The organism is Streptomyces sp. NPDC045026 (genome assembly GCF_056432625.1).
Genome location: NZ_JBWKIS010000022.1, coordinates 56,414 through 112,902, shown reverse-complemented (window position 1 = coordinate 112,902; position 56,489 = coordinate 56,414). Strand labels below are relative to the sequence as shown.

Here is a 56,489-nt window from a genome sequence, read left to right as displayed (position 1 = left end):
GACCACCCCTTGCCACACCTCGACGAGCCGATGCCGCCGTCACTCGGCCAGTACCAGCACGAGCACACCAAGCAATGGGCGGCCAAGATCGCGTCGTTCGACGGGTTCGTCATCGTGACACCGGAGTACAACCACGCCATCCCCGGCGCACTGAAGAACGCAATGGACTTCCTCTACGCCGAATGGAACAACAAGGCGCTCGGATTCGTGTCGTACGGCGGAGTCGGCGGCGTCCGGGCCGTCGAGCAGCTGCGGCTCGTCGCCGGGGAGCTCCAAATGGCCGACGTGCGCCAGCAGGTCGCGCTGTCGATGATCACCGAATTCGAGAACTACAGAGTCTTCAAGCCCGGCGACTACCATCTGCCGGCCCTGAACACGATGCTCGACCAGGTCATCGCCTGGAGCACCGCGCTCGCACCGCTGCGCATGGCCTCGGCCGTCGCCGCCTGAGCTGACCCCCTGTCCTGGAACGCCCAGCAGGTTCACCTGCGCGAGATCCCGGAGGGGCGGCGGTGCCACGTCAGTCGAGTGGCCACGTCAGCCGAGTGCGCGGTCGAGGTTGAAGGCAGCGCTGATCAGGGAGAGGTGGGTGAAGGCCTGGGGGAAGTTGCCGAGTTGCTCGCCGGTCGGGCCGATCTCCTCGGCGAACAGGCCGAGGTGGTTGCCGTAGGTGAGCATCTTCTCGAAAGCGAGCCGGGCCTCCTCCAGCCGGCCTGCACGGGCCAGTGCCTCGACGTACCAGAAGGAGCAGATGGAGAAGGTTCCCTCGGGGCCGTGCAGGCCGTCGGGGCTGGTGGCCGGGTCGTAGCGGTGGACCAGGGAGTCGGAGACCAGGTCCGCGGTGAGGGCGTCCAGGGTGGAGAGCCACTTGGGGTCGGTGGGCGCGATGAACTTGGCCATCGGCATCATCAGCAGCGAGGCGTCCAGCTCACCGTCGTCCAGGGCCTGGACGAACGCGCCCCGCTGGGCCGACCAGCCGCGCTGCATGATCTGCCGGTAGATCGCGTCCCGGGACTTCCGCCAGCGGGGCAGGTCCGCCGGGAGGCCCCGGCGGTTCGCCATGCGCATCGCCCGCTCCAGTGCCACCCAGCACATCAGCCGCGAGTACACGAAGTTCCGCCGGCCCGAGCGGGTCTCCCAGATTCCTTCGTCGGGCTGGTCCCAGTGCTCGCAGACCCAGTCCGCCATCGTGCCGACCTCGTCCCAGCGGGCGCTGCTGATCGGCTGTCCCCACTTGTCGTACAGGTAGATCGAGTCGATCAGGGCTCCGTAGATGTCGAGCTGGAGCTGGCCGGTGGCGGCGTTGCCGATCCGGACCGGTGCGGAGCCGAGGTAGCCCTCCAGGTGCGGCAGCTCGTACTCGGGCAGTTCGCTGCGCCCGTCGATGCCGTACATGATCTGCAACGGGCCGTTCGCACTGGCGCCGCGCTCGGAGAGGAACCCCATGAACGCCTCGGCCTCTGAGGTGAACCCGAGGCGCAGCATGGCGTAGACGCAGAAGGCGGCGTCGCGGACCCAGACGTAGCGGTAGTCCCAGTTGCGCTCGCCGCCGATCTGCTCGGGCAGGCTCGTGGTCGGTGCGGCGACGATGGCGCCGGTGGGTGCGTAGGTGAGCAGCTTGAGCACCAGAGCGGAGCGGTTCACCATTTCCCGCCACCGCCCGTGGTAGCGCGAACCGGCCAGCCAGTGACGCCAGAACCTGACCGTCGCATCGGCCTGCTCCTGCGCCTCGCGGCGTGGACAGGCCCGAGGGGCCACGTCGTCGCCGACCTGGTCGAGGGCGAACACGTTGGACTCGCCCTCGAGGAGCTTGAAGTGCGACCACACGTCCCGGCCGTCGGTCTCCAGGGGTGCGGTGGCGGTCAGCGCGAGCGTCAGTGACGGGGACTGGAACACCGCCTCGTTGCCTTCGAGGTGCGTGGTGTGTGCTTCGGCGCCGTAGCCGAAGCGGGGGGCGATCCGCGCTTTGAAGGGGAGGGTGCCGCGGACGCAGATCACCCGCCGGATCAGCCGGTGCCGGGACGCCTCCCGCGACTCGTCGACCACGGGCATGAAGTCCTGGATCTCGGCCACGCCGTCTGCGGCGAAGAACCGTGTGATCAGGACGTTCGTGTCGGGGAAGTAGAACTGCCTGGTGCGTGTCGGCACGTCGGCGGCCAGCTCGAACGAGCCACCCCGGTCGGCGTCGAGGATCGACCCGAACACGCTGGGCGCGTCGAAGCGCGGGCAGCAGTACCAGTCGATGGTGCCGTTCGTGGCGACCAGGGCGGTGGTTCGAAGATCGCCGATCAGGCCGTGTTCTGAGATCGGTATGTAGCGGCTGTCGGCCTGCTCGAAACCGGTCGTGTCGAACGCCATGACGGCCTCCCTGCCGCTGCGGCGCGGACCTGGAGATGGAGCCTTACGTTTCATGCTAGGCGGCTTTGTTGAACTTCGCTGCTGATCCTTTGACGCGTGGGCGGTGACGGTTCAGGGAAGATCGGCCGTACTCGGGCTGCTCACCGCGATCGTCACCATCCGGGTCCACCGCCAGGACTGACCGGTGCGGAGCCCGAAACTCAGCCGGCCTGAGGGTCGACGAGGGCAGGGCAGCGACTTCGCCCCCGAGTGGTTACCGTCGGTGAATGTGGGCCAGCTCGAGGAACTCGTGCAGGTCATGAGCGGCTTCCAGCACGCACACGCTGCTGACCGCCACGAGCGCACCCACGGCGACAAGCAGGTGGTTCGGGCTGCGCGGGGCGGGCTCGAGCAGGGCGGCGACGCGGCGAGGGATGACGCCCGGGGCAGGGCGACGGCCGAGGACGCCCAGAGCGGCGGCCGGCAGGGTACGGGTGCGTTTGGCGGCCACGGCGGCTCTGGCCACGGTTTCGGCGACCGCGCGCCGGTCACCTGTGTGCTGGGCGGCATACTCGTCGGCCCACCGCTCGACGGTGAACGCGACGGACGTGGCCAGCGGGCGCAGCAGCGGATTGGCGGCGGCCGCGATCTGCGCGAGCGTGACGAACGCGTAGTGATGGTTCTCCAGGTGCGCCCTCTCGTGGGCGAGGATGATGTCGTGGCCGGCGGGATCGAGGGCGTCGAGCATGCCGTGGGAGATCACGATGCGGCCCGGCAGGCCGGGCATCGTGTAGGCATCGGCGTGCCGGTCCTCGGTGACGACGACGGATTCCCGTCCGGGCAGGCAGGCCGCCTCCAGAGCGGCTGACCACAGCGCCCCGGCCCGGCGTACGGTCAAGCGGACGGTGGCCGAGGCCGCGAGGGCCAGCAGCACGGCCCCCGCGACGGCTGCCTGCCAGGTCGCCGGATCATCGCGGGCGATCACCCCGGGCGAGTAGCCCTTGAGCGCGTCGATCAGCGGGACGCGTACCAGCCCGGCCAGGGCCAGCAGGCCGAGGACCACGGTGCTGGACACGGCGAGGATCAGCCCGGCTACGGTCAGCAGCCAGGTCGCCGAGCGAGGCTCCAGGCGGCGGGCGAGCGGGCCAGCGCCCACGCCGGCCAGGGCAGGAAGAAACAACGGCAGGTAGACGGCCAGGTGCATAGGTGTGTGTCTCCGCTACCCGTCGTTGCCCAGGAGGCGGCGCAGCAGGTCTTCGTCGTCATCGGACAACTCGTCCACGAAATGGGTCAGTACCGAGGCGCGGTCGTTGCCCCCTTCCATCACCTGATGCATGTGCCGGGCGGTCAGCCCTGACTCATCGGCGACCGGTGCGTACACGTAACTGCGCCCCTGCGGCGTGCGGTCCAGTACGCCACGGCCGTGCAGCCGGGCGAGCGTGGTGGCCACCGTGGTGTGCGCGAGGGGCGCGGTCAGACGCTCCGCCACCTCGCCAGGCGTCAGGGCGCGTTGGGCGGCGTGCAGCAAGGTGAGGACCTCCGCCTCCAGGGCGCCGTTCGCCCGCCGCCTGCCGCCCGAACCCGGTGCCTGATCGTGGCCGGCCAACATCGTTCTCCTGCCTTCGTGGTCTACAGTCACCAGTATCTTCTATTCGCGAATAGAAGATACTCCTCGATGACACCCCCAACTACCCCCTCGATGGAAAGGCAGCGCCCGTGAGCGCCATCAGCATCGGACAAGCAGTGGTCCTCGGCCTGGTGGAGGGAGTGACGGAGTTCCTGCCCGTCTCCTCCACCGGCCACCTGAAGATCACCGAGGGGCTGATGAACATCCCGGTGGACGACAAGTCCGTCGTCGCTTTCACCGCGGTGATCCAGGTCGGCGCCATCGCCGCAGTGCTCCTCTACTTCTTCAAGGACATCGTCCGCATCATGGGTGCCTGGGGGCGTGGGCTCCGCCACCGGGACCAGCGCTACCACCACGACTACAAATTCGCCTGGTGGGTCATCTACGCCACCATTCCCGTCGTGGTCGTCGGACTGGCCGCCAAGCCGCTGATCGACGGCCCGCTGGCCTCGCTCTGGGTCGTGGCCGGATCGTTGATCGTCGGCAGCGGACTGATGTGGGCCGCCGACCAGATGGGCCGGCACAAGCGTGGCGAGGACGACACCTCCCTCAAGGACGCCATGCTCGTCGGCTCCTCCCAGATCCTGGCCCTTCTCTTCCCCGGCTTCTCGCGTTCCGGCGCCACCATGTCCACCGGGCTCATCCTCGACCTGGACCGCCTCGCCGCCACGCGGCTCTCGTTCTTCCTCGGCATCCCCGCACTCACCGGCGCAGGCCTGTACGAACTCAAGGACGCGGTCGGAGCCGGAGCGGACACGGCGCCCCTGATCGTGGGAACCGCCGTCTCCTTCGTCGTCGCCTACGCCTCCATCGCCTGGCTGCTGAAGTACATCGCCCGACACAGCTTCAACGCCTTCGTCATCTACCGGATCGTCGTCGGCGTACTCCTCTTTGCCCTCCTGGCCACCGGAGCCGTCAACGCCTGAACCGTCCGTCCGCCGAGCGGGGCTGCGGTCATCCGGCAGGCAGGCTGATCACGAACCGTGCCCCGGGTCTGTGCCCGGGGTCGTACGTCACTTCGCCGCCGGCGGAGCGGGCCAGGCGTCGCGCCAGCGGCAGCCCCAGGCCCGCTCCGCTGTGTCCGTCGCCGGGATCCGCGCGTCGACCGGGCTCGAAGAGCTGTCCCGCGAACGGGGACGGTACGCCCGGGCCGTCGTCGATGACGTCGATGCCTACGCCGTCCGGCGCGCGGTACGTGCGCACGGAGACGCTGGAGCGGGCGTAGCGGCAGGCGTTGGTGAGGAGCGGGCTGACGATGCGTTCGAGGAGGGCGGGTGGGACGCCTGTGACCAGACGTGGGCCGTCGGCAGTGACCGTCAAGTGGCCCGGCGCGTCCAGGACTTCGGCCAGGCGTTGCAGTGTGGGCTGGACCTCGGCGGTGCCCGGAGCGGTGAGTGTGCCGCCCCGGGCGTCGTCCAGGAGGGTGTCGCAGATGGTGCGCATGGACTCGGCGGCGTCCACGATGACCTGGTGGGTGGCCCGGGTCTGGCCGGCGGTGCGAGGGCGGGTCTGCCACCAGTCGAGTTCGGCGATGATCCGGCTCAGGGGTGTACGCAGCTCGTGCGAGAGTTCACCGGTGAGCTGGCGCTCATGGCGCAGAAGTGTGCGGATGCGGTCCAGTATGGCGTCCAACGACGTGCCGAGGCGGGCGAGTTCGGCCGGGTGCCGCATGCTTCCGAAGCGTTCGTCGGAGGCGACGGCGCTCCACTGGGTGGCCTGGTCGGTCATCGTGCGGACGGGGCGCAGCGCGCGGCCGACCGCCATCCGCGTCAGGGCGTAGGTGCAGGCGAGCATCACGGCGTCCAGGGCGAGCGACCCCATGAGCAGCGTGTCGGCCGAACTCCGGTAGGGGGAGAGGCCGAGCGCGGTGACCACCGTGGCCTCGCTCTTCTCTCCGGGTACCGGCTGGGAACACAGTCGCAGGGGGCCATTGACGTCGGCGGTGACGCATCTCCGCCCGCCGCGCCCGGCGAGTGCGTCCGCGACGCGTGTCACGGGGCCGGCGGCCGACGGCTCCTCCAGCAGGCGTCGGCCGGCATAGATCCACACGTTCGTGTCGAGGAGTTCGTCGTGGGAGGTCTCCAGGACGCGAACCGTCGTGCCGCTGGTGTCGACGGTCGTCGCGACGGCGGCCGCACGGGTGCGCAGTTCGTCGTCCGCCTGGTGCTGCAGGCGTTGCTGGGCCACGGCGTTGAAGGCGACGGTGAGGACCAGCATCAGCAGCGCGGCCGTGGTGAAGGCGACGAGTGAGAGCCGGCCGCGCAGGGTGCGGGGCGCCAGCTGGTGGAGGAAGGCAGTCACGGCCGGCCGCAACCGGCGGCGGATCCCGCTCATGACAGACGGTGGCCGACCCCGCGGGCCGTGCCGATCGTCCGGTCGCTGCCCGCCTCGCGCAATTTTCGGCGAAGTCGGGTCAGGTATTGGTCGAGGGTGTTGTCGTGGACCTGGGCGCCCTCCGGCCAGCCCGCCCGGACCAGCTCGCGGCGGCGCACGATGCCGCCGGAAGCCGACATGAGAGCGGCCAGGAGCCGAAACTCGGTCGGTGTCAGATCCACCGGCGTGCCCCGGACGCCGACCACGTGCCGGACGGCGTCCAGCACCAGGTCCCCTGACGTGGAAGCGGGCGGCGGCGCGGCCCGCTTGAGGGCTGCCCGCAGACGGGCCGCGAGTTCGGCGAGATGGAACGGCTTGGGCAGGTAGTCGTCGCCTCCGGCCGAGAACCCGGACAGCCGGTCGGTCAGGCGGTGATGGGCGGTCAGGAAGATGACCGGGGAGAGGAATCCGTTCGCGCGCATCGCCTGGCACACGTCCCGTCCGTCGGCGTCGGGCAGCCCGATGTCGAGCACGGCGGCGGAGACGCCGGCGGTGGCCAGGCGCAGGGCGGTGGCGCCGTCCGGCGCGGCCACGGTGTCGAAGTCCTCGTCGCGCAGCCCGCGCATCAGCACGTCACGCAGGGCGTGATCGTCCTCGACGACCAGGATCATCTGGTGCATGGAGCTCCTTCTCACCTCGTGCCACGTCCGTCAGTTCTCGTGGCCCGACCGTCTGTTCTCGTGCTGTGCCCGTTCGGTTTCCTGCCGCGCCCCTCTGCTCTGTCCTCCCGTGCGCTGTGCCGGTGTCCGTCATGCCGAGGGTGAACCGCTCGGGCAGCCACCAGCCCGCGGCGCACAGGCACACTCCCAGCCATCCCACGGCGAACAGCCAGCCGCCGACGACGTCGGTGGACCAGTGCACCCCGAGAAAGACGCGGGTCAGCCCGACCAGTGCGCCCCAGCCGCCGATGATCAGGACCAGTGGGGCCCGGCGACGCGGCCCTCGCAGACAGACGGCGATGACGAGCAGTCCCGCGGCGAGGCCTGCCGTGGTGGCGTGACCGGACGGGAACGACCATCCCGAGGCATGCGTCTCCCAGCCCGCCACGGGTGGCCGAGGCCGGGCGACGACCGCCATCACCCCGTACCGCAGCGCCTGTCCCGCTCCGAGGCAGCCCAGACAGAGCGCGGCGGCGAGCGCGCGCTGCCGGAGGGTGCGCCCCGCGATGATTCCGGCCAGTGCGGCCAGCGCGAACGGGACGACACCCGTCCCGGTGGCGGTCAGTCCGCGGGCGAGCGCCACCGCCACGACCGGCCGGTGGCCGACGGACCACGAGAGAAGGCCGGCGTCCGCGAACAGCGGTCTGCCGTCGCGGCCCACCACGACCATGGTCAGTACGCCGAACGCCGTCCATGCGCCGAGGCCGCAGGCGCCTGCCAGGCCGGCGGCGTCGCTGCGCTTCATCCCTCACCCCTCACCCTCACTGTCACCTTCACCTTCACCGTCACCCTTCGTCCGGACAGTCGGATGCGGGAACGGCGACACCCGATACCGACTACAAACTTGTAGACGGTCTACTGGACTGTAGACGATGGCGGAGTTGAGGAAGTTCCCCATGGACATGGACATGGACGTCACCGCAGGTAGTCGCGTAGTACCGCGGTACCACTCGCCCGGTGTGGTTCAGCCTTCCGGTACCACTGGACCGGCGGAATCGGCTCTTAGCGTTGCCGGTGTGGCGTCGGAACCGACGGACGCCGTAGGCCGACAGGGAGAACGCGCATGATCGACGCACGACAGTTGACCAAGAGGTACGGCGAGAAGACGGCCGTCGACGGGCTGGACTTCGTCGTGAAGCCGGGCACCGTGACCGGCTTCCTGGGCCCCAACGGCGCGGGCAAGTCCACGACCATGCGCATGATCGTCGGACTCGACGCCCCGACGAGCGGCACCGTCACCGTGAACGGCCACCACTACGCCCGCCACCAGGCCCCGCTGCAGGAGGTCGGTGCCCTCCTCGAGGCGAAGTCGATCCACCCGGGCCGCTCGGCGTACAACCACCTCAGGGCCCTAGCGCTGACCCACGGCATTCCGGGCCGCCGGGTCGACGAGGTCATCGACCTCGCCGGACTGGGCAGCGTGGCGAAGCAGCGGGCCGGTGCCTTCTCCCTCGGAATGGGCCAGCGGCTGGGCATCGCGGCGGCGCTGCTGGGCGATCCGCGGACGGTGATGCTGGACGAGCCGGTCAACGGGCTGGACCCGGAGGGTGTGCTCTGGATCCGCAATTTGCTGAAGGGGCTCGCCGACGAGGGCCGGACGGTGTTCGTGTCCTCGCACCTGATGAGCGAGATGGCTCTCGTGGCGGACCACCTGATCATCGTGGGGCGCGGCCGGCTGCTGGCCGACACGACCGTGGCGGACCTGATCAGCGAGGCGGGCGGCGACACGGTGAGGGTGGCAACGCAGGACCCGGTGCGGCTGCGGGACGTGCTGGCGGGGCCCGGCGTCGACGTCACCGGCCGGATCGGCTCCGAGGAGCTGCAGGTGACCGGGCTGACCGCCCGCGAGATCGGACTGAAGGCCGCCGAGCACGGGATCCCGCTGTTCGAGCTGAGCGCGCGGACCGTGTCACTGGAGGAGGCGTTCATGGACCTGACCAGGGATGCCGTGGAGTACCACGGCACCACGACCGGGATCGAGACGCTCGGGAGGCCCGCATGAGCACCCTCACCGCAACCGCCGAGGAACCCAGGACAACGCCCGACCGCCCCGCATACCGGGTGACCGGACGGCGCGTGCTCTCCTCCGAATGGGCCAAACTGTGGTCCCTGCGCTCGACCTGGATCACGCTGGGCCTCGGCCTGCTGTTCCTGGTGGCCTTCGGCCTGATCGCCGCGAGCCGCTACAAGTCGGGGATCGGCTCCGGCCACATCGACCGGGACTTCGCCGATTCCACGGCCGTGAGCCTGTCCCTCTTCGGTACGAACTTCGCCCAGCTGGCGTTGGGCGTGCTGGGCGTGCTGGTCACAGCGGGCGAGTATTCGACCGGCATGATCCGTTCCACGCTCGCGGCGGTGCCTCGCAGGCTGCCGGTCCTGTGGTCCAAGGCGGCTGCGTTCGGGCTGGTGGCGCTGGCGGTGGGGACCGTCGGTGCGTTCGTCACCTTCTTGATCGGGAAGGGCATCGTCTCGGGTACGCCCGCGGCCATGAACCTTTCGCACGCGGGTGTCATGCAGAGTCTGCTGGGCGCCGGGCTCTACCTCGGCCTGGTCGGGGTGATCGGCACCGCCCTGGGCGCGCTGCTGCGGTCGGTGGCCGGCGGGATCTCGGTGCTGGTGGCCACCCTGATGCTGATCCCGGGACTGATCTCACTGCTGCCGACCTCCTGGCAGAACGACATCAGCCCCTACCTGCCGTCCAACGCGGGCGAGTCGATGTTCGCGCTGACCCACGACTCGACCACCCTGTCGCCGGGCGCGGGACTGCTGGTCTTCCTCTGCTGGACGGCGCTGGCGTTGGGCGGTGCGGCGTACCGGCTCGCGCGCACCGACGTCTGAGGCCTGCACCATGAACAGGTGACGTCCGTGACCACCGATGACATCAGCGCAATGGGACTGCTGGTCGCCCGACTGTCCCGGGGCGGCCAGCGGTTGCAGCAGGCCGACCGGACGCATCCGTGGGTGCTGGACACCGCGGTCGTGGTTCTGGTCTTCCTGATCTTCTGCCTGCCCGACCTGCTCCACGGCGGTGTGGACGACGGCGACGGCCCGCGCCGGTTCCGGCTCGCCTTCACCCAGCTGCCCGTCGCGGGAATGCTGGCACTCCAAGTGGGTCTGGTACTGCCCCTGCTGTGGCGGCGGCGTAAGCCCGTGATGGCCTTTGGTGTCATCGCCGCGGTGTTCGTCGTCCAGTGGTCCCTGGGCGCGGCGCTGCGCGCGGACATCGCTCTGTTCGTCGCCCTGTACAGCCTGGCCCTGCACGGGCGGCTGCGGCAGTTGCCGTGGGCCTGTGCGGCCATGGCGGGCGCCATGGTGCTGGTGGCGGTACGCGCGTCCTCGGCCGTATCCGTCTGGGACGCGCTGTTCTTCCTGCTGAGCACGGCGACCGCCGCCCTCGCGCTCGGCCTCGTGGTGCGGGTCCGCCGCGCCCAGCTCGCCGGACTGCGGGACCGGGCCGCCCGGCTGGAGATCGAACGCGACCAGCGCAGCAGACTGGCCACCGCCACCGAACGCACCCGTGTCGCCCGCGAGATGCACGATATCGTCGGCCACAACCTCTCCGTCATCATCACGCTCGCCGATGCCGGCGCCTACGCCACCGACATCGCACCCGAACGTGGCAAGGAGGCCCTCGAGCTCATCGGCGACACCGGCCGCCAGGCCCTCGGTGAACTGCGACGCGTGCTCGGTGTGCTGCGGGAAGCGACGGACGGTCCCCCGGGCGGCCCCGAACTCAGCCCGCAGCCCGGCATCGCGGACATCGGCGCACTGTGCGCCAACGTGCGCGCAGCCGGACTCGAGGTCGTCTACCGGACGTCCGGCGACGTGGACGCCCTCGACAGCGGAGTGCAACTGACGGTGTACCGCATCGTCCAGGAAGCCCTCACCAACACGTTGAAGCACGCCGACGCCGACACCCGGGTGCACTTGGCGATCCTCGTCGAGGACGCCCGGCTGACCGTCCGGGTCCAGGACAGCGGCCCGGCCACACCGTTCGGACCGCCGAACGAGGAAGGACACGGCCTGGTGGGTATGCGGGAGAGAGCGGCCCTCTACGGCGGGGCCGTCAGCGCGGGGCCGGCGGGCGGCGGAGGATGGAGCGTCGAGGCCGTCCTCGACCTCACGCCCCAAGGCGGTGCCGGGTGACGACCGTACTCATCGTGGACGACCAGCCGCTGCAACGCTACGGCTTCCACATGCTCCTGGACTCCGTTCCCGAGACCGACGTCGTCGGTGAGGCCGCCCACGGGGCCGAGGCGGTCCGCAAGACCGCCGAACTGCGCCCGGACGTCGTCCTGATGGACGTGCGCATGCCCGGCATGGACGGCATCGAGGCCACCCGCCGCATCGTCGCCGCCGGCGCCCGCTCACGCATCCTCGTGCTCACCACCTTCGATCTCGACGAGTACGTCCATGCCGCCCTGCGGGCCGGCGCCAGCGGCTTCCTCCTCAAGGACGCACGCCCCGATGAACTCCTCGCCGGCATCCGCGCCGTCGCCGCCGGCGACGCCGTCATCGCGCCGGCCCTCACCCGCCGCCTCCTGGACGAGTTCACCCGCTACGTGCCCGTCCACCGCACAGACTCCGCCGAGAACCCGGGACTCGGCTCCCTCACCGACCGCGAACGCGAGATCCTCGTCGCCGTCGGCCAGGGCTGGACCAACGGCGAGATCGCCACGCGCTTCGTCCTGTCCGAGTCCACCGTCAAGACCCACGTCGGCCGCGTCCTGGCCAAGATCGGCGCCCGCGACCGCATCCAGGCCGTGATCTTCGCCTACGACCACGGCCTCGCCCGGCCCCACGCGGACTCAACCGACGAGCGCCGGCCCCGGTCATGACGGGGACGGTGCCGGCAGCGCCTGCCGCACCACGAGTCCGGCGAGGCTCTTCTGGACGAGTCCGTAAGCCAGGACGGGCAGCAGCAGATGCGGTTTGTCCGGCATCGCCGTCGTGATCATTACGGCGCCCGCGCTGCTGTTGCTCATCCCGCAGGCCAGCGCGAGGGACGAACGGGTGCCCCGGTCCAGGCGCAGGGTCGCGCCGGCCGCATGCCCCAGCAGAAAGGACGCACCACACGTGCCCGCGGCCGCAGCCACCGCGGCCCCGACCAGCAGGGGCCGCGGATGTGCCAGGCAGGGCGCGAGTGCGCCGCTCGCGTTGACGTAGGTCGTGGCCAGCGAGGCGAGCAGCGCACACGTAGTGACGCCGCTCTCCAGGAAACCCAACCATGCTGCCGGTGTGACGATCCGGCACAGCAGCCCTGCCACACAGGGCAGCACGATGCCGGACAGAGCGAAGGTGCCGCGCGTCAACTGCGCCGCGGCCGAGAGCGTATGGGCGTAGGGGCCGTGCAGCAGGGTCGCCAGGGAGCTGATCACGAGTGGCGTGGTCAGCGGACTGACGAGCGTGGACCCCAACACGGCGGCGACGATGGTCGGTTGGTCGCCGGCAGCCTTCGCCGTCCACACCGTGGCATTGGCGGCCACCGGCATCGTCACGATCAGCACCATTGCCGTGACGATGCCGCTGCCGTGATCGGAATCCGGCGTCTGCTGCAGCAGCACGATGAGGACGGGGACGAGTACCAGCGGAACCGTCAGGTGCAACGCCAGCGCGGCCAGCAGGGCCAGCGGCCGTCGCAGCAGCCCGGTCAGCGCGTGCAGCCGGATCTGGAAGCCGGCCGCGAACAGCAGGACGCCCAGCAGAACAGGCGGCAGGTGCAGCCCGATGCCGCCTGACCCGAGCGAGTGGGGGCGACGCAGCCACAGGCCGGGCCAGGGCATCAGCAGCGCCGCGGCGTACGAGGCGAGTACGGCACGGCCCAGACGGCCGCGCAGCCACACAGCGAAGCGGGTGGCGCAGGAGGCGGTTGCAGGCGACACGACTTCCTCGGTGATGCTCTTCCGGCGGACGGGCAGCAAAGACCGGCCGGTCGACTATGCCTGCGCGGCAGGAGAACGAGTCCATCGCCTCATCCTGGACAAGCAGGCTGGCGGCCACGCGCTGACAGGCCCGGCAGTCAGGATGCGTTCAGGTTGTCGCTGGCACGGTCACGCCATGACACATGATTCCTCGCAAACGGCCTCCTCCGCCGTACCTCGGCACGCCTCCGGCGACGGCCACAGGGCCCGTTGGAACAAGGTCCCCGAGATCACCGCCTACTTCTGGGCCATCAAGATCCTCTGCACGACTGTGGGGGAGACCGCGGCCGACCTGCTCGCGGAAAAGGCCGGGCTGGGGCTGACCGGCGTCTCCGTGTTGATGAGCGGCCTGCTGGCGCTGGTGCTCGTCGTTCAGTTCCGGACCCGCGCCTACCGCCCGGCCGTCTACTGGCTCGCCGTCGCGCTCATCAGCATCGTCGGCACCCTGATCAGCGACAACCTGACCGACAACATGGGCGTGCCCCTGGAACTGAGCACGGCCGTCTTCGCTGTGATCCTCGTGGCCGTGTTCCTCATCTGGTACGGGCGCGAGAAGACGCTCTCCATTCACAGCATCGACACCACCGGCCGCGAAGCCTTCTACTGGCTCGCGGTCCTGTTCACCTTCGCCCTGGGCACCGCGGCCGGCGACCTCGTCGCCGAGGGCATGGCCCTGGGCTACCTGACCTCGATCCTGGTCTTCGCCGCGGTGATCGCCGCCGTGGCCGTGGCCCACTTCGCGCTCGGCCTGAACGCGGTGTGGAGCTTTTGGATCGCCTATGTCCTCACCCGCCCGTTGGGTGCCTCGGTGGGCGACTATCTGTCCCAGCCCACCGGGGACGGGGGAATGGGCCTGGGCACGGTGGTCACCAGCGCGCTCTTCCTCGCCGTCATCGTGGGCCTCGTCGTCCACCTCTCGCTGACCCGCAAAGACACCACCGCACCCGGCACACCTGCCTGAACAACCTCGCACACCTGCCTGAACAAGCGCGCAGAGCTGCCCGGCCGACCCTCAGGGGTCAGCCGGGCACCTCGACGACCAAGCACGCCCCGACGCCGCGGAGACCGCTCATCGGGAGCCGGGCTTGCAGGCCACACCACCGTAGAACCCGATCTCCTCGGATCCGGCGGGCGGCGGGATGTCCGGGCGCCAGAACGGGGCCTGGGTCAGGCCGGGTTCGACCAGTTCGAAGCCGGTGAAGAAACGCTCGACCGCGGCCCGGGACCGCAGGTTCAAGGTGGCTGTGGCCTTGGTGTAGACGGCTTGGGCGGCGCTGCGGTCGGCGAAGTCGCCTGTGGCGTGCGAGAGGACGAGGAAGCTGCCGGGCGCCAGGGCGTCGCGCAGGGTGGCGACGATCCGCTCGGGCTCGTCGGCGTCGGTGAGGAAGTGCAGGACGGCGACGAGGAGCAGGGCGACCGGCTTGTCGAAGTCGATGACCTGGCGGACGCCCGGGTGGTCGACGACGGAGCGCGGGTCACGCAGGTCGGCCAGGACGACGCCGGTGGCATGGGAGCCACTGAGGAGGGCACCCGCGTGCGCGCTCACGATCGGATCGTTGTCGACGTACGCGACCCGGACGTCCGGCGTGACTGCGTGGGCGGTCTCGTGCACGTTCGGCGACGTGGGCAGGCCCGTGCCGATGTCGAGGATCTGGCGGACGCCGCTGTCCACGACGTACCGGACGGCGCGCCCCAGGAAGGCGCGGTTGGCCCGCAGGCCGATGCGCACCTCGGGCGCGGCGGCAGCGAGTTCGTCACCGGCCCGCTGGTCCACCTCGTAGTTGTCCTTGCCGCCGAGCAAATAGTCGTAGATCCGCGCGGGATGCGGCCTGCTGGTGTCGATGTTCCCGGCCTGGCAGCCGTCCTGTCTCACGCTGAGCCCCTCCCGGCCTCGATGATCCTTCAGCTTGCCACATCAACCGCCGTGCACTTAACAGTAGTTGACGATCCGTCACCGAATGGCGAACGCTCCGTCACGGAGAGTGCGGTGCAGGCTGACCTCGCCTTCCACCGCGCGCTCCTGGCGGCCTCCCACAATGAGCTGCTCGAACGCATGGAGATGGTGATTTCAAGCGTCCTGGCCGTCCGCGATCGCCTCGTCCATGGCTCCGACCATCCCGAGGACCCGGTCCCCAGCCATCGTGCCGTGCTCGCAGCCGTCCGGGCGCAGGATCCCGGCGCGGACTGGGCGGACGGCCCCCACGGCCTGCCGAACGTTTGTGCCCATCCCGCGCCCGGAGGGCGGAGCGCGCAAAGGGCTGGGCGGAGGAAGGCGGCACGGGGATGTTGCGCTCGGCCCCCTGGTGATCGCATTTGGCGACCATCAGCACACCGTGCCGACCGGCCACCAGGTAAGTGCCATGGCCAAGGAGCTCGCGCGCCGGTCAGGCGGCGACCAGGGGCGTGTTTGGCGGCTCTTGTCGGGGGGACGCGGTAAGCGGGTAGTGAGCGACATGTCGGAGGCGAACCGTGGCTCCACCCGGGATCGGGACAGTCGGTGCCGACGTCGCCGGGTCTCAGACGGCCCCCGACGCGTCCCGGGTGGCCGGGCGCACGGGCGCCACCGCAAACCACAACAAACTGTTACCCATGCACGGCGTAGCGAGTGAGTACGTGCAGGTGGACACGGCGCATGGGCAACTGCTCATCGACGACCTGTTGCGCACGCGCAGCGGGAGCCCCGGCCGGTGCGCCAACCCCTCGCAAGGAGTGACATGAACACCCATCCACTCACAGAACTCGCCCAGCAGCTGCGTGTCGACAGTGTCCGCGCCGCCGCTGCGGCGGGATCCGGGCATCCCACCTCCTCGATGTCCGCGGCCGACCTGATGGCCGTCCTTCTGGCCAACCACCTGCGCTACGACTTCGACCGCCCCGCGCACTCCGGTAACGACCGTTTCGTGCTCTCGAAGGGGCACGCCTCACCCCTGCTGTACGCCGCGTACAAGGCGGCAGGCGCGATCAACGACACCGAGCTGCTGACCTTCCGCAGGCTCGGCAGTCGGCTCGAAGGGCACCCGACACCACGGCAACTGCCATGGGTCGAGACGGCCACCGGCTCGCTCGGACAGGGGCTGCCCGTCGGCGTCGGCATCGCGCTGGCCGGCAAGCGGCTCGACCGTACGGGATACCGCGTCTGGGTGCTGTGCGGCGACAGTGAGCTCGCCGAGGGCTCGGTGTGGGAGGCGGCCGAGCACGCCGGATATGAGCACCTGGACAATCTCACCGCGATCGTCGACGTCAACCGCCTCGGCCAGCGCGGCCCGACCCGGCACGGACACGACCTGGACGCCTACGCACGCCGATTCCAGGCTTTCGGCTGGCACACCGTCGAGGTCGACGGGCACGACATCGACGCCGTCGACCGCGCGTACGACGAGGCACTGTCCACCGCCGGGCAGCCGACCGCAATCCTCGCCCGCACCCTCAAGGGCAAGGGCGTGACCTCGGTCCAGGACCGTGAGGGCCTGCACGGCAAGCCGCTGCCGGCCACCGAGGAAGCGATCGCCGAACTCGGCGGTGTGCGCGACCTGCGGGTCGAGGTGCACCATCCGCCCGCCGCACGGACGCTGCATCCCGTGGGGTCGGGCCACGCGGAGCTGCCCCGTTACGCGAGCGGCGACGAGGTTGCCACCCGTGACGCTTTCGGGCAGGCGCTCGCCGCTGTCGGAACGGCGCGTGGCGATGTCGTCGCGCTGGACGGGGAGGTGAGCGACTCCACGCGCTCCGAGTTCTTCGCCAAGGAGCACCCCGACCGATTCTTCGAGTGCTACATCGCCGAACAGCAACTGGTCGCCACCTCGGTCGGGATGGCGTCGCGCGGCTGGGTGCCGTACGCCTCCACGTTCGCCGCGTTCCTCACCCGCGCCTACGACTTCGTGCGCATGGCCTCGATCAGCGGCGCCGGGATCAACATCGTCGGCTCGCATGCGGGGGTCGCCATCGGCCAGGACGGGCCCTCGCAGATGGGGCTCGAGGACCTGGCGATGTTCCGGGCGATGTACGGCTCGACCGTGCTGTACCCGTGCGACGCCAACCAGACGGCGAAACTCGTCGCGGAGATGGCAGGCCTCGACGGCATCCGCTATCTGCGTACGTCCCGCGGCGGCACGCCCGTCATCTACAGCGCCACGGAGGAGTTCCCCATCGGCGGAAGCAAGGTGCTGCGCGCCTCCGGCGAGGACCGGCTGACCGTGATCGCGGCGGGCGTCACCCTCCACGAGGCACTGGCCGCCGCCGAGTCGCTCGGCAGTGAGGGCATCCCGGTCCGCGTGATTGACCTGTACTCGGTCAAGCCGGTCGACTGCCGCACCCTGCACGAGGCTGCCGAGAGTACCGGTTGCTTCCTGACCGTGGAGGACCACCGCGAGGAGGGCGGCATCGGGGACGCGGTGCTCGACGCTTTCGCCGACGGCCGGCCCGTACCGCGCCTCGTGCGCCTGGCCGTCCGGACGATGCCCGGCTCGGCGAGCCCCGCGGAGCAACTGCACGCGGCCGGTATCGACTCCGAGTCGATCGCGGCGGCGGCACGGCTGCTCGTCGAGACGGCCGTGGCGCGCTGACCGAAAGGCACCGGCCCGACCAGCAGCCGGCTGCCGGGGCTGCTACGTCGCGCGGTGTGTCAGCCGGACGGTTCGTCGGGCACGGGATGCTCGGGATTCGGGCTGCCGGCGTGCGGGGCGCCACGCCGACCCGTACCGGCCTCGTCAGTGTCGGGGATCTCCGTGTCGGGCTCGGGACGCTCCTCGTCTGCGGTTTGCGTCTCGTCGCTCTCCCAAGGATCCGACGCGGCGCCTGCCTGCTGGTCCGGCATGTCCCTCGGCGTCGGCTCCGGTACGGGTGCTTCGGGTCCGCTGTCACTCACAGCGCTCTCCCTTCCTCTGCGGGCTGTTGCGTCCCTCGCGTACCCCAGCCGGTGGAAACGATGTCCTGGCGTAGTCCGGATCGGTCCCTGCGGCCGGTGCATACCTGTGCAGTCTCACGCCGGGGGTGCGGCTCGCGCATGAGGACGGGTCCGACCGTGGTGGCTTTGGGGCTCCGCGCGGCGCGCCCGTGTTGCGAGGACGGTCTTCGACGGCCCGCCTCATGAGTCTGGAGCGGGCCGGATGTGTCATGTCTCGGGGAGGCGGCAGTCAGGCGACGCGGTTCAGGCAGTCCGCCACGACATGCTTGTCCAAGGCAGCGCGCACCAGCGCCGAGGCCAGCTCCGCGTTCGGTGTCTCATCCGCGAGCCGGACGAGGTCGGAGGTTCGCTGAGGCAGTCCCAGACGCTCGGCGCCCTGGAGCGCCTTGGAGTCCACGAAAGGGCCGAACTCCGGCCACACGTCCTGGACCTCACGCAGGAAGATGTCCGTTCCGAGCGGACCGATCCCTGGCAGTTCCCGCAACAGACGCCGCAACTCGTCCGCGTCGCCGTCTGCCTGCTGCCGCATCCGGCGCAGGTCGCCGCCCCAGCGGTCGATCAAGATCTGGCCGCCCTCACCCAACTGGGTTGCCGTGCGTTCGTCGTAGCGGCGATAGCCACCCCGCCCGAGGGCGTCCACGCGCTGCTGCCAGGTGGCTTCGGTCATGCGTTTCGGGTTCCTCAGCCCGGCCTCGTTCAGGGCGCGCGACGTCGAGACCGCGACCGAAGCACGGATCCGCGCGCTGAGCAGGTGTGCCAGCACGAGGGTGCGGTAGAGAGGCTGAGGTGTGTCTTTGAGAGTGATGTGGGCCTCGGCGGCGTAGGTCTGCCCGTGACGGCGGAGCAGTTCCCCCATCACTACTTTGTTCCTCTTGGTGTGACTTCTCTTGTTGTCGGTCATGGCTACCGTTACTCCTCGGCTACCGTTACTCCTCACCGTTACTCCTCAGCGTGATTGCTCAGCTCGTAGCAAAGGCAGCTCGCGGCACGAGGGCTGGTGCGTGGGCCACGTACGCACCCTCAAGTCGCGGACGCAGCTGCGTAAACGTGCGAACTCTCCGGTGACTCGGGGCTCATTTTGTCAGCCATGGCCCGGGCCCGGTGGGGTGCGGGGCGCCGCCTGCGCGACCCGCACCCCACCGGCCGTACGCCACCGCTCAGCCAGCCGGGTCCGGGGCCGGGCGGTGCAGGGCGACCACGTCGATCTCCACGAGGATGTTCATGAGATCCGAGCCGACCGTCGTGCGCACGGGCCGGGGATCGGAGAAGTGCTCGCGGTACACCCGGTCGAAGCCGGCGAAGTCACGGTGCAGATGCTGGAGATGGACCGTGGCCTTCACCACGTCGTCCAGACCGAGCCCGGCCTCCTCCAGCACGGACCGCACGTTCCGCAGCACCTGGCGGGTCTGCTCCTCCACGGTGTCGGCGACGGCGCCGGTCTCCGGATCCTGCGGACCGAACCCCGAAGTGAACACGTAGGGGCCGGCGGCGATGCCCTGGCTGTATCCGCCGGCGGGCGCGGGTGCCCGCTCCGTGGAGAGCGCACGGCGCGTGGTGGGGTGCGCGTGGGTGGTCATCGCTGCAGGTCTCCCTCGCGCTCGTTGACGGCGGCGTAGTGAAGGAGCTTGTCCTCGTCGACGGTGACACCGAGACCCGGGCCCGTGGGGACCGTCAGGCGACCTTCGCGCAAGGTGAGCGGCTCGATGATGTCGTCCGCGTGCAAGTAGTACATGGAGTCGATGGCGCGCGACAGCACCGGAGTGCTGGCGACCACGGCGAGGTGTGCGGCAGTGGCGATGCCGAGCTCGCCGCCGCTGTGCAAGTTCATGCCGAGACCGAAGGTCTCGCAGTGCGCGGCCAGTGCCTTGGTCGGGGCGATGCCGCCCCACTTGTAGACGTCACCGTGGATCACATCGACCGCGCCGAGCCGGACCGCCGGCGCGAAGTCCTCGAACCGGACGACGCACATGTTGGTGCACAGCGGGATACGGACCTTGGCGCGGACCTGGCTCATGCCCTCGATGCCGGTGCACGGGTCCTCCAGGTACTCGAGGTCCAGCTCCTCCAGGGCGATGCCGGCGCGTACCGAGTCCGGCACGGACCACGCGGCGTTCGGGTCGACACGCAGGTTCACCTCCGGCAGGGTGTCACGCAGCGCCCGCAGGATCGCCACGTCGCCCTGGACGTCCGTGGTGCCCTTGAGCTTGACGGCCTGGAACCCGCCCTCGCGCACCACGCGTTCCGTGTGCTCAGCGAGGGCGCCGGGCAGGTCGCCGGGCCGGGCCCCGGGGGCGTCGGCGCGTGTGATCAGTGCGGTCAGCGGGACCTCGTCGCGTACCGGACCGCCGAGCAGATCGGTGACCGACTGGCCTGTCGCCTTGCCCATGGCGTCCCAGCAGGCCACGTCCAGGGCGGCGAGGGCCGCGTAGCCGAGGTAGCCGTAGAAGAACGGCACCATGTGGTGCCTGCGGTGGAAGGCCTCCAGGGCGAACGGGCTGGTGCCGATCAGGTCCTCGGCGAGATTGCGGACGATCGCGGCGACCGGTTGCCCCCACATCGTCTCGCCCCAGCCCTCGATGCCGGAGTCGGTGCGGATGCGCACCACGGTGCGGGTCTCGCCGGTCTTGGTCTCGAAGGAGCTCGTGAACGGGTTGACCAGGGGCAGGTTGACGACGTGGACATCGACGTCGGTGATCTTCATGTGGTTCTTGTTCCTCAGGGTCACGGTCGCCCGGGGCGACGCGGGATGGGTCACGCGGTGGGGCGGGTGGCGGCGTCGAAGGCGAGGACGGCGCGAGCCAGCCCGCGGGCGCAGCGGTCCAGCAGGCGGGCGCCGTCGCGGGCGTCGGCCCCGGCGGCGTCGTCGGTGGCGCCGCCGACCCGCTCCCATTCGCCGTGCCGCTCAACTGTCAGGCCCGGGTACGGGGGCTTGTCGAACAGGGGCGGCGGCTCGACCGGCGGCTGTGCGGGACGCTCGGCGCGCACCAGCTCCGGATGCGCGGCGAGCATCAGCGACGTCTCGAACCAGCCGGCGTGCCCGGGCACCAGCCCGGCCCGGTCGCCGGCACCGCACGGGGCCACTGCGGTGCCGCTCTTGTCGCGGTCGGCGCCCGCGTCCTGGACGGTGGAGTGCGCCGTCGCGACCGTGGCTTCCTCCGTCTCGACCGTGGCTTCCTCCGTCTCGACCGTGTCGAGGAGTGTCCAGTACGAGCACGCCGCCGCCGTCACCTCGGCGCGCAGCGCGAAGCGTTTGACGGCGAGGCGGACGATCTCGTCGTTGCCACCGTGCCCGTTGACGACGAGAACGCGGCCGTACCCGCACTCCGCGAGGGAGTCGAGCAGCTCGTCGAGCACAGTGCCGAGTACCGGGGCCGACAGCGTGAGCGCCGCGGCGAACAAATGGTGTGGGCTGTGCCCGTACGGCAACGTCGGGAGCCGGACGAGGTCGGGCACGAAGGTGTCCGGGCCGGCCTCCTCGGCCAGCAGGTCCAGGGCTCGGCCGACGACCGCGTCCGCGAGCATCGTGTCCGTCCCCATCGGCAGATGCCCGGCGTGCTGCTCCTGCGAGCCGATCGGTAGGACGGCAATGGCATCGCGGGCGGCGGCGCGCGTTTCGCGCCAGGTCGCCTCCGTCAGGTTCTGGTGAGTCATGCCACTGCCCGCCCGCTTCGGCGGCGTGACAGAGTCGGCGCATGGCGCATGAACGTTTTCCTTTGCGGTTGGTCCCCGATCCGGTGCCGGATGCCAGGGTGAGTGGGGACGTCGATGTGCTGGGCGCCGTCGAGGTGCTGCCGGGTGTGGTGCGAGCCGCGCGGCTCTCCCGCACCGGCCTCGTACTGGGCCGGACCGAGGAGTTCTACGACACGGGCGACGCGTCGCCGGGCGGGGTGGACGCCGCCCTCGAGCGGGCGGTGGCCGTGTTCGCCGGGCACGGCCCGGTGGGCGTGGGTGTGGCCGCGGCCGGCGTGGTGGATCCGGCCGCCGGACGCATCCTGGAGGTCAACGACGCCCCGGCGCTGAGTGGATACCCGGTCGCCGACCGGTTGGCGGCCCTGGTGGGCGCGCCGGTACGGGTCGAGCACCGGGCGCGCGTACAGGTGCTGGGGGACCGCTGGTTCGGCCCCGGACGGGGCCGTCGGTCCTTCGCTTCTGTGTCCACGGGCGAGGTGCTCGGCGTCGGCATCCTCTACGACGGCGACGTGCTGGCCCCGGCCGGCGGGCGAAGCGGCGCGCACATGACCGTCACGGCCAGTGGCAAGCCCTGCACCTGCGGACGCCGCGGTTGCTGGAAGACCGTGGCCACCACCCGCTGGCTGCGGGAACGGGCAGCCGAGGACGGACTGGCGCCGCACCTCTCCTCGCTGGGGGCGCTCACGGCGTCGCAGGATCCGGTCGCCCGGAACCTCGTCGAGCGCTACGCCGAGAACCTGGTGCTGGGCCTCGCCACGGTCCAACAGTTGTTTGCTTGTGGCCTCTTCGTGCTCCACGGCGAGGCACTCGACGGCGGTGAGCCGTTCCGGGCCCTGGTGGAGGCGCGGCTGCGGGCCGACGCCCTGACCGGCTCCGAGACCCCGAGCGTCGTGCTGGGCGAGGCCTCGGACACCGGAGCCCTGCTCGGGGCCGCCGGCCTGGTCCTTTCGGGGCGTTAGGCAGGGCCTCATACGACGGTGCTCTCCGCCGACTCGGATGTCACTGCGGCGGTGCGCCGCGCCCGCGTCGGGTCCGGGACCGGAACCGCGTCGAGGAGCCGCCGCGTGTAGGGGTGTTCGGGGGTGGTGAACACCTGCCGGGCGGTGCCCGTCTCAACGATGCGGCCCTGCCGCATCACGGCCACCCGGTCGGCGATCCGGCTGACGACCGCCAGGTTGTGCGAGATGAAGAAGTACGTCAGTCCCAGGCGCTGCTGAAGGTCGGCCAGCAGGTCGAGGACGCGTGCCTGGACGGAGACGTCGAGCGCGCTGGTCGGCTCGTCGAGCACCACCAGGCGCGGTTCGAGAGCCAGGGCGCGGGCTATCGATATGCGCTGGCGCTGTCCTCCGGAGAACTCGTGCGGGTAGCGCTCGACGATGCCCGCGTCGAGACCGACGGCGTCGAGCAGTTCGCACACGCGCTCGCGGGTCCGGGCCCGACCGCGCCGGCCGCGCGCCCACTCCTCGTGGGTGACGAGCGGCTCGGCGACGATGTCGGCGATCCGCAGCCGTGGATTCATGCTGGAGTACGGGTCCTGGAGCACGACCTGCATCTGTCGCCGGAACGGGCGCAGAGCCGCGTGGTCCAGGGACAGCAGATCCGTCCCGTCGAACCGTACGCTGCCCGACGTCGGCGGCAGCAGCCGCAGGAGCAGCCGTGTCAGGGTCGTCTTGCCGCAGCCGGACTCCCCGACGAGGGCAAAGGTCTCGCCCTCGGTGACGGTCAGGCTGACGTCGTCGACGGCGACGCTCGGCGGCTGCCCGGGGAACTCCTTGCGCAGGTTGCGGATCTCCAGGAGCGGCTCGGCGGTGTGCGAACTGGTCATGCGACGGGCTCCAGTCGGGGGGTGGCGTCGAGCAGACTGCGGGTGTAGGGCGCGGCAGCGCGGGCGAAGACCTGCTCCACATCTCCGCTCTCGACGACCTCGCCGTGGCGCATGACGGCGACCCGGTCCGCGGTCTCGGCGACGACGCCGAGGTCATGGGTGATCAGCAGCACCGCCATCCCGTGGCGGTGCTGCAGCCGGACGAGCAGATCGAGGATCTGTCGCTGCACGGTCACGTCGAGGGCTGTCGTGGGCTCGTCGGCGATGAGGACGCGCGGCCGGGCCACGAGCGCGGAGGCGATCATGACGCGCTGGCGCAGTCCGCCGGACAGCTCGTGCGGGTACTGGCGAAAGCGCCGTTCCGGGTCGGGAATACCGACCTCGTCGAGCGCGGTCAGGGCGGCGCTGCGCGCCTCGGTCCGGGTGTGGTCGCCGTGCAGGCGCAGCACTTCCGTGATCTGGTGGCCCACTCGCTGAAGCGGGTCGAGGCTGGTCATGGGGTCCTGGAACACCATGGAGATCTCGGCCCCGCGGACCCGGCGCAGCTCCCGCTCGCTCCGGCCGAGCACGTCGCGCCCGTCGAGCAGGATCTCGCCGCCCGCATACACGCAGGGAGGTTCGGGGTTGAGGCGGAGCGCGGACAGGGCCGTGGCCGATTTGCCGCTGCCGGACTCGCCGACGACTGCGAGCGTCTCACCGGCCGCGACGGACAGGTTCACACCGCGCACGGCGTGGACGGTGGAGCCGGAGAGCCGGAAGTCGACGCGCAGGTCCTGGAACTCGAGCACCGGCGCGGCAGTTGGGGCGGTCGGGGATTCGGGCGTGGAGGTCATCGGCGGTACGCCTTCGGGTCCGCGACGTCGCGCAGGGCGTCGCCGGTGATGTTGATGGCCAAGGACGTGAGCATGAGGGCGACGCCGGGGAAGACGGCGATCCACCACGAGGTGCCCAGGTAGAGCTGTCCGTCGGCGAGCATGCCGCCCCAGGTCACCGTCTCCTTGGGGACGCCGAGGCCGAGGTAGCTCAGGGAGGCCTCGGCGACGACGGCGGCGGCGATGTGCAGCGTTCCGATGGTGGCGAGTGGGGCCAGCACGTTCGGCAGCAGATGGCGCCGCATGATCGTCACGTGTCCGACGCCGATGGCGTGGGCCTCGGTGACGAAGTCCCGCGAGCGCAGCGACAGCACCTCCGAGCGCACCACGCGGGCGTACGAGACCCAGCCGGTGATGCCGAGGACGAGGATCACGTACCACAGGCCGGAGCCGACGAAGCCGACCACGGCGAGTGCCAACAGGACGGCGGGGAAGGCGAGTTGGACGTCGGCGACGCGCATGACGATCCGGTCCGTCCAGCCGCCGAAGTATCCGGAGGCGAGACCGGCGAAGGTGCCTATGGTGCCCGCGAGGAGGGCCGCGCCGGCGCCCACGAGTAGTGAGACGCGGGTGCCGTAGACGATGCGGGACAGCAGGTCGCGGCCGAGCTGGTCGGTGCCGAGCAGGTGCGCGGTGCTGCCGCCGGACTGCCAGGCGGGGGGTCGCAGTCGGCCGAGCAGGTTCTGCGCGTTGGGGTCAACGGGCGCGATCAGTGGAGCGCACACGGCGCACACGATGATCACGGCCAGGAAGGCGAGGGCGGCCAGCGCGAGGCGGTTGTGCAGCAGGGCGCGTGCGACGCCGGGCCTCGGCGCGGAGGGCGTCGCGTCGACGGTGGGCGCGGGGGCGGTGGTGGTCATCGGGAGTTCCTCACCCTCGGGTCGAGGAGGCCGTAGGAGAGGTCCACGAGCAGGTTCACCACGACGAACGTGGCGGCGAACACCAGCACCGTGGCCTGCACCAGGGGGAAGTCGCGGTTGGAGATGGCCTGCACGGTCAGCTGTCCGATGCCGGGCCAGGAGAAGACCTGCTCGGTGAGGATGGCGCCGCCCAGGAGGCTGCCGACCTCGAGGCCGACCACGGTGACGACCGGCAGGGATGCGTTGCGCAGCCCGTGCCTCAGGACTGTGCGGACCGGGCCGAGACCACGGGCACGCGCCGTGCGGATGTGGTCGGAGCCGAGCACGTCGATGAGGGAGGAGCGCAACAGCCGTGCCACAACGGCGACCGAGTAGACGGACAGCGTGATGGACGGCAGGACGAGGTGGGCGAACGTGCCGTATCCGGAGGCGGGCAGGGCGTGCAGCCCGACGGCGAAGACGAGGATGAGCAGGATGCCCACCCAGAACGGCGGCGTGGACTGGCCCAGCAGCACGACCGAGATGACGCTCCGGTCGGCGGCCCGGCCCCGGCGCATCGCCGCGAGGATGCCGGCGGGCAGCGCGATCAGCAGCGTGACGACGAGCGCACCCGCGGCGAGCAGCAGGGTGGCCGGGACCCGGTCGGCGAGGACCTCGCGCACCGGCTGGTTGTAGAAGAGGGAGGTACCGAAGTCGAGGCGTGGCAGGCCCCACAAATAGTCCAAGTACTGCGTGATCAGCGGCCGGTCGAGCCCCAGGCTGTGGCGCAGCACGCTCTCCTGCTGGGCCGTCGCGTCGGGCGGCAGCATGACCTTGACGGGGTCGCCGGACAGCCGGACGAGGAAGAAGACGACGGTCGCCGTGCACAGCAGCACCAGCAGGGCGGTGCCGAGCCGGGCGGCAATCGGGCGCAGGACCGTCAGGGCCCTTCGGCCGCGACCAGCGCCGGTCGGCGCGGGAGCGTCCTTGGTGTCGGGCGTGGGAAGGGTCAGGGAGTCGCTCATGAGCCGGATACCTCCGCACTCGCCATGTCCAGGACGCCGGCGGCGCCGGGTGTCCAGCGCGGCCGGCTGTTGTGCACGTAGATGTTGTCGATCTGGTACAGCGGCACGAACGGCGCCTCGGTCTTGATGCGTTCCTGCAGCCGGGAGAAGGCGCGGCGGCGCACGGCCGGCTCGACGGACAGTTCCTCGGCGTCGATGAGGCGGTCGGCCGTCTTGTCGTGCCAGCGGCTCTGCCTGCGGTCGCTGCGCACGTTGGACTGGAGCATGCTCTCGCCGTCCAGGGTCCACACGGTCGACGCCGCGAGGTACATCGGGCCGAGGGCGGCGTGGTTGCTCGAGGTGAGGCGCTGGGAGTACGTGCCCGGGTCGAGGAGGTCAACCTTGGCGTGCACGCCCGCGCGGGCGAGCAGCCCGGAGATGGCCTCGGCCACGTTGGCGTCGACGTTGGACGCGGTGAGCGTGGTGCTGATGCCGTGCGGGTGGCCGGCCTCGGTGAGCAGGGCGCGGGCCTTGGCGACGGAGCGCTCGAACGGTTCGACGGAGGCGTCGAAGCCGAAGGCGCCGCGCGGGATCATCGCCGGGACCTCGCTGGCCTTGCCGCCGAGTACCGCCTTGATGAGCAGGGGGACGTCGACAGCGTGGTTGAGCGCCTGACGCACCCGCCGGTCGCGCAGCGGTCCGTCGGTGAGCGTGTCAAGCGAAAGGTACGAGGTGCGGATCCCGGTGTGGTGGTCGATCCGGACGCCGGGGTAGCCGTCGAGCTGCTGCGCGGCGTCGGGGGTCATGCCCGCCACGATGTCCACGCCGCCGCTCTGCAGGGCGGCCAGTGCGGAGGACGAGTTGGGGGCGGGCACGAAGACGAGTTCGTCGACCTTCGCGCGGCCCTGCCAGTGGTGCTCGTAGGCCCGCAGGCGCAGTTCGTGGTCGCGCTGCCAGTGGCGGAAGGCGAACGGGCCAGTGCCCACGGGGTGGGCGGCGAAGCCCTCGTCGCCCACCTTGGCGAGGTAGCGCGGAGGTACCACGACGCCGCCGAACAGGGACAGTTTGTCGGGCAGGATCGGGTCGTGGAGCGAGGTGTGGATGTCCACGGTGTGGGCGTCGACGACAGTGACGTCTTCCACGTACCGCAGTTCGACGATGGGGGACTTGGTGGCCGGGTCCAGAAGGCGTCGCACGCTGAAGCGGACTGCCTCGGCGTCGCAGGGCTCCCCGTTGTGGAAGGTCACGCCGGGGCGCAGACGAAAGCGCCACACCCGGGGCGAGATCGCCTTCCACGAGAGGGCGAGCCGGGGACGCAACGAGTTGTCGCGGGCCCGGGTGGTCAGCGTGTCGAAGATGTTGATCAGGGCGTTCATGGACGTCATGTCGCCCTGCTTGTGCGGGTCCATGGTCTTCGGGTCGCCGGTCTGCGAGACCCGCAGGACGTTGCCGGCCGAGGCCGCGGGCTGTGTGCCACACCCGGTGAGCAGGGCAGGAGCGGCGAGCGCGGGTACCGCCAGACCGGCGTACCGCAGAGCTGTGCGTCGGGAGAGAGCGGCGGGGCGGGTCCCGCCCCCTCCACGTATTCGTTCCATTAAGCAACACGCCCGTTCCGGTGAATGGAATGCAGTTCGGGTAAGGTAAGGCGACATGGGGAAACAGGTCAACAGTCGATCGCAGATGCAGGACTCCACTGCCCCGGGTGCGGCACCGCCCGCACCCGGTCCGGTGGACAAGGCCATGGAAGTGCTGTCGGCCCTTTCGGAGACGGGCGCGCCGCACCGGCTCGCCGACCTCGCCCGGCACACCGGCCTCGCCAAACCGACCGTGCACCGGCTGCTTCGCTCCCTCGCGGCGCAGGGCTTCGCCGAACCCGCCGAGCAGGGCAGCTACCGAGCCGGGCCCCGGCTGCTCGGCCTTGCCGCGCGCGTGCTCGCCGACGACGCCGCCCTCGACCTGGCCCGCCCGGTCCTCGCCGAACTGCGCACCCGCACCGGCCTGTTCGCTTCCTATGCGGTGCGAGACGACACAGCCCTCGTGCACCTCGAGGTCCTCGCGCCCGCCCAGGGCCTCGGTCTCGACCTGCGCCCCGGCTCCCGCGAACCCCTCACCGCGGGCGGCGCGGGACTCGCGCTCCTGGCCGCCTTGCCGACGGACGGGGCGGAGCGGCTTCTGGCGGCCATGGACAGCCCACACGCCGATGAAGCCACCCACGCCGGGGCCCACGAGGCCATCCGCGCCGCACTGGCCGAAACGGCGCGGCGCGGCTACGGCTTCGACGGCGCGGACGCCTGGAGGGGCCGCCGCACCCTGGCCGCCGCGGTCTGCGACAGCGCCGGACACCCGGTCGGCACGCTCGCCCTCACCGGCCTCGCCTTCACCCTGGACGAAACGGCCGCAGAGCTCTACGGCCCCATGGTGCGGGCCGCCGCGGGCGCCGTCTCGTCCGGCCTCGCCGCCCGGACCGGCGCGCGGCTCGGCGTCGTCAGCGACAAGGGGGAGGCCCGATGACGGCCGGGGCGCGCGGCCCGGGGCGGCCGGCGACCGGCGCCGATGCCGCGGTGCGTCGCCGTCGACTTGTCGACCAGGGCAGGGAGCGCGGCCAGTTCTCCGGGGCCGCATGGTCCCTGGGTACCGCCGAAGGGCCCGACGACCGGGGGTGGTCGGGCACCCGCGCCCTGGACGGCGCACCCCTGGACGGCACCGACCTGTGGGACCTCGCCTCGGTGACCAAGCCTCTCGTGGGCCTCGTCGTGATGGCGCTCGTCGAACGCGGATTCCTGAGCCTCGAGGACACTGTCGGCCACCACGTGGACCGCTACCGGGACGGCCCGCACGCGTCGTTGACCGTCGAGCAGCTGCTGGCCCACACCTCCGGCCTGCCGGGCGGAGTCCCGCTGTACCGGGACCATCCCACGCGCGAGGCGCTCCTCGGCGCCCTCGGCACGCTGCCGACAACCGCCGCGCCCGGCACCCGCGTCGAGTACTCGTCCCAGGGCTTCATGCTGCTCGGCCTGATTGTCGAACAGGCCACGGGCCACGGCCTGGACCGGCTGGTGAACGACTTCGTGTCCGCACCACTCGGCCTCACCGACACCCGCTTCACGCCGGGCCCGGGGGATCGGTTCCGGGCGGTCGCCACGGAGAACTGCCCGTGGCGCGGCCGGACCGTCGTCGGCGAGGTGCACGACGAGAACGCCGTGGTGCTCGGCGGCGTCGCCGGGCATGCGGGCCTGTTCTCCACCCTCGCCGACACGGAGCGGATCGCCCGCTCCCTGCTCGGCGAGGGGCCGCGCCTGCTGGCACCGGACACCCTCGCGGTGATGACCGCGCCCCGCACGGACGGACTGAACCTCCGCCGGGCCCTCGCCTGGCAGGGCAAGGACCCGGTCGACGCCCCGGTCGGTACCGCATTCGGCCCGGCCTCCTACGGCCATACCGGATTCACCGGTACGAGTTTGTGGATCGACCCTGAAGCGGGCCGGTACGCCGTCCTCCTGACCAACCGCGTGCACCCCACCCGCGAGGACCGCGGCTTCGCGGCACTACGGCGGGCGTTCCACGAAGTGGGCGGGTGAGTGCGTCGCCGGTTGACCGTCAAAGAGTCCCGAGCCAGGTGGGTCTCTCCGGGTAGGCCTCTGACAATCAGCGCAAACAGCCCGGGACTTGTGAGCCCGCGATTGCGACCTGAGCCGTGAGCTGTCGCGTTGGACCAGGCTGTCAAGGACATGGAGCAGCGACTGGGCGGGGACGGGCCCGAAGGCGTGAAACCCCGCGCCAGGCCCACTCTCGTCGGCTCAGTTGCGGACCGCCGCAGTTCTGCGGGGAGTTGGTGTCGACGGTGGAGGCTGTAGAGGCCTCCGGCATTCCCCGTCTGCGGTTTCAATCCGGGACCTTGCTCATCACCCGTTCACTATGCGATCTTAGTTCTATTCGATCCATGGAAACGTTTCCACGAGGAGGTGGGGCGGGTGGCCACGATCAAGGACGTCGCGGCCCGGGCCGGTGTCGCACTCGGTACCGCATCCCGGGTGCTCAGCGGCAGCAGCCAGACCTCTGCCGACTCCCGGTCCCGCGTGCTCGCGGCTGCGGCGGAGCTCGGATACATCGCCAACGGACCCGCCCGGTCCTTGCGGCGGGCCCGAACCGACGTACTGGGGCTGCTTGTCTCGGACATCCGCAACCCGTTCTTCTCCGAGCTGGCTCACGCCGCCGAACAGGAGGCACGCCACCACGGGTACACCGTGCTCCTGGCCAACGCGAACGAGGACGCCGAGCAGGCCGACGCCTACCTTCGGACCTTCGCCGCTCAACGCATCGACGGCCTGCTGTTCTCGCCGCAGGGCACCGTCTCGCCACAGGTCGCGGCCACGCTCGCCTCCGGGCTGCCGCTCGTGCTGCTCAACCGTACGATCGAGGGCGTCGACGCCCCGCTGTACGGCACGGACAACACTCAGGGCGTACAGCAGGTGCTCGCCTGGCTGCAGAGTCGGGGACACCGCGACGTCGCCTTCGTCGGCGGTCCGGACGCTATTTCCACCGGCGCCGAGCGCCGTGCCGCCTACCTCGCCGGGCGCCAGGCGCACGGCATCAGCACCGACGACAGGTTGCTCGACGCCGGTGACTTCCTGGCAGGCGGTGCGGCCGAGGCCATGTGTCGCATCCTCGACCGCGGTGTCACGTTCACAGCAGTGTTCGGTGCAAACGGTCAGACGACCCTGGGGGCCGTACGCGCGTTGCGCGAGCGGCTCGGCGCAGAGCAGGCAGCCCGCATCGAGGTCGTCTCCTTCGACGACCTCGACTGGTTCGAGTTCGTCTCGCCGCCCATCAGCGCGGTCCGCAACGACGCCTCGTCGATCGGCCGGCTCGGTGTACGCGCCCTCGTCGACCTCATCGCCGGTCGCGCCGCACCCGGGCAACGCATCGCAACCACCTTCGCCGACCGGTGCTTGCAGGACATCCGATGAGTGCCCGGATCGTCGTACGCAACACCGTCACCGAAACCGCCGGCTCCCTCATCCGTCCGCCTGATCAGGGAGAAGCTGTCGCGGCCCGCTCGGCCAGGCGCGCGCGTCGGACCACCGACCGCATCGGCGCCGCTGCGCACTCGGGCGCCGATGATGACGACGCCCTGCTCGCTCGTCTCGCTCGTCTCGATACAGGCATGTTCACCGGCGGAGCCGCGCGCCGGGAGAGCACCTTGCCGGGCCGGGTGACGGCGCATCGGCACAGGGACCGGCGCCGAAAACACGACCCCCGTCCAGGCCGCAGACTGCGATTACGCCATCGCGCAGCATGTGACCCACGGCTGCATTCCGCGACAACCGCCGTTCGCGCACACGACCGAGCACTGCACCGTCCGTCCCCACCGGCGGGACCGCGGTGCGCCCTTCACGAAAGGAACAGCCGTTGAAGGTCGCCCTCGGCGCAGACCACGCCGGATACGCGCTCAAGGACACCGTCCGCCAGGCCATCGAGGCCCTGGGACATGAAGTGATCGACTGCGGCACCTACACCAGTGACCCTGTCGACTTCCCGGACATCACCCGCACCACCTGCGCGGTAGTGCTGTCGGGATCCGCCGACCGGGCCGTGCTCGTATGCGGCACCGGCCAGGGCGCCGTCATGGCCGCCAACAAACTGCCGGGCATCCGCTGCGGCCTCACCCACGAGCCGTACTCCGCCCACCAGGCCGTCGAGCACGACGATGCCAACGCCATCGCCATAGGGGCCTGGCTGGTCCCGCACGCGCTTGTGTCCGACATCATCGGTGAGTTCCTCGGTGCCGTCTTCGACGACGACGAAGAAACCCGCCGCCGGGTCGCCAAACTCAATGCGCTCGATGCCCTGACCTCGGCCCCCTGACAAGCCGCCCACACCCCCTTCGGCGGGTGAACCCCCTCCTGCGCTGACACCGAACGCCCCGCCCACGGACGAACTACGCCGGGCGCATCCTCGGCATGCCCGAGAACACCCGGTCAAAGGATCCGGCCACCCCTTCGTGCGCCCCCTCCTGCTCCTCACTGCGTAGACGCCGGCCACGATCCGGCGACCTGTCAAGGAGAACTCCCATGTCCACCAGTACCCAGCGAAGCGTGCTCGGCTCCAAGGATCGCTTCAAGACGGCAGTCGCCGCGGCCTTCGGCACCAGCGTCGAGAACTACGACTTCATCGCGTACGGCACCGCCTCCGCGCTCTACTTCGGAGCGGTCTTCTTCCCCGACAGCGACCGGTACGTCGGCACCCTGCTCGCGTTCGCGACCCTCGCAGTCGGCTTCGTCATGCGCCCGCTCGGAGGCGCCATCGGCGGCTACTTCGCCGACAAGTTCGGCCGCAAACCCGTCCTCGTCACGGCGATGAGCGTCATGGGCGCCGCCACCTTCCTCATCGGCGCGCTACCGACCTACGGACAGGTCGGGGTGCTCGCACCGATCCTGCTCGTGGCCATCCGCATGATCCAGGGCCTCGCGTTCGGAGCCGAATGGGGTGGTGCGATCACCATGGCCTACGAGCATGCGCCGTGGCACCGCCGCGGCATGTTCGCCGCGATCCCTCAGTCCGGCAACCCTCTGGGCATCGCCCTGGCCAGCGGCGTGTTCGCGTGGAGTGACACCCTGGACGGCAGCTGGCAGTGGAGGACGCCCTTCCTGCTCAGCGCCGTTCTCGTGATCGTCGCGCTGATCGTGCGCTCCCGGCTCTCCGAATCCCCCGAGTTCCAGGAAGCCCAGGCCAGCGGGAAGACCGAGAAGAATCCACTCCTCGCGACCCTGGCCGACGACTGGCCCGGAATCCTGCGCGTCATCGCCCTGCGCGTCGTCGAATCCTTCGCCTACTACTCCACCGCGACCTACCTGCTCAACTACATCACCGAACGCCACCCCGATCTCAGGCCCGTCGCACTCAGCGCGATTACCGCCGCCAGCATCCTCGCCATTGCGGTCACCTTCCTCGCCGGTGCACTCACCGACCGCATCGGACGCCGCCCCATCTACATGGCGTCCTGCACGGCGGCGATCCTCTTCGCGTTCCCGATGTACCTGCTCACCAACTCCGCCCAACCCGCCCTCGTGGTGACCGTGTTCATCATCGGTATCGGCCTCATCCACGCATCACTCACAGGAACCCAGGGCTCTCTGCTCACCGAGCAGTTCCGCACCGCGACCCGGACCTCGGGAGCCTCGCTCGGCTACCAAATCGCCGCGGCCATCGGCGGGTTCGCTCCGCTGCTCGCCGCCGCCCTGGTGGGAGCCTTCGGCTGGCCAGGCGCCGCGCTGCTCTACCTCGCCGCGGCGTTGACCGGCCTCATCGGCATCCTCGCAACCAAGGAGACCTGGGGCCGCCGTGAGCGGGAGCGCGTGCTCCGCCTCGTCGCGGAGGAAAACCGCGCCCGGACCGTGCCAGGGACACCGGCGGGCTCCGTCCTGCCGAGCTCGTCCGAGCCTCGGTGAACCCTGGTCTCCTGTTCACCCGACGGAACATCGGCGGGCCGTTGGAGACCTAGGGCCTGTTGCGAGAGTCGATCTTGGGCGTGAATGATCACGGGCTGTGGCGCGTGGAGATCTGACGGATGAGCAATGGGCCAGGCTGGAGCCGCTGTTGCCGAGGGGCAGGAAGTCCGGTCGACCGCCGATATGGACGAGGCGGCAGCTGATCGACGGCATACGGTGGCGGACCCGGGCCGGGACGCCCTGGCGGGATGTACCCGATCGGTGCGGGCCGTGGGATCGGGTCTACGACCTGTTCCGGCGCCGGCAGCGCGACGGCACGTGGAAGCGCGTCTTCACCGAACTGCAGGCCCAGGCCGATGACAAGGGCTTCGACTTAGTCGCGTGACGCCCAGTTCGTGATGATCTGTCGGCTCGGTGGTGCCCCTGGAGAGTGACAGGCACAGTTTCCAAGATCATGGAGTTCTCTACACCTCGTGATCCGAGTGGAAGACCTGTGGCCGCTTTCGAATTTCGCGAACGTCGACATCGACAGTCCTTCGCCGACATGGTGTTGGATCCCGCCCGGGGGTGTTGCCCAGCAGGCTGGTTGTACCAACAACGTGCTCTTGCTCGGGTATTCGCCATGTCGGTTGAGTGGAACCCATTCCCTCGTCCGCCGGTACCCAATGCGCTCCAGACCGACCGGCGGGCTCGATCGAGGAAGGGTCATCGCCGCGCCGTAAGGTTCCCCGCGTACGGCGCCGTTGCCTTTCACGGCGGGTGGGCTGGGTTCGAGAGAGCCGGGCGGGGCGGGTGGCTCTTGAGGGGGTGAGGTTCCGGAACCTGTTTCCCGAGGTCCGGTGTGCTGAGTGCTCGCGTGCGGAACCATGGTCGTGTTACTCAAGTCCTGTGTTGTGCACGGGATATGGATCCTCACACGGGCGAGACAGCGGGAGTGGTGTGGTGGCGGCGTTGGCACCGTTGGCTTCGGGGGACCCGGAACAGGTCGGCCGCTACCGGCTGGCGGGGCGGCTGGGTCAGGGAGGCATGGGCCGGGTGTACCTGGCCCGGTCGCCGAGCGGACGCATGGTCGCGGTGAAGGTGGTGCGTGCCGTCTTGGCGGACGACCCGGGGTTCCGGCGGCGGTTCGTTCGGGAGGTGGAAGCGGCGCGCCTGGTGACGGGCTTCTTCACCGCCGCAGTGGTCGACGCCGCCCCGGAGGGCCGCCCGGCATGGCTGGCCACCGAGTACGTCCCCGGGCTGTCCCTGGCAGACGCGCTGGCCGAGCACGGGGCCTGGCCGGAGCCCTCAGTTCGACAGTTGGGGGCTGCCCTGGCCGAGGCGCTGGAAGCCATCCATCGCGCAGGCGTGGTGCACCGGGACCTCAAACCGTCGAACGTGCTCCTTGCGGCGGACGGACCCCGGGTGATCGACTTCGGGATCTCGGTGGCGGCCGAGGACACCCTGTTCACGGAGACGGGCGTGGTGATCGGCACCCCCGGGTTCATCCCGCCCGAGCAACTGCGCGGCGAGAAGACCGGCCCGCCCGCTGACGTATTCGCTCTTGGTGCGGTGCTGGCGTACGCGGCGGCAGGCATCGGCCCCTTCGGTAGCGGCGCGGGACATGCGGTGAACTACCGGGTCATGCACGAGGAGCCCGACCTGGGCGGGCTGCCGACCGGGCTCGCCGCGGTGACGGCCCGGTGCCTGGCAAAGAACCCGGACCATCGGCCCGCGATACCAGAGCTGCTGAAAGAACTGGCGCAGGTCCCGGGCAACCGGCCCGACGGCCACTTCACGGAGGCCGACTGGCTGCCCGGACCCGTGGCCGATGCCATCGCCCACATCCATGCCGCCCCGCTGCCGGACGCAGCGGCACCCGCCGCCCAGGAGGAGAGGGCCACCCTCGACCTTGCTCCCTCGACCGCCCTGCCTACGACCGCCCCGCCCGCAGCGGAGCCCTCTGACGAATCCCCCGCTGCACCACCTCTCCCCAGCGGCCCAAGACGCCTGGCCCGGCGCCGCGTTCTGGCGGGCCTCGCCGTCACCGCGACCCTCGCCATCGTCACGACGACAGCGCTCCTGAACGGCTTCGGGCGTGGCGACGACGACAAGCCTGGCAGCACGCCGAACGTGAAGCCGAAAGTGAAACAGCTCTGGTCCCGCCCGCTGGACGGCGGGCTGACGCTCGGTGCTGTGGCGGACGGCGCGGTCTACCTCAGCAGCGGGACCCGAGGCACCCTGCGGGCCCTGGACGCCAGGGACGGCAGTCGGCTGTGGCAACGGCAAGCGGAAGGGGACTCCACGAATGTCGCCTCCGCCTCCGGTGGGACGCTCTATTACCTCAGCGGCCGCTCCCTGTACGCCGCGGACGCGGACAGCGGCGAGACACGCTGGAAGGCCAAGAGCATCCTGACCGTCCCAGCCACCCTCGACGGCGCGGCGTACTCCGTCATCGTCGGCTTCCTGATGGCCCAGGACCTCGGCACCGGCAAGATCCTGTGGACGTACTACCTCGGTGAGGGGTCAGCAGAGGGGGAATTCGCCGTTGCCGGCAGCACGGCCTACGCCCATGCCGACCAGGAGCTGTACGCCGTGAACACCGCAACCGGCAAGAAGCGGTGGACGTTCGAGGCCGACAGCGCCTTGATCACGGCTCCGGCCGTGGCGGGCGGCACGGTCTACTGCGGTGGGCGGAACGGCACCCTGTACGCCGTCGACGCCCGGACCGGCAAGGAGGTGTGGCGGCGCGGCTTCGACGGAAAGCTGTGGAACCCCCGGATCGCGAGCGGGGCGGACACCCCGGTCGTGGCCGATGGGGTCGTCTACTTCGAGAACGACGCCTACGTGTCGGCCTTCGACGCCGACACCGGCAAGCCGCTGTGGCGCCACCGCCAGGACACGGATGAGATCGACACCTTGTCGGTGGCCGTCGGCACCGTCTATTTCACCAACGAGACCGGGACGCTGTACGCCCTGGACGCCCGCAGCGGTCGACCGAAGTGGCAGGAGAACCTCACCACGTCCAGCACTCAGTGGCGTCCCTACATCGTCAACGGCACCGTCTACTTCGAGGACGGCGACCGACTGCGCGCCGTCTCGCTGGTGAACTAGCCCGCGAGGAGCGAGGGTGCCGCGGAGTGAAGTCCTCAGTGATCCGGCACCGGTCGGAGCGCGCACCTGCGAGGCCGACGCCAAGTCGTCGGCGTACCAGCGAAATCGATCCGTGCCGTGCACGGGACAGCGAGGGAGGACAGGTGGCGGCGTTCGCACCGCTGGAGGCAGGAGACCCCCGTCAGGCCGGCCCGTACGGGATCGTCGGCCGGCTCGGCTCGGGTGGTATGGGCCGGGTGTATCTGGCCCGGTCGCCGGGCGGCCGGACGGTCGCGGTGAAAGTCATCCGCGAGGAGCTCGCGGACGACCCCACGTTCCGGCGGCGGTTCGCTCGCGAGGTCCAAGCCGCACGGCAGGTCACGGGCTTCTTCACCGCCGCCGTGCTCGACGCCGCCCCGGAGGCCGACCCGCCGTGGCTTGCCACCGCCTACCTGCCCGGCCTGTCCCTGAGCGAAGCGGTTGCCGCGCATGGCGCCTGGCCGGAGCAACCCGTGTGGGCGCTGGGCACCGCGCTGGCCGAGGCACTGGAGGCCATCCACAGCGCCGAGGTGGTGCACCGCGACCTGAAACCCTCGAACGTGCTGCTCGCCGCCGACGGCCCACGGGTGATCGACTTCGGGATCTCGGTGGCCGCCGACGACACCAAACTCACCCTGACCGGCGCCGCCGTCGGCACCCCCGGCTACATGCCGCCCGAGCAACTCGTCGGTAAAGAAGGCGGGCCCGCCGGCGACGTGTTCGCCCTCGGCGCGGTCCTGGCGTACGCGGTGACCGGGACCGGGCCCTTCGGGGGCGGCTCCGCGCACGGCGTGAACTTCCGGGTCGTCCACGAGGAACCCGACCTCAGCCGCGTGCCGGCCCGACTCGCGGACGTCGTCGCCCGGTGCCTCGCCAAGGATCCACAGCAACGCCCGTCGGTGCCGGCACTGGTCGAGGAACTGGGCCAGTTGTCGGCGGCCTGCCCGACGGCAGGTGTGTTCAGCGGTTCGGGCTGGCTTCCCGCACCGGTGGCCACCGAGATCACCCGCATTCAGGCGACGCCGCTGCCGGCGATGGCCATCGGCACCGTACCCCTCAAAGCGCCCCCTGTCGGCGCCCCACCCGCCGCCGCTGAACAGTCCCCAGCCAGTGCCGTGCCCCGAACCGCCGTCGCCACCACGGCAGTCGGGGACGGCCCGACAGCCGGGCTCCCCGTGCCGCCTCCTCAGCCGGTTTCGGCCGGCCGACTGCTGGGCCTGTCCCGGGGCCACGCCCTGATCGGCCTCGCCGTCGCCGCGGTCCTGGCGGTCCTCGCCGGCACGCTGCTCCTGCCCGACGGCCTCCTCAGCGGGGACCGGGGCAACGCCCAGGGCAAGGGACCCACTGCCGCGGCAACGAAGACAGAGCTGGCCTTCGAAGAGCTGTGGTCCTACGAGGCAGATCCCGCCGGCCCTCCAGTGATCGTCGACGGGAAGGTCTACTTCGGCGACCAGGGCGGCACCCTGCACGCCCTCGACACCTCCGGCGGCACTCAGGTGTGGAAGTACGACGGGCTGAAGGGGGCACGACCCGTCGCCATTGCCGACGGGGCTGTCTATGCCTTCAGCGGGGACGCGGGCGCGCTGCACTCCGTGGACGCGGACACCGGTGGCAGACGGTGGAGTTTCAAGATTGACGATGCCTCAACTGGCGCTGCTCCCGAGGGAACCGAGTACGGGATCAGCGCTGTCGCTGTTGCCAAGGGAACCGTCTACCTGCTCACCAACCCCTGGCCGAAGGGTCAGCCCGCTCTGTACGCGCTGGACGCCGGGACCGGTGAGGAGCTGTGGAATCGCCCGGTTGACCTCGGCCTGTCGACCGCGCTCACCGTGGCAGACGGAGTGATCTACTGCGGCCTCGGAGGAAAGGACTACGAGAACTACCTCTACGCCCTGGATGCGGACACCGGCGACCAACTGTGGCGGATCAAGACCGGCGGCAGCAACAGAGGCAAGGTGACCTCACTCTCGGTCGCCGAAAGCACCGTCTACTTCGGCAGTGAGGAGGGCACGTTCTACGCCGCAGACGCCTCCAACGGCGAAGTGCGCTGGAAGTATCAGTCGGAATCCAAGGACGCGGAATGGACCGACCCGCCCCTCGTCGCCGACGGCGTCGTCTACACCAGCGTCAAGGGCCGGTTCGACACCGACGACAGCCCTGGCCGCGTATACGCGTTTGCCGCCGACTCCGGCAAACGGCTGTGGGACCACGTGACGACTGGCCCGGCCTCGCCACCTGTACTCACCGGCGGCGCGCTCCACTTCAGCGACGCCGGCACCCTGCAGGCCCTGGACCCCCGCACCGGCAAATCCCTCGGAGACGTCCCCCTGACCACCAGCACGGCCCCGCTCCTCACCGTCTCCGGTGACCGCGTCTACTTCGACGGCGGAGACGAACGCCTGCACGCGGGGAGGATCTCCCTGACCAGAGACTGAGCACCCTCATCCCAGTCTTCGGACCCCACTCCAGCCGGCCGTCGTTCAACCCTGTCCAGGTTGCCGAGACCCGCACCGTGGCTTGTGGCGCGCGGCCCGGTCAGGGCTTCGCGGCGGAGCCGTAGCTGTAGTCGGACACGAACTTGCGGTCGGTGTCGCGCAGGACGGCGGTGTCGCCCGGTCGGTCGGTCCCGCCGCACGCTGAGGCGGGAACGCGAGCCGGGACGGGTCATGCAGCTCCCGGACGGTCGGCCACTGCGTCAGCGGTACGGAGGATCAGGGCAGCGTCGTCGGCAGGCAGCCGCGCGGGATGAAGTACCAGCTCTGCAGCCCCACGCCGTCGGTGCTGCCGCCACGCGGATCGCGCACCATCACGTAGCGGCCGTCGCGGCTGACGTAGCGCCACAGCACCGTCTGACCGATGGCGACCTGGGTGTTCAGCGGGGCACTCGGGGTGGTGGGCACCGCCCACGGGCGCACGTTCCCGTAGCCCGTGATGTGGCTGCCGTCGTACGTGGCGCAGCCCGATCCGGCGACCGTGGCAACGGTCGCACCGTCCGACGTTCCGCCTCCGATCTGGCCGTTGGTGAACTCCGACGTCGGCATGGTCACCGGGTCGCCGCACTCGTTGGCGTGCGCCTCGTCGCCGGAGGCCGCGCCGTCGTAGATCCACAGACATGAGTTGAGGTCGCCGTAGATGTGGCCCCAGCGATAGCCGCCCTGCGGGTCGCCCTGGATGTCGACGGTCCAGCCGCGGTAGGCGGTGCCGATGACGTACGAGGCGGGGGAGCGGCGCAGCAGTGTGTAGTCGCTGTCGACGTGCTTGCGGACGGCGGCCTGGGCGGCGGGGACGCCGCCGGTGTACGGCAGGGCGAGGCCGACGGCGGCGGCAGCCGCGGCGAGCGCCGCGGTGAGGGCCGCGCGGCGGGGGGAGCGGGCGGTGCTCCTGTTTCTCATGGCTTCTCCTACCGTGAGGTGACTACGACGGCCTCGCCGGTCGGCCGGGTGACGGGTGCCGTCAACTGTCTTCTGTCATTGGGAACTTGAGGTGAGTCGAGAGTGAAGGGCGGGGCGACCCCAGGACAATGGAAATCCCAGGACAATGCCACCCCCGAGCCCTGGAAGGCGCAAGGGATTCACGGAATCCGTGCAGCGGACCGTCACTGCCTGCTCATCGGTGTCGGTCTCGACGTCGTACCTCGGCATCATCCAGTGGCAGAAGTTGTCGCCGCGCTCGCACAGCAGGTCGTACAGGTTGAGGGCCAACTCTTTTAGGGCGGCCCCTCACAGACTGGCTGACGAGGGGACTCCCGATGGTGTCCTTTGACCACGGCGCGGATCACCCATCCGTCGGCTCACGCCGTCGTTTCGTTTCGGTGACGGGGCGAGTCCGGCTTGATGAGGGGCCGTAGGTTGTATCGACATGAGACCCCGTATCGCCGTGATCGGCAGCGGCCCCGCCGGCCTTACCTTCGCCCGCGTCCTGCACCGTCATGGTCACCCTGTCACCATCCTCGAACGCGATCCCGCCCGCGACGCCCGGCCCGCGGGCGGCACGCTGGACCTGCACGAGGGGCTGGGCCAGCTGGCGCTGGAGAAGGCAGGGATGCTGGCGGAGTTCCAGGCGCTGTCCCGTCCTGAGGGGCAGGCCATGCGCATCCTGGAAACGGACGGGACCGTCCTGCGCGACTGGCAACCTCGTCCGGGCGACCGGGCCAATCCCGAGATCGACCGCGGGCAACTCCGTGACCTGTTGCTCGGACCTCTGGACGTTCAGTGGGGGCGGGTCGTGACGGAGGTGGTGCCGGAGACCCGGGATGGCGTGCTGGTCCATTTCGAGGATGGGCGACAGGAGCCGTTCGACCTCGTGATCGGCGCGGACGGTGCCTGGTCCCGGGTCCGCCCGGCGGTCTCGCCCGCGACGCCGCAGTACACCGGTGTCACCTCGGTCGAGACCTCCCTCGACGACGTCGACACTCGCCACCCCGACCTCGCCCGGCTGGTCGGCGACGGTTCCGTGGCTGTGTACGGCGTGAACCGCGCGCTCGTCGCCCAGCGCAACAGCGGCGGCCACGTCAAGGTGTACGCCCAGTTCCGCGCACCGCTGGACCGGCACACGAACCCGGACCGGCACACGAACCCGGACCAGCACACGAACCCGGATCGGCATGGCGACCAGAACCAGCGCGCGGTCCCGGGCCTGGACCTGGACGACGTCGAGGCCGTGCGATCAAGCCTGCTGGCTCTGTTCGACGGCTGGGCCGCTCCCGTCCTCGATCTCCTCCGTCACGGCACAGCTTTCGTCCACCGCCCCCTCTACGCCCTTCCCGTCTCCCACACCTGGGACCACGTCTCGGGGGTGACGCTACTGGGCGACGCCGCCCACCTGATGCCCCCGTTGGGGGCGGGCGCGAACCTCGCGATGCTGGAAGGCGCCGAACTCGCCGAGTCCATCGCAGCCGCCCCCGGCCCTGGAGATCTGGACGACGCCGTCCGCGCCTTCGAGGAACAGATGTGGACACGGGCCGGCAGGTGGGCGAACATCACGACGGCCGGTCTGGAACGCCTCGTGAGCCCAGACCCTTCCGAAGCCCTCGCCCTCTTCGACGAAGTCCAGCCTTCCTGACTGCCAACCGCGAGAGCATGGCCCTGTCCGACGGTCCCTCGCGCCCGGCCCATCCCGGCGCGAATGAATGGCCGGTGATCACTACAGGTCTCCGATCGCACCTGCTGCCACGAAACTGACGACGCAACGACGGATGTGGTCAAGGAACTGCGGCAGGTCGTCGGCGACCTTGTCGAACTCCGCATCATCCAGGGATGCAGTCCGAGACCGGTGGATCGCGCCACCCCAGTCGGCGACGTAGAGGACGCCCCCACCGTTCGAGGCGATCACCATCCCCTGGGGGTCATCGGCTTCCGGAACGAAGACCGGCCCTTCCTCTGCGAGCCTGTGCAGGACATCGCGCGCCGAGTGGACGAAGCAGCCGTTGCCCACATCTGGCAGCACGACCTCCCCGATCGACTCATAGAACGTCCGCAGTTCCTCGAATCCCAGAACGTCCCGACCGTAGTCACGGGCAGCCCGAAGGTCCTCTTCGTCGGCGACCCGGACTTCATTCGTGCCCGGCTCGTAGCCGTACGTTTCCTCGAACGTCGACATCATGGAGTTCACCGCGCCCGTGATCTCGTCACGCCACCGTGACAGCCATGCAGCCGAGTACGAGAGCTGATCCATGGCCCGGATCATGCCACTCTCGCCTTCAGCGCGAGCCCTCGCCCTCGCCCCAGCCCCCGCAATCCGCGGTAGTCGACGCAGAGTGAGGACCGCCCGCATCGCGCTCACCAGGTCTTGCCGGCCTGCTCTCGGATCGTGCGGTTGATCCGGTTGAAGAAGTTGGTCATGGCGATCTCCAGAGTGATCGCGCCCAGCTGCTCCTCGCTGAAGTGGTCGGCGGCGGCGTCCCAGATCTCGTCGGTCACGCCCGGTGCTCCGTCCTGGATCCGGGTGGCGGCCTCGGCCAGGGCGAGCGCGGCCCGCTCTTCCTCAGTGAAGAAGGGCGTCTCGCGCCACGCGACCACGTTGTGCAGCCGCTCTTCCGTCTCACCGGCATTCTTCGCCGACTGGATCGTGGCGAATACGCAGGGGCTGCATCCGTTGATCTGGCTGGCGCGCAAGTGGACCAGCGACAGCAGGCGTTGGTCGACGCCTCCGGCGTGAATCGCCTTGTAGAGGTGCTGGATTGCCGTGATCACGTCGGGATTGGCCGGGCTTGTCATGCGTGCTTCCATCGGTCCTGCTCCTTCATCGGTTACCTGAGCCCGTGCGGGCCCGTCATCCTCATGACGGAGCAGTTCCGAGGAAGGTAACAACATGTCCGAGACCAGCTCGACGGACTCGATGGCCGATGCGTTCGAGGCCCAGCGTGACCGGTTGCGCGCGGTCGCCCACCGCGTTCTGGGATCGCACGCCGATGCCGAGGACGTGGTTCAGGAGGCCTGGCTGCGGTTCTCCCGCCAGGACGCGGCGGCCATCAACAATCTCGGCGGCTGGCTGACCACGGTGGTCGGCCGGATCAGCCTCGATGTCCTGCGATCGCGCCAAGTCCGCCCGGAGGCGTCCTACGACGACCGTCAGCCCGAGTTCGTGGTGACGCTCGATGACGGACCAGTGCCCGAGGACGATGCGGTGCTTGCCGACGCCGTCGGGCTCGCGCTCCTCGTCGTCCTGGAGTCACTCAGGCCGAGCGAGCGGTTGGCGTTCGTGCTGCACGACCTGTTCGCGGTGCCGTTCGACGAGATCGGCCAGATCCTCGGCAAATCCACCGGCGCCACCAAGATGCTCGCCAGCAGAGCCCGCAGAAAGGTGCGGGCGACAGAACAACGGCAGGCGAGTGTGGGACGGGAGCAGCGAAAGGTCGTCCAGGCGTTCCTGGCGGCGGCTCGCGGCGGCGACTTCGCGGAGTTGCTGCGGGTACTCGACCCCGAGGTGAAACTGACCGTCGACACCCCCGACGGCGTGGTCGTCGCCCTCGGCGCCACCAAGGTCGCCGCCGGCGCACAGCTGTCCGCCACCGCGGCCGCGCAGGGGCGAGCCGTGCTCGTCAACGGCCTCCCAGGGATCATTTCCTGGCACGAGGACGGCACCCCGCTCTCGGTCCTGGCGTTCACCGTCATCGACGGAAGGATCACCGGCATCAAGATCGTGATCGACCCGGCCAAGCTCGCGCTGATGGACCTGCCCGATCCGGCGTGAGCGCCTGCCGATGCGGGGCGCCGCCACCGTCGGCGTCCAAGGCCCTTGGCTCATTGGCCCGTTGCGCGCTGCGGGAGCTTCGGGGGCGTTGCGTTCGATGATCAGGCCGCGTTCGAAGCGGGCCCCGGCGCGGATGAGGGCGACGAGGCGGGGTGCGCGTTCACGGCTTGCCAGTGGACCTGGGCGGACTTGACGAGCCTGGGCACCAGCGCCAGGGGGAGGGCGCCGCCGGATCAGGCACCCTTGGCGACCTTCATCCGCAGCCTGACCGGAGCGAAGGTCGACTCGATCGGGTTCGTGATCCGCAGATGGATCCGGTGCTCGGCGTTCGCCCAGTACGACGGCAGGCGGAATGCGCAGGCCTGCTCCCTCAGGATGAGTACGAGCAGCCGCAGGTGGGCCCAGGCCGCGGCGATCCCGCCGACGTCGAGGAAGTGCTCGTTGAGGTGGTGGGCGAGGAGCTGGATCTCTCGCCCGCGCGCCGAGGCGCACGTCCCGGCGGCCCGGTCATGCAGGATCCCGATCGCGCCACGGACCGTCTGGCACCAGAGTGCCGAGCACGGCCAGCAACTGTGGCGGCTCAACCGGGTCTGGCAGCGAGCTCAGATCCGACCATTTGATCCAGACGTGCGTGTCCAGGTTGACCTGCTCATCGGGGAGCAGGCCGGTCCGCACGAGCGATGGTTGCTCGTCGGCGAACTGCGCAACGAAGAAGTGCTCCGTCCCGATGTACCGCTTGCCGTTCCACTGAACATCACGGTCGACCGGCACAGACCGATCAAGCACCGCATCCGGGTCGAGTCCGGTTTCTTCGGCCAGTTCCCGTCGTGCCGCCACCAGTGGCGTCTCGCCCGGCTCGATACCGCCACCGGGTGGCTCCCAGAGCCATGTCCCATCGAACGGATCACGCCAGTGCAGAAGAAGCAGGCGATGGGCAGCGTCCAGACAGATGACCCGGGCGGCAGGCCGGTGCGTTGTTTCCACCATCCTGAGGCTATGCGGTGCTCGAAATGTCGATCAAGACCTGAGCTGCGTTGATCGACATCTCAAACACGCCCTAGGATCACTGCCTTGATGTCGACCTGAGGGGGCGGGCGAACTGGCTGCCGTAGTGCTCGTTCACGGCCTGTATCACCGCCCCGAGCACTTTGGTCCAGTGGCCGAAGGCTTGCGAGCGACGGGAACCGATGTTGTCGTTCCCAAGTTGCACCGAGGATCATTGGCCGCTGACACCGCCGCGGTTCAAGCCGCCGTCGACGGGCTGCAGGAGCCTCCGATTGTGCTCGGTCATTCCTATGGTGGGTCAGTGATCACCGGGGTGCAAGGAGCGGGACACTTGGTCTACCTGGCGGCTTTCGTGCTGGATGTCGGCGAGAGCGCCGCCAGTTTGGGCGGGGCGTCCCGGGAGCTTCAGGAAGCGATCAGCCCTGGGCCAGACGGGTCGACGAGTCTGCATCCCGGTCAGGCTGCCGGCGTCCTCTTCGGCGACAACCCCGAACCCCTCGCCGCCCGGGCGGTTGGCCTGCTGCGTGCGCAGGCTCCCGGCTGCGGGCGAGGAGTCCCAGAGCACCAGAGCTGGAAGCACACTCCCTCCACCTATGTCGTCTGCGCTCAGGACCGAGCGATCGACCCGGTCCTGCAGCGGACGTTGGCCACACGCTGCACCTACGTGCACGAGTGGCAGACGGGGCACTCCCCGTTCGTCGGACGGCCCCATCTCATCGTGGAACTCCTGCTGGAACTGATTGCTTCCTCGATGTCTCCGCAGGGGAGCTGAACGGATCACAGCCACTCGGTGATCGCTGCGATGGTGACCGTAGCCTCGTAGCGGACGGTCAGCTTCTTGGGTCGGATCGGGGCCGGCTTCGACATGGCCCGCCCCGTGCACTGGGCAGTCGAAGCCGTGCGCGGAACAGCTGCCTCTCGTAGCGCCGCATCATGAGACCGTTCGCATAGGCCTGCATGGTGACGAAGTTGCGTGGGTCCTTGTCGGTGAGGGTTGGCACCTTGCGGGAGGTCCTGCCGGGTGCCCATCCGGCTGTGGTTTCTGCCTGGGGTTCGGTTACCCGCTGCGCGTCGCGGGCGAGTGGGGACTCCGGCACCCGGGCCGTCCCGTGACCTGGCTGAACACCGGAATTGGCGGCAAACAAGGTGATGGACCTTGAAGCCCGCTGGCAGGCATACGTGCTCGACGCGAGGCCGGACCACATCATCAACCACGTCGTCGCTCAGCTCGCGCTCCAGCCCGTCCAGACATTCCGCAAGGGCACCGTGCTCATCGTGGACGGAACCCTGGTGCCCACTCGCGACCACACGGTCGCCGAGCAGTCGAAGAACTACCGGTAATCCACCAACCACCAGGTGGTCATCGACGCCGACAGCCGACTGGTCGTCGTCATCGGTCGGCCTTTGCCGGGGACGCAACGATTGCAAGGCATGGGCGGAATCCGGAGCCAAGGCTGCTGTCGGACTGACCACAACGATCGCCGACGGCGGCTACCCGGGCACCGGACTCGTCATGCCGCACCGCCGCCGCAAAGGAGAAGCACTGCCGGGCCGGAAGGAAGCGCACAACGTCCCACAAGCAGGTTCGCGCTCGTGTTGAGCACGTCTTCGCACGCATGAAGACCTGGAAGATCCTCCGCGACTGCCAGCTCAAAGGAGACGGAGTACACCACGCGATGCTTGGCGTCGCGCACCTGCACAACGTCGTGCTCGCCGGTTAGGGAAGGCGAACTCACCGCTGCGGACTGCAACTGCATCGACCTCAAGATCAGTTACGGGACAAGCAGGTCAAATGGCTGCCTCAATCGGCCAGTAGGTCTCGGACCATCGGCACGACCTTCGTGCCGTAGAGCTCCACCGCCCGCAGCCGGGCGCTGACCGGTTGCGCACCGCTGGTGTAGACGAGGTCGAAGCGGCCGACACCGAGGTTCTTGATGGCGGCGGCCATCTTGCGGGCGACGGTCTCGGGCGAGCCGACGTACGACGAACCGTGCAGGATCTCCGCCTCGTACTCGCTCTTGGTGACCGGCGGCCAGCCGCGCAGCGCTCCGATCGTGTCGCGGATGACCTTGTAGTGCGGCCAGTGCAGGGCGCGGGCCTCGTCGTCGGTGTCGGCGATGAACCCGGGGGAGTGCATGCCGACGGGGTGCGCGGTGGTTCCGAACTGGTCGGAGGCCCGCCGGTAGAGGTCGATGTAGCGGCTGAAGCGCCTCGGGTCGCCGCCGATGATGGCGAGCATGAGTGGCAGTCCGTAGTGCGCGGTGCGGATGACGGACTCGGGGGAGCCGCCGACGCCGACCCAGGTGGGCAACCGTCCCGACTCGGTCTTCGGGAAGACGTCGGCGTCCTCGAGCGGGGCCCGCTTGGTGCCCTCCCAGGTGACCGGCTGCTCGTCGAGCAGCTTGACGAACAGGTTCAGCTTCTCCTCGAAGAGCACGTCGTAGTCGGTCAGGTCGTAGCCGAAGAGCGGGAACGACTCGGTGAACGAACCCCGGCCCAGGATGATCTCGGCGCGCCCCTTCGAGAGCGCATCGAGGGTGGCGAACCGCTGGAAGACGCGGACCGGGTCGTCCGAGCTGAGCACGGTGACACCGGAGGCGAGCCGTATCCGCTCGGTGCGTGTGGCGATGCCGGCCAGCACCGTCTCCGGCGTGGAGACGGCGTACTCGGGGCGGTGGTGCTCGCCGAGCGCGAGGGCGTCGACACCGATGGAGTCGGCGAGCACGGCCTCGTCCACGACCTGCCGGATCGCACGTGCGTAGGAGACGGGACGGCCTTCGTCGTCCTGCGGGACGTCGCCGAAGGTGTCGAGGCCGAAGATCACATCGGACATGGTGGGCTCCGGTTCTGTGGAGGCACGGAGGGAGGGGGAGGGCGGAGGGTGGGTTGAGGGTTCGGGGATCTACCAGGCGTACGGGCCGAAGCGGCCCCAGGCGATCACGGCCGCGATGGCGAGCAGTACGACGTTGATGCCGACGTGGGGCCATTCGCCGGCGCGGGCGTGCGTGATGACGGCGCCGATCATGATCAGCGCGACGCCGACGGCCGCGAGCGGCGTGAGCACGGTGGCGATGCCGGTGGCGGCAGGGAGGATCAGGCCGAGCGCAGCCAGCACCTCCAGTGCGGCGATGGTCTTCACCTGGCCGGCGCTGAAGCTCTTCGCCCAAGCCATGGATTCGGCGGTCTTCTCGTAGGGCTGGGCCAGTTTGCCTCCGCCCGCGGCGAGCATCGTGGCGGCGAGCAGGCCCTGCAGGATCCAGAGGAAGACGTTCATGGCGGGTCCGTTTCGTTGTGACGGGAGGGGACGTGGCCCGGCAGCCGGTGCCGCGCACGGAGGCCTGCGCACGGGGGCGCAGAGCCTGGGGCGTGGGTCCGGTGGCGAGCCTCGGACAGCATAAGCGGACTTCACCCCGTTTATATTCCGGTTGGCCGGACGGATGACTGGCCGGGCAGCTGGATCCGATGGGCGGACGGGCAGTCGGGCGGATGGCCGGACGGGTAGCCGGGCGGAGATAGATTTGCCGGATGGAACGATCGCCGCTCCCCCTGGGACGACCCCGCACCGAACGTGCCGACGCCGCTCGCAACCGTGAGCAGCTGCTGGCCGCGGCCCGCGAGATGGTCGCTGGGCTGGGAGCGGACAAGGTCACCATGGACGGCCTCGCCGAGCGTGCCGGCTTGGGTAAGGGCACCGTCTATCGCCGCTTCGGCACCCGGGCCGGGATCTTCCATGCCCTGCTCGACGACGACGAACACGCCTTCCAGCGCCAGGTCCTGGCCGGCCCGCCCCCGCTCGGCCCCGGCGCGGACCCCCTCGAGCGGCTGGTCGCGTACGGCCGGGCCCGCATCGCCTACCTCCTCGACCACGTCACGATCGTCCGGGCTGCCCTGGACCGGCACCGGCCCGTCCCGGCCGAGGGCGGCAGCATGTTCACCCAGGCCCACATCCGCATGCTGCTGGGCCGGGCGGACATCGGCGTCGCCGACCTCGACAGCCTGACCGTCCAGCTCACGAGCGCCCTCGAAGGCCCGTTCATGATCTTCCTCGCGCTGCCGGGGAGCGGCCCGGAGGCAGGCGCCGAGTCCGACGCCGCCTTCCAGCGTCGAGCCCGCCCGCTGGGGGCCGGCTGGCAGACCCTGGTCGAGCGGGTCTGCCGCCGGACTTGAAGCGCGTGCTCCGGGCTTGTGTGAGTCGGGTCTGGCGGGCCTCAGCCTGGGCGGTATCGGCTGGAGGTCAAGTTCCCGTGGCCGCAGCCCACTTGGGCGCCTGCCGGTATGACCTGCTCAACCAGGAATACTCAACAACAGTCCTTGGTCTATACCAAACGCTTGCGCCTCGGTATTCTCATCCGTGGCCAGTGGTATCTCTTCCCCCACCCCTTCCCCCCACCCAGGTTGCGTGCTGGCGCGGGCGACGCTGACCCAACACTGCCCTGAGCAGCCGGGTGCCCCTGTTCGCCGCCTCCAGGAGGATCACGGTGAAAGTGCGCACGAAGAGCTTTGCAATCATCGGCACCATCGGTCTCGTCGCCTCCCTCGCCTTGACAACGGCATCCGCGGACCAGCGCAAGGCCCAGCCGCAGGCTGCGGAAGTCACGCTCACGAACGTGGCCACCGCGCAGAATCCGACCGCCGGCACCGCAGGTCCCGGAGGTACCGTCTGGATAGCCGAACGGGCCGGTACGATCCGGATCTTGGGCAATCAGGGGCTCGGCGAGCCCGTGCTCGACATCTCCGCCGAGACCACCACCGACGGCGAACGCGGCCTGCTGGGCATCGCGTTCGACGAGCAGTTCACGCACTTCTACATCTCGTTCACGAACCTCGAAGGCACCAGCACCATCGACGAGTTCGCCGTGTCTCACGGCAAGCTCCTGCCGGACACCCGGCGCACCGTCCTCACCCAGACGCAGCCCTACGACAACCACAACGGCGGCGACATCAAGTTCAGCCCCGACGGTTACCTCTACATCGCGCTCGGCGACGGCGGCTCCGGCGGTGACCCGCACGGCAACGGGCAGAATCTCGGCACACTGCTCGGCAAGCTGTTGCGGATCGACCCGCGCGGCGACACGCCGTACGCGATTCCGCCGGACAACCCGTTCGTCGGCGACCCGGACGCGAGGAGCGAGATCTGGGCGTACGGCCTGCGGAACCCCTGGCGGTTCTCCTTCGACGCGGGCACCGGCGATCTACTGATCGGTGACGTCGGCCAGAGCGACTGGGAGGAGATCGACTGGGCGCCGGCGAGCAGCAAGGGTGGCGAGAACTACGGCTGGTCCCAAATGGAGGGCACCCATCCCTTCAGGGGCGGCGTGGAGCCGGCGAATCATGTTCCCCCGATCCACGAGTACGACCGCACCGGCCTCGGCTGCTCGGTGACCGGCGGCTACGTCTATCGCGGCAAGGCGATCCCAGACCTCAAGGGCCAGTACGTGTTCAGCGACTACTGCGACGGCACCGTCCGCTCCCTGAAGTTGGAGAACGGCAAGGTGACCGCAGTGAACGACCTCGGTGTCAATGGTGGCGAGGTCATCTCCTTCGTACAGGGCTGCAAGGGGGAGTTGTACGTGCTCGCGCTGGGCGGCGGCATCTCCCGCATCGACCCGGCGTAGTGGCCCGGTCCCGCAAGGCCGTATGAGCGCCGCGCCGTCCGACTCGCGCTCCCTTGGAAGTCGGGCGGCGCATGGCTGCCGGTGGATTTCGTCGACGACCACGGGCGCATTCGTCATGTGCGCTGTCAGGGGGCGATTCACAGGTGTCGTCAGCGGGACGGTGACGAGCACGGCACCGGGCACGACGCCTGGACCGGCTCGGGAACCGTTCCCCCGGATCCTGCGTGAGGTCTGACGTGTTGACGGGTGGTGATGGGGCGACCGGAGGGGACCGGATGAGAGCGCGAGCGATGCTGAGTGTGGCGGTATCGGCCTGCGTGGTGCTTGTGGCGTGCGCGTGCGGTCCGGAGAAGACGAAGGAGGGCACGGACGGGAAGCCTTCGCAGACGTCCGCGTCCACACGGGCAAAGGAGCGGTCGGCCACGCCGTCCGCGCCCGCTAGGTCAAAGAAGCCGGCGGCTACCCCGACGGGCGACCAGCCCGCGCCCAGGACGAAGGAGCGCGCTATCCAGCGGTACGAGCAGTACCTCCACGCCCTCGGCCATGAGGACATCGACACAGTCTGCTTGGTGGCCGGGCCCGCCGCGAAGAAGGCGCAGGACCAGGGGCTCGGCCCGTGCATGTCGACGTACGCCACTGTGTTCCAGATGATCTCGCCCGCGCAGAGGAAGGCCCTGCAGACCGCGACGGTCGACCCGCAGCGTGTCGTCGTGCGCACGCCCGACAAGATCGAGATGCCGGTCGAAGCGGTCAGGGCCTCCGCCACCTTCTCCGAGAGCGACCTCGGCAGCTACACGCTGGAGTACCTCAAGAACGACTGGTACATCACCGACTGACCCTCCCGTGCCATACGTGGCGGCGTCGCCTGACGGCCGAGCCTGCAGCGGGCACCGCCGGGGAGACCAGGGCCTGCCGACCGCCCGAGGCCAACGCCCGAAGCCGACGCCCGAAGCCGACGTCCGAGGCCACCGGTCCGCCGGCTGTCCGGCGACGACCGGGCCTGCGTGAGCGACGTTGGTGGTCAGCTTCGGTCCGAGTGCCCAGCCTTCTGGCCACACAGCCGGCCCAGGCCATGAGCGGGTTCTCCTCAGGGTGCTGACAACGTCGAACCAACGCCGAGATCCCACTCGCGGGCCTGACCGCGATCTGACGGGTCGTCGCTGAGTCCCTGGCGGTGACCTGCCGTCGTCTTCTACTTCTTTGCGGCTGGGGCTGCCTCGCCCGGCATCTCGGCCTCGGGCCGAACGGAGGTGTCCTGGTCCGAGTGCGGCACGTGGCCCAGGGACGGCGGAGAGAGTACGAGGTCGGCCCGGTGCAGCGTGGCGCTGACAAGGTCGGCGTTGTCCTGGTCGCTGCCGAGAGACCAGGCGCGGGCCTGTGTGGGGGATTTGCCATAGGCCACGTGCCGTTCGATGAGCCGCTGCAGTCTCGTCTCGTGATCAGTGGCCACGAACCAGACCTGATCGAGGAGCGTTCTGACGGACGCCCAATCACCGTCGTCGAGCAGGAGGTAATTGCCCTCAGTGATGATCAGGGGTACGTCAGCCGGGACCGGAATGGCGCCGGCTACCGCTTCCTCGATCTCGCGGCGGAACTCCGGGGCGTACACGCAGTCTTCGGCGGGATCGCGCAGCCGCTGAAGAAGTGCTGAGTACCCGGCGACGTCGAAGGTGTCCGGTGCTCCCTTGCGCTCCCGACGGCCGAGCCGATCCAGTTCGCTGTTGGCCAGATGGAAGCCGTCCATGGGAACCACGACGGCCGTACGCGGGCCGAGCTCGGCGACGAGACGGGCGGCGAGGGTGGACTTTCCCGAGCCGGGTGCCCCGACGATCCCCAGGATCGCCCGCTGTCCTGATGCGGCGAGGGCACGCGCACGTTGATGGAGATCGGCGACGGATGTCTCTCCAGGGGCGTCGGCGGCGCCCAAACCGGTCGTCTGGGAGTGAGGGGAGTGCGTCACTGGAACCTCCGGTTCGTCCAACCTGGAAAACGTGGCTTCAAGGTGACATTGAACTGGGTCATGGATGTCTCATGGGAGTCTCATGGGTCCTACCTGGCTGTGCGTACGCGCGGGCAATCCAGAGGGCACCTGTTAACGGGAAGCCGGCCTGTGTCTGCGGTGGCCGCAGCCACATGAGTCGCGGTGGCGGAACTCGGTCGGGACCGTCACTGCTTGCGGCGCGGCCTGCGGGTTCGCGATGCGAGCCAGCAGCAGACGCACTGCGGTCCCGGCCAGTTCGCGTAGCGCGCGGCCGGCTCCGTCATCGCCATCAATAGCGCCGCTTCTCCGTGGTGGTCCGGCTGATCAACCCAAGAGATCGAGGCCGCCCTGCGAGACGGCGCGTTCCGTCCCTCCCGTGACTGAGCGGTGGACGCTCTACGTTCTCGAGTCTGCGCCGGAGGTGAGCGCGTGCGCCGTCGCGGCCCCATCGGCAAGGGACGCCTCCCACCTCCCGCGTGAATGGATCCGTCGTGACGTCACCTCACGCGGCAGCTGGGTTCGGCGAACTCCCTCCGCCGGCGTGGCGCTCTTCACGACCGGCAGTCTGAGCAGGCGGATAGGCGCCCATGCCGAGGAGATGCCCGAACTGGACAAGATCGTCGACTCGCAGAAGGCATAGCCGGTGCTGCCGGCCTTCCGATCGTTCGGTCAAGTGGCGCTGGTTTGTTGCGGCGAGTCGCGGCGAGTTGCGGTGGTTGGGGTCGGGCGGGTCCGCGGGGGGCGGATGTGATCTGTCAGTGGCTCATCCGCGCGGCGAGTGCACCTTGTCGGCGGTGATGGTGAGCATGACGCGCACTTGATCGCGCCCGCCGAACCAGGGATATGGTCCGCCGAGGTACTTATGGGCCACCTTGTCGATGTGTGCTTCGGCGCCCTCGGTCGTGGACGACACGACGCGGCCGCGGATCGCCCAGTAGCGTGAGGGCTCGGCAGGATCTTTCTCGTGTGAGGCCGGAACGCCCACCCAATCAGAACCTCCCACTCCTGTGCCACCACGGCTCTCGTGCCCCCCGGGGGGGCGTCGAGGATGCCTCACCCTCACCCTCACCCTCACCCTCACCCTCACGTCCACTCCCACCCTCGTGCGAGTACGTGCGGACGGCATAGGCGGAGGCGTTCCGCGTGGGTGGGTCTGCTGCCTGATGCGAGTCCCGGGGAAATGCTCGCGAAGGCGTCGAGCTTCCGGGAGGACTTGTTCGACTGCGTGACCGCGCGGGGACGAACTGTTCGAGCTGGTGGACATGTTGCTGTGTGCGGACGGCCCGGTGAGGGCGCCGGTGGACCTCACGTTGATAGCCGAGCATCGGCGCGGGGATCAGATGTTCTGAACGGAAGGGCCTGGGTCTCGTGGTGGGGCACGCGGTTCCGGCGTGTTCGGCCAGGTTCCCTCCTCAAGCGGGAGCCGGCAGTGGCGATCACTGTGCGGTGGGTTGCCGTCTGGCCGGCTACTGCATGAGTTCGGTGTGGGGATGCTTCGGCGAAGTCGGGCAGACGTAGAGCTGCTGTATGTATCCGCTGCCGATTTGGACCGCGGTCGGTTGTCTCGGGACAGAGTCGGTGACGGGTGGCGTGGCGCGGGCTTCGAGGGGGACACGACCACGGTCGTGCACCTCAATGCCTTTGGCGCGGAAGAAGTCGATCACGGCCTGGGCTTCCGGGCGGGTCTGCGTGGAGGACGCCCTCGCGCGGGCTTGATCTGCGCAATCTTCGTCAGGGATCCAACTGCGGTTGCTGTCGTCCCATTCGAAGGTGGCGATAGTCAGCAGCGGGTCCATCTTGGTGTCACAGGCGGGGCAGAACTGGGGGACGGGGTCGGTGGGGCCCCAGGAAGCCCAGCCGCCGACTTTCCAGCCCGGTGCAACGGACAGCTCGTTCTTGTAGAACTCCTCCGGGTGGGGAGCGGAAGAACTGTCCATAGCGGCGTCGGCTGCCTGCCACGTGTTCCAATCCCCGAGCCGCTCCCACAGCTCCTTGCTCAACTCCATGGGGTTGGGGTACTCGGTGACCTGCTCCGGGTTGAGCAGGCACGGCTCGGGCAGGTAGCTGTCGAACTGCACCGCCGGCGGTTCCGGGGCCGTGGTGAGGATGCCGGTCACTGTGGCTGCCGACCGCCAGAGCAGCGCGGTCCTGGGCATGATCGGGTGATCGAAGGGGCACCACAGAACCTGAAGCAGGTCCGCCCCGGCCGGTGCGTGTAGATCGGGCACGTCCCGCACGTACAGCTGCGCGAGCGGCAGCATCGCTATGGATCCCTCATAGGGCCGGGAGACCGCCGGTTTCAGCGGAAGCTCCCGCCGGGGACGGATTCGGTCAAGAGTCTCTTGCTCCTGCGGGGTCAGGCTCCTGCCTCGCATGGCGGTACGGATCCGCCGTTCCACCCGCACATCCGCCGGCGCCATTGTCGGGTTCAGTCCGTCCACTTCATGAGGGCCGTCGCAGTGGGGCCAGGGCTCGTCGGCGGGCCACAGGAGCGGGCCACCGACCGAACTGTCGCGCGGCGACGGAGACCCGGGTTGGGGGTGCAACCGGGTTGCCGTGCGTGCCAGCTGAGCCAGTTGGGGGAAGACCGCGGTGACGTCGACCGGCCGCGGCGGGGTGGTACGGGTGATGTTCATAGCGGCGATGCTGCCAGCAGCCTCTGACAATGAGACCGCCATCGCATGGACCCGAAGATCTGACTCTCCGTAACAGAACCCCGTAACAGCTACCCGGAATGTGAGCCAGAACCAACTCGGGTTGTTCCGGCGTAACTTCCGTGGTGAGCGCAGGCTGAGTGGCGACTACCCCTCTGGCTTCCCTCCGGGAAATTGCTCAACGCCCGTCCGGGTTCCTGCCGTGGTTGCCGGCATGGTCGCAGCTGCTACATCCGTGCTGACCCTGGCCGGCCTTCACGACAGCACCATGGATCGGGGTCGGGTGCATGGTTGGTCGTCAGCATCAGTCGACGGCCTCCAAGTCGCCCAGGGCGTCACCGAGGTCGAGCTCGGTACGGCCACGGGTTTGGAAGCCCCGTTCGAACAGTGCTGCCGTGCGTTGCTGCGCCTTCTCTCCCCGAACAAGCTGCTGGAACAGGGCGGCATCCGCGCGCAGGGCGACCGGAGTTGGCAGGCTGATGGCATTGATGGCGGCTTTGGCCGCGATCAGCGCATCGCGGGGGAAGTCCCCGATGCGCGCGGCAAGGTCGGCTACGAACTCGTCCAGCTCGGCGTCGGGCACCGCGCGGTTGATCCATCCGTAGCGTTCGGCGAGTTCGGCACCGAAATCGGCCGACGTCAGCACGGCTTCGAGCGCTCGGCCCCGGCCCAGCAGGCGGGTGAGGTGCTGGATCGCTCCCGCGCCCGGCGGGGTGCCGATGCCGACTTCGGGCTGGCCCAGGACAGCGTTCTCCCGGGAGGCGAAGCGCATGTCGCAGGCGAGGAGGAACTCGCTGCCCGCCCCTCGCGCCCGGCCGCGCAACTTGGCGACAGTCACCACCGGGATCTCGCTGAGCTTGAGGAACAGCATCCCCAAGGAGGCGTCGCCCGGGCCCCCGGCTCTCGCGGCTTCGGCGGTGTATTCGGGCACTTTGGTCAGGTCGACGTGCGGGAAGAAGAAGTCGGGATCCGCACTGTCGAAGACCACCACCCGTGGGGGCACCGGTTGGGAAAGCTCCTCGATCAGCTCGACCAGGTCACGGACGACCTCGGGACCGATGAGGTTGATCGGCGGGGCGTTGAAGGTGGCGTACAGGACGTTGCCGTCCAGCCTGGTGCTGATCGTTTCGTACGAGTCGGTCATGTTCTCTTCCTTTCGGCGCACTTCACGGCCCATGGCAAACCCGGCTGTCGAAGCTGGCGCTCATCGAGCCACAGCGCGACGGGCGCGCGGTGATCTCTCACCACTGCCGCTCCACCTGCCAGAGCCCGACCTCAGCAGTTGCTCCATGCAGAGCATGACCTCATCCACGACTCAGAACTGACAGCCACGACATGGCTGCGGACGACGGATGACTGCCTTCGAGTGGTCCCTTCGGAGCCGTCACCCAAGACCAACAGCCACGCTGAGCGTGCGCTCCACAGAAATTGCGC

General features: G+C 69.7%; 51 protein-coding genes and 4 pseudogenes (1 of these 55 cut by a window edge). 26 read left to right on the top strand and 29 right to left on the bottom strand.

Features of this window, described 5'->3' with window-relative positions; all coding sequences use genetic code 11:
* Positions 1-450, top strand: the 3' portion of a protein-coding gene (locus AC07EJ_RS33970) for an NADPH-dependent FMN reductase (protein ID WP_389487875.1). Its footprint begins 126 nt before the window's first position; only the last 450 of its 576 coding nucleotides appear in the window; the start codon falls outside the window, past its left edge; the stop codon is at positions 448-450.
* 87 nt (positions 451-537) lie between these two features.
* On the opposite strand, the gene AC07EJ_RS33965 is transcribed toward AC07EJ_RS33970, so the two are convergent.
* From AC07EJ_RS33965 to AC07EJ_RS33955, 3 genes are all read right to left on the bottom strand, one after another.
* Complete coding sequence (locus AC07EJ_RS33965) at positions 538-2,358, bottom strand: glycoside hydrolase family 15 protein (RefSeq protein WP_389487877.1); 1,821 nt, start codon at positions 2,356-2,358, stop codon at positions 538-540.
* A gap of 253 nt (positions 2,359-2,611) precedes the next feature.
* Entirely contained in the window at positions 2,612-3,493 is an 882-nt protein-coding gene (locus tag AC07EJ_RS33960; RefSeq protein WP_393585324.1) for a M56 family metallopeptidase, read from the bottom strand.
* 63 nt (positions 3,494-3,556) lie between these two features.
* Complete coding sequence (locus AC07EJ_RS33955; protein ID WP_393585326.1) at positions 3,557-3,946, bottom strand: BlaI/MecI/CopY family transcriptional regulator; 390 nt, start codon at positions 3,944-3,946, stop codon at positions 3,557-3,559.
* Between the two features lie 107 nt (positions 3,947-4,053).
* On the opposite strand from AC07EJ_RS33955, the gene AC07EJ_RS33950 reads away from it, so the two are divergent.
* Complete coding sequence (locus AC07EJ_RS33950; protein WP_389487882.1) at positions 4,054-4,890, top strand: undecaprenyl-diphosphate phosphatase; 837 nt, start codon at positions 4,054-4,056, stop codon at positions 4,888-4,890.
* Between the two features lie 28 nt (positions 4,891-4,918).
* On the opposite strand, the gene AC07EJ_RS33945 is transcribed toward AC07EJ_RS33950, so the two are convergent.
* The 3 genes from AC07EJ_RS33945 to AC07EJ_RS33935 are packed head-to-tail and all read right to left on the bottom strand — an operon-like array spanning position 4,919 to position 7,741.
* Positions 4,919-6,298 (bottom strand): sensor histidine kinase, encoded by a 1,380-nt coding sequence (locus tag AC07EJ_RS33945; RefSeq protein ID WP_389487884.1) that lies wholly within the window; start codon positions 6,296-6,298, stop codon positions 4,919-4,921.
* A complete protein-coding gene (locus AC07EJ_RS33940; protein WP_389487886.1) occupies positions 6,295-6,957 on the bottom strand; it encodes a response regulator transcription factor in 663 nt (220 codons plus the stop codon). The genes AC07EJ_RS33945 and AC07EJ_RS33940 overlap by 4 nt, the downstream gene beginning before the upstream one ends.
* Positions 6,911-7,741: a phosphatase PAP2 family protein gene (locus AC07EJ_RS33935; RefSeq protein WP_478885699.1), complete on the bottom strand. Its 831-nt coding sequence runs from the start codon at positions 7,739-7,741 to the stop codon at positions 6,911-6,913. The genes AC07EJ_RS33940 and AC07EJ_RS33935 overlap by 47 nt, the downstream gene beginning before the upstream one ends.
* Positions 7,742-8,059: 318 nt before the next feature.
* Here AC07EJ_RS33935 and AC07EJ_RS33930 point away from each other — a divergent pair, with 318 nt between their 5' ends.
* The 4 genes from AC07EJ_RS33930 to AC07EJ_RS33915 are packed head-to-tail and all read left to right on the top strand — an operon-like array spanning position 8,060 to position 11,834.
* On the top strand, positions 8,060-8,998 hold the full coding sequence (locus tag AC07EJ_RS33930; RefSeq protein ID WP_389487890.1) for an ABC transporter ATP-binding protein: 939 nt from the start codon (positions 8,060-8,062) through the stop codon (positions 8,996-8,998).
* Positions 8,995-9,834: an ABC transporter permease gene (locus tag AC07EJ_RS33925; protein ID WP_389487892.1), complete on the top strand. Its 840-nt coding sequence runs from the start codon at positions 8,995-8,997 to the stop codon at positions 9,832-9,834. The genes AC07EJ_RS33930 and AC07EJ_RS33925 overlap by 4 nt, the downstream gene beginning before the upstream one ends.
* Before the next feature lie 27 nt (positions 9,835-9,861).
* A complete protein-coding gene (locus AC07EJ_RS33920) occupies positions 9,862-11,142 on the top strand; it encodes a sensor histidine kinase (RefSeq protein ID WP_389487894.1) in 1,281 nt (426 codons plus the stop codon).
* Complete coding sequence (locus tag AC07EJ_RS33915; protein WP_389487895.1) at positions 11,139-11,834, top strand: response regulator; 696 nt, start codon at positions 11,139-11,141, stop codon at positions 11,832-11,834. Before AC07EJ_RS33920 ends, AC07EJ_RS33915 begins: the two co-directional genes overlap by 4 nt.
* On the opposite strand, the gene AC07EJ_RS33910 is transcribed toward AC07EJ_RS33915, so the two are convergent.
* Entirely contained in the window at positions 11,829-12,878 is a 1,050-nt protein-coding gene (locus AC07EJ_RS33910; RefSeq protein WP_478885698.1) for a bile acid:sodium symporter family protein, read from the bottom strand. The genes AC07EJ_RS33915 and AC07EJ_RS33910 overlap by 6 nt on opposite strands.
* A gap of 175 nt (positions 12,879-13,053) precedes the next feature.
* On the opposite strand from AC07EJ_RS33910, the gene AC07EJ_RS33905 reads away from it, so the two are divergent.
* Positions 13,054-13,878, top strand: a complete 825-nt coding sequence (locus AC07EJ_RS33905) for a COG4705 family protein (protein WP_389487898.1) — start codon at positions 13,054-13,056, stop codon at positions 13,876-13,878.
* Positions 13,879-13,986: 108 nt separating this feature from the next.
* On the opposite strand, the gene AC07EJ_RS33900 is transcribed toward AC07EJ_RS33905, so the two are convergent.
* Positions 13,987-14,790, bottom strand: a complete 804-nt coding sequence (locus AC07EJ_RS33900; protein WP_478885697.1) for an SAM-dependent methyltransferase — start codon at positions 14,788-14,790, stop codon at positions 13,987-13,989.
* A 111-nt stretch (positions 14,791-14,901) separates the two neighbouring features.
* Here AC07EJ_RS33900 and AC07EJ_RS33895 point away from each other — a divergent pair.
* Together AC07EJ_RS33895 and AC07EJ_RS33890 are read left to right on the top strand one after the other, a co-directional pair.
* Positions 14,902-15,099, top strand: a pseudogene (locus tag AC07EJ_RS33895) (FCD domain-containing protein); the annotation flags it as partial.
* A gap of 532 nt (positions 15,100-15,631) precedes the next feature.
* On the top strand, positions 15,632-17,479 hold the full coding sequence (locus tag AC07EJ_RS33890) for a transketolase (RefSeq protein ID WP_478885696.1): 1,848 nt from the start codon (positions 15,632-15,634) through the stop codon (positions 17,477-17,479).
* 59 nt (positions 17,480-17,538) lie between these two features.
* Here the strand turns inward: AC07EJ_RS33890 and AC07EJ_RS33885 are convergent, their stop codons facing one another.
* From AC07EJ_RS33885 to AC07EJ_RS33865, 5 genes are all read right to left on the bottom strand, one after another.
* Positions 17,539-17,781 (bottom strand): hypothetical protein, encoded by a 243-nt coding sequence (locus AC07EJ_RS33885; protein ID WP_389487904.1) that lies wholly within the window; start codon positions 17,779-17,781, stop codon positions 17,539-17,541.
* A 268-nt stretch (positions 17,782-18,049) separates the two neighbouring features.
* Entirely contained in the window at positions 18,050-18,721 is a 672-nt protein-coding gene (locus AC07EJ_RS33880) for an endonuclease (protein ID WP_389487906.1), read from the bottom strand.
* A gap of 256 nt (positions 18,722-18,977) precedes the next feature.
* Positions 18,978-19,397: a RidA family protein gene (locus AC07EJ_RS33875; protein ID WP_390015295.1), complete on the bottom strand. Its 420-nt coding sequence runs from the start codon at positions 19,395-19,397 to the stop codon at positions 18,978-18,980.
* Complete coding sequence (locus AC07EJ_RS33870; RefSeq protein WP_478885695.1) at positions 19,394-20,521, bottom strand: mandelate racemase/muconate lactonizing enzyme family protein; 1,128 nt, start codon at positions 20,519-20,521, stop codon at positions 19,394-19,396. Before AC07EJ_RS33870 ends, AC07EJ_RS33875 begins: the two co-directional genes overlap by 4 nt.
* Positions 20,522-20,571: 50 nt before the next feature.
* Positions 20,572-21,471, bottom strand: coding sequence for a creatininase family protein (locus AC07EJ_RS33865; protein ID WP_389487911.1), 900 nt, complete (start codon positions 21,469-21,471; stop codon positions 20,572-20,574).
* Positions 21,472-21,512: 41 nt separating this feature from the next.
* On the opposite strand from AC07EJ_RS33865, the gene AC07EJ_RS33860 reads away from it, so the two are divergent.
* Positions 21,513-22,469 carry an ROK family protein gene (locus AC07EJ_RS33860; protein ID WP_389487913.1) on the top strand — a complete coding sequence of 319 codons (957 nt, stop codon included), beginning with the start codon at positions 21,513-21,515 and terminating at the stop codon, positions 22,467-22,469.
* An 8-nt stretch (positions 22,470-22,477) separates the two neighbouring features.
* On the opposite strand, the gene AC07EJ_RS33855 is transcribed toward AC07EJ_RS33860, so the two are convergent.
* From AC07EJ_RS33855 to AC07EJ_RS33835, 5 genes are read right to left on the bottom strand one after another with little or no spacing between them, the layout of a single operon-like run.
* Entirely contained in the window at positions 22,478-23,335 is an 858-nt protein-coding gene (locus AC07EJ_RS33855; protein WP_389487915.1) for an ATP-binding cassette domain-containing protein, read from the bottom strand.
* Positions 23,332-24,168: an ATP-binding cassette domain-containing protein gene (locus tag AC07EJ_RS33850; RefSeq protein WP_389487916.1), complete on the bottom strand. Its 837-nt coding sequence runs from the start codon at positions 24,166-24,168 to the stop codon at positions 23,332-23,334. The genes AC07EJ_RS33855 and AC07EJ_RS33850 overlap by 4 nt, the downstream gene beginning before the upstream one ends.
* Positions 24,165-25,067, bottom strand: a complete 903-nt coding sequence (locus tag AC07EJ_RS33845) for an ABC transporter permease (protein ID WP_389487918.1) — start codon at positions 25,065-25,067, stop codon at positions 24,165-24,167. The genes AC07EJ_RS33850 and AC07EJ_RS33845 overlap by 4 nt, the downstream gene beginning before the upstream one ends.
* Entirely contained in the window at positions 25,064-26,071 is a 1,008-nt protein-coding gene (locus tag AC07EJ_RS33840) for an ABC transporter permease (protein ID WP_389487920.1), read from the bottom strand. The genes AC07EJ_RS33845 and AC07EJ_RS33840 overlap by 4 nt, the downstream gene beginning before the upstream one ends.
* Positions 26,068-27,645, bottom strand: coding sequence for an ABC transporter substrate-binding protein (locus AC07EJ_RS33835; protein ID WP_389487922.1), 1,578 nt, complete (start codon positions 27,643-27,645; stop codon positions 26,068-26,070). The genes AC07EJ_RS33840 and AC07EJ_RS33835 overlap by 4 nt, the downstream gene beginning before the upstream one ends.
* Before the next feature lie 85 nt (positions 27,646-27,730).
* Between AC07EJ_RS33835 and AC07EJ_RS33830 the strand changes: the two genes are divergently transcribed.
* The 8 genes from AC07EJ_RS33830 to AC07EJ_RS33795 all read left to right on the top strand — a co-directional run bounded on the left by AC07EJ_RS33830 (position 27,731) and on the right by AC07EJ_RS33795 (position 39,044).
* On the top strand, positions 27,731-28,561 hold the full coding sequence (locus AC07EJ_RS33830) for an IclR family transcriptional regulator (protein ID WP_478885694.1): 831 nt from the start codon (positions 27,731-27,733) through the stop codon (positions 28,559-28,561).
* On the top strand, positions 28,558-29,628 hold the full coding sequence (locus tag AC07EJ_RS33825) for a serine hydrolase domain-containing protein (protein ID WP_478885693.1): 1,071 nt from the start codon (positions 28,558-28,560) through the stop codon (positions 29,626-29,628). The genes AC07EJ_RS33830 and AC07EJ_RS33825 overlap by 4 nt, the downstream gene beginning before the upstream one ends.
* A gap of 393 nt (positions 29,629-30,021) precedes the next feature.
* The gene (locus tag AC07EJ_RS33820; protein ID WP_389487928.1) at positions 30,022-31,017 is read left to right on the top strand and encodes a LacI family DNA-binding transcriptional regulator; all 996 of its coding nucleotides are present in this window, start codon (positions 30,022-30,024) and stop codon (positions 31,015-31,017) included.
* Between the two features lie 442 nt (positions 31,018-31,459).
* A complete protein-coding gene (locus tag AC07EJ_RS33815) occupies positions 31,460-31,915 on the top strand; it encodes an RpiB/LacA/LacB family sugar-phosphate isomerase (protein ID WP_389487930.1) in 456 nt (151 codons plus the stop codon).
* A gap of 206 nt (positions 31,916-32,121) precedes the next feature.
* Entirely contained in the window at positions 32,122-33,498 is a 1,377-nt protein-coding gene (locus AC07EJ_RS33810; protein ID WP_389487932.1) for an MFS transporter, read from the top strand.
* Positions 33,499-33,595: 97 nt separating this feature from the next.
* Positions 33,596-33,883 (top strand): transposase, encoded by a 288-nt coding sequence (locus tag AC07EJ_RS33805; protein ID WP_389487934.1) that lies wholly within the window; start codon positions 33,596-33,598, stop codon positions 33,881-33,883.
* Between the two features lie 557 nt (positions 33,884-34,440).
* Positions 34,441-36,591: an outer membrane protein assembly factor BamB family protein gene (locus AC07EJ_RS33800; protein WP_389487936.1), complete on the top strand. Its 2,151-nt coding sequence runs from the start codon at positions 34,441-34,443 to the stop codon at positions 36,589-36,591.
* A 143-nt stretch (positions 36,592-36,734) separates the two neighbouring features.
* Positions 36,735-39,044, top strand: a complete 2,310-nt coding sequence (locus AC07EJ_RS33795; RefSeq protein WP_478885692.1) for a protein kinase domain-containing protein — start codon at positions 36,735-36,737, stop codon at positions 39,042-39,044.
* Between the two features lie 276 nt (positions 39,045-39,320).
* Here AC07EJ_RS33795 and AC07EJ_RS33790 read toward each other — a convergent pair whose 3' ends face one another.
* Positions 39,321-40,001, bottom strand: coding sequence for a hypothetical protein (locus AC07EJ_RS33790; protein ID WP_478885691.1), 681 nt, complete (start codon positions 39,999-40,001; stop codon positions 39,321-39,323).
* A 466-nt stretch (positions 40,002-40,467) separates the two neighbouring features.
* Here AC07EJ_RS33790 and AC07EJ_RS33785 point away from each other — a divergent pair, with 466 nt between their 5' ends.
* Positions 40,468-41,670, top strand: a complete 1,203-nt coding sequence (locus AC07EJ_RS33785; protein ID WP_478885690.1) for an FAD-dependent oxidoreductase — start codon at positions 40,468-40,470, stop codon at positions 41,668-41,670.
* Positions 41,671-41,751: 81 nt separating this feature from the next.
* Here AC07EJ_RS33785 and AC07EJ_RS33780 read toward each other — a convergent pair whose 3' ends face one another.
* Together AC07EJ_RS33780 and AC07EJ_RS33775 are read right to left on the bottom strand one after the other, a co-directional pair.
* A complete protein-coding gene (locus tag AC07EJ_RS33780; protein WP_393585367.1) occupies positions 41,752-42,282 on the bottom strand; it encodes a hypothetical protein in 531 nt (176 codons plus the stop codon).
* Positions 42,283-42,386: 104 nt separating this feature from the next.
* Entirely contained in the window at positions 42,387-42,836 is a 450-nt protein-coding gene (locus AC07EJ_RS33775) for a carboxymuconolactone decarboxylase family protein (RefSeq protein ID WP_478885689.1), read from the bottom strand.
* Positions 42,837-42,918: 82 nt separating this feature from the next.
* Here AC07EJ_RS33775 and AC07EJ_RS33770 point away from each other — a divergent pair, with 82 nt between their 5' ends.
* Positions 42,919-43,800, top strand: a complete 882-nt coding sequence (locus AC07EJ_RS33770) for a sigma-70 family RNA polymerase sigma factor (RefSeq protein WP_478885688.1) — start codon at positions 42,919-42,921, stop codon at positions 43,798-43,800.
* Between the two features lie 66 nt (positions 43,801-43,866).
* On the opposite strand, the pseudogene AC07EJ_RS33765 reads toward AC07EJ_RS33770, so the two are convergent.
* Positions 43,867-44,126 (bottom strand): annotated as a pseudogene (locus AC07EJ_RS33765) (IS256 family transposase); the annotation flags it as partial.
* A 181-nt stretch (positions 44,127-44,307) separates the two neighbouring features.
* The gene (locus AC07EJ_RS33760; protein WP_389487950.1) at positions 44,308-44,787 is read right to left on the bottom strand and encodes an NUDIX hydrolase; all 480 of its coding nucleotides are present in this window, start codon (positions 44,785-44,787) and stop codon (positions 44,308-44,310) included.
* Positions 44,788-44,899: 112 nt separating this feature from the next.
* Here AC07EJ_RS33760 and AC07EJ_RS33755 point away from each other — a divergent pair, with 112 nt between their 5' ends.
* On the top strand, positions 44,900-45,577 hold the full coding sequence (locus tag AC07EJ_RS33755) for an alpha/beta hydrolase (protein WP_393585434.1): 678 nt from the start codon (positions 44,900-44,902) through the stop codon (positions 45,575-45,577).
* A gap of 431 nt (positions 45,578-46,008) precedes the next feature.
* Positions 46,009-46,526: pseudogene (locus AC07EJ_RS33750) on the top strand (transposase); the annotation flags it as partial.
* 80 nt (positions 46,527-46,606) lie between these two features.
* Here the strand turns inward: AC07EJ_RS33750 and AC07EJ_RS33745 are convergent.
* Together AC07EJ_RS33745 and AC07EJ_RS33740 are read right to left on the bottom strand one after the other, a co-directional pair.
* Positions 46,607-47,638, bottom strand: a complete 1,032-nt coding sequence (locus tag AC07EJ_RS33745) for an LLM class flavin-dependent oxidoreductase (RefSeq protein WP_389487952.1) — start codon at positions 47,636-47,638, stop codon at positions 46,607-46,609.
* 69 nt (positions 47,639-47,707) lie between these two features.
* Positions 47,708-48,079 carry a DoxX family protein gene (locus AC07EJ_RS33740; protein ID WP_389487954.1) on the bottom strand — a complete coding sequence of 124 codons (372 nt, stop codon included), beginning with the start codon at positions 48,077-48,079 and terminating at the stop codon, positions 47,708-47,710.
* Between the two features lie 251 nt (positions 48,080-48,330).
* On the opposite strand from AC07EJ_RS33740, the gene AC07EJ_RS33735 reads away from it, so the two are divergent.
* The 3 genes from AC07EJ_RS33735 to AC07EJ_RS33725 all read left to right on the top strand — a co-directional run bounded on the left by AC07EJ_RS33735 (position 48,331) and on the right by AC07EJ_RS33725 (position 51,256).
* On the top strand, positions 48,331-48,972 hold the full coding sequence (locus AC07EJ_RS33735; RefSeq protein ID WP_478885687.1) for a TetR/AcrR family transcriptional regulator: 642 nt from the start codon (positions 48,331-48,333) through the stop codon (positions 48,970-48,972).
* 311 nt (positions 48,973-49,283) lie between these two features.
* Positions 49,284-50,420: a PQQ-dependent sugar dehydrogenase gene (locus AC07EJ_RS33730; RefSeq protein ID WP_478885686.1), complete on the top strand. Its 1,137-nt coding sequence runs from the start codon at positions 49,284-49,286 to the stop codon at positions 50,418-50,420.
* A gap of 275 nt (positions 50,421-50,695) precedes the next feature.
* Positions 50,696-51,256, top strand: coding sequence for a hypothetical protein (locus AC07EJ_RS33725; protein WP_389487960.1), 561 nt, complete (start codon positions 50,696-50,698; stop codon positions 51,254-51,256).
* Between the two features lie 356 nt (positions 51,257-51,612).
* Here AC07EJ_RS33725 and AC07EJ_RS33720 read toward each other — a convergent pair whose 3' ends face one another.
* The gene (locus AC07EJ_RS33720; RefSeq protein ID WP_478885715.1) at positions 51,613-52,347 is read right to left on the bottom strand and encodes a nucleoside/nucleotide kinase family protein; all 735 of its coding nucleotides are present in this window, start codon (positions 52,345-52,347) and stop codon (positions 51,613-51,615) included.
* An 817-nt stretch (positions 52,348-53,164) separates the two neighbouring features.
* The gene (locus tag AC07EJ_RS33715) at positions 53,165-53,314 is read right to left on the bottom strand and encodes a hypothetical protein (RefSeq protein ID WP_478885685.1); all 150 of its coding nucleotides are present in this window, start codon (positions 53,312-53,314) and stop codon (positions 53,165-53,167) included.
* Between the two features lie 267 nt (positions 53,315-53,581).
* Between AC07EJ_RS33715 and AC07EJ_RS33710 the strand changes: the two are divergent.
* Positions 53,582-53,735 (top strand): annotated as a pseudogene (locus AC07EJ_RS33710) (NF041680 family putative transposase); the annotation flags it as partial.
* A 132-nt stretch (positions 53,736-53,867) separates the two neighbouring features.
* Here AC07EJ_RS33710 and AC07EJ_RS33705 read toward each other — a convergent pair.
* Positions 53,868-54,662 (bottom strand): non-ribosomal peptide synthetase, encoded by a 795-nt coding sequence (locus AC07EJ_RS33705; RefSeq protein WP_389487964.1) that lies wholly within the window; start codon positions 54,660-54,662, stop codon positions 53,868-53,870.
* Between the two features lie 697 nt (positions 54,663-55,359).
* Positions 55,360-56,199: an enoyl-CoA hydratase/isomerase family protein gene (locus AC07EJ_RS33700; protein WP_389487966.1), complete on the bottom strand. Its 840-nt coding sequence runs from the start codon at positions 56,197-56,199 to the stop codon at positions 55,360-55,362.
* Positions 56,200-56,489 lie beyond the last annotated feature (290 nt).

Bases quoted from the DNA above. Each gene is read 5' to 3' on its own strand.
- AC07EJ_RS33965 (WP_389487877.1), bottom strand. From the start codon at position 2,358: ATGGCGTTCGACACGACCGGTTTCGAGCAGGCCGACAGCCGCTACATA.
- AC07EJ_RS33955 (WP_393585326.1), bottom strand. From the start codon at position 3,946: ATGTTGGCCGGCCACGATCAGGCACCGGGTTCGGGCGGCAGGCGGCGG.
- AC07EJ_RS33945 (WP_389487884.1), bottom strand. From the start codon at position 6,298: ATGAGCGGGATCCGCCGCCGGTTGCGGCCGGCCGTGACTGCCTTCCTC.
- AC07EJ_RS33940 (WP_389487886.1), bottom strand. From the start codon at position 6,957: ATGCACCAGATGATCCTGGTCGTCGAGGACGATCACGCCCTGCGTGAC.
- AC07EJ_RS33935 (WP_478885699.1), bottom strand. From the start codon at position 7,741: ATGAAGCGCAGCGACGCCGCCGGCCTGGCAGGCGCCTGCGGCCTCGGC.
- AC07EJ_RS33930 (WP_389487890.1), top strand. From the start codon at position 8,060: ATGATCGACGCACGACAGTTGACCAAGAGGTACGGCGAGAAGACGGCC.
- AC07EJ_RS33925 (WP_389487892.1), top strand. From the start codon at position 8,995: ATGAGCACCCTCACCGCAACCGCCGAGGAACCCAGGACAACGCCCGAC.
- AC07EJ_RS33905 (WP_389487898.1), top strand. From the start codon at position 13,054: ATGACACATGATTCCTCGCAAACGGCCTCCTCCGCCGTACCTCGGCAC.
- AC07EJ_RS33890 (WP_478885696.1), top strand. From the start codon at position 15,632: ATGAACACCCATCCACTCACAGAACTCGCCCAGCAGCTGCGTGTCGAC.
- AC07EJ_RS33880 (WP_389487906.1), bottom strand. From the start codon at position 18,721: ATGACCGACAACAAGAGAAGTCACACCAAGAGGAACAAAGTAGTGATG.
- AC07EJ_RS33875 (WP_390015295.1), bottom strand. From the start codon at position 19,397: ATGACCACCCACGCGCACCCCACCACGCGCCGTGCGCTCTCCACGGAG.
- AC07EJ_RS33870 (WP_478885695.1), bottom strand. From the start codon at position 20,521: ATGAAGATCACCGACGTCGATGTCCACGTCGTCAACCTGCCCCTGGTC.
- AC07EJ_RS33865 (WP_389487911.1), bottom strand. From the start codon at position 21,471: ATGACTCACCAGAACCTGACGGAGGCGACCTGGCGCGAAACGCGCGCC.
- AC07EJ_RS33860 (WP_389487913.1), top strand. From the start codon at position 21,513: ATGGCGCATGAACGTTTTCCTTTGCGGTTGGTCCCCGATCCGGTGCCG.
- AC07EJ_RS33855 (WP_389487915.1), bottom strand. From the start codon at position 23,335: ATGACCAGTTCGCACACCGCCGAGCCGCTCCTGGAGATCCGCAACCTG.
- AC07EJ_RS33850 (WP_389487916.1), bottom strand. From the start codon at position 24,168: ATGACCTCCACGCCCGAATCCCCGACCGCCCCAACTGCCGCGCCGGTG.
- AC07EJ_RS33845 (WP_389487918.1), bottom strand. From the start codon at position 25,067: ATGACCACCACCGCCCCCGCGCCCACCGTCGACGCGACGCCCTCCGCG.
- AC07EJ_RS33840 (WP_389487920.1), bottom strand. From the start codon at position 26,071: ATGAGCGACTCCCTGACCCTTCCCACGCCCGACACCAAGGACGCTCCC.
- AC07EJ_RS33835 (WP_389487922.1), bottom strand. From the start codon at position 27,645: ATGGAACGAATACGTGGAGGGGGCGGGACCCGCCCCGCCGCTCTCTCC.
- AC07EJ_RS33830 (WP_478885694.1), top strand. From the start codon at position 27,731: ATGCAGGACTCCACTGCCCCGGGTGCGGCACCGCCCGCACCCGGTCCG.
- AC07EJ_RS33825 (WP_478885693.1), top strand. From the start codon at position 28,558: ATGACGGCCGGGGCGCGCGGCCCGGGGCGGCCGGCGACCGGCGCCGAT.
- AC07EJ_RS33810 (WP_389487932.1), top strand. From the start codon at position 32,122: ATGTCCACCAGTACCCAGCGAAGCGTGCTCGGCTCCAAGGATCGCTTC.
- AC07EJ_RS33790 (WP_478885691.1), bottom strand. From the start codon at position 40,001: ATGAGAAACAGGAGCACCGCCCGCTCCCCCCGCCGCGCGGCCCTCACC.
- AC07EJ_RS33785 (WP_478885690.1), top strand. From the start codon at position 40,468: ATGAGACCCCGTATCGCCGTGATCGGCAGCGGCCCCGCCGGCCTTACC.
- AC07EJ_RS33780 (WP_393585367.1), bottom strand. From the start codon at position 42,282: ATGGATCAGCTCTCGTACTCGGCTGCATGGCTGTCACGGTGGCGTGAC.
- AC07EJ_RS33775 (WP_478885689.1), bottom strand. From the start codon at position 42,836: ATGGAAGCACGCATGACAAGCCCGGCCAATCCCGACGTGATCACGGCA.
- AC07EJ_RS33770 (WP_478885688.1), top strand. From the start codon at position 42,919: ATGTCCGAGACCAGCTCGACGGACTCGATGGCCGATGCGTTCGAGGCC.
- AC07EJ_RS33760 (WP_389487950.1), bottom strand. From the start codon at position 44,787: ATGGTGGAAACAACGCACCGGCCTGCCGCCCGGGTCATCTGTCTGGAC.
- AC07EJ_RS33745 (WP_389487952.1), bottom strand. From the start codon at position 47,638: ATGTCCGATGTGATCTTCGGCCTCGACACCTTCGGCGACGTCCCGCAG.
- AC07EJ_RS33740 (WP_389487954.1), bottom strand. From the start codon at position 48,079: ATGAACGTCTTCCTCTGGATCCTGCAGGGCCTGCTCGCCGCCACGATG.
- AC07EJ_RS33735 (WP_478885687.1), top strand. From the start codon at position 48,331: ATGGAACGATCGCCGCTCCCCCTGGGACGACCCCGCACCGAACGTGCC.
- AC07EJ_RS33725 (WP_389487960.1), top strand. From the start codon at position 50,696: ATGAGAGCGCGAGCGATGCTGAGTGTGGCGGTATCGGCCTGCGTGGTG.
- AC07EJ_RS33705 (WP_389487964.1), bottom strand. From the start codon at position 54,662: ATGCTGCCGCTCGCGCAGCTGTACGTGCGGGACGTGCCCGATCTACAC.
- AC07EJ_RS33700 (WP_389487966.1), bottom strand. From the start codon at position 56,199: ATGACCGACTCGTACGAAACGATCAGCACCAGGCTGGACGGCAACGTC.